Genomic DNA, 56,643 nt, shown 5'->3' on the forward strand with positions numbered 1-56,643 from the left:
GCCCAGGGCAATATAGAGCGGCAGCAGATGCTCGTCGGTCGGATGAGCGCGCTCGGCGTACGGTGCGCGGGCGCGATAGTCGAACAGGGCATCGAGGTCCATCGCCGCGAGATGCTCGGTGAACCAGGCGACGAATTCTGCCAGGTAGGGCGCGTCGGCACGGTCCTCCGACGGGGCGCGGAACACCTCGTGCAGGTTGTGGGTGAAGCTGCCCGACGCGAGGATGAGCGTGCCGTCCTGCGCGAGCGGCGCCAAGTGCTGTCCGAGCCGATATTGCTGCTCGGGACGTTCGTGCCGTTGCAGCGACAACTGGGTGACCGGGACGTCCGCATCCGGGTAGAGGTAGCGCAGCGGCACCCAGGCGCCGTGATCGAGACCCCACTGGTCGTCGGTCGTCGCGGGCAGACCCGCGTCGCGCAGCATTTGCACCGTGCGCTCGGCGAGCGCGGGCGCTCCCGCGGCCCGGTACTCCAGTGCGTAAAGCTCGCGCGGGAAGCCGCCGAAATCGTGGATCGTGCGTTGTTGCGCCAGACTGCCCACGCGCAGGGCCGGCGTCGACCAATGCGGCGAAATCACGAGGATCTCGCGCGGACGCGGCACCGCACGCCCCAACGCCGTCAACAGTGGGCCGGTGCGGCCCGGATCGACCGCGAGCAACGGCGAGCCGTGGGAGACGAAGAGGGTAGGAAGGGCAGACATGGCAATGACTCCGGCAAAAGAACGCTAACGAGAACCTGACGAGGCCATCAGGCGGTGCGCGCGCGGCGTACCGCGCAAGCGCCGTCCCCGAGCAGGGCCAGAACCAACAGCGCCACCAGCCAGAACGCGGGGAATTCCCAACCGCCGCCCTTGTTGGTGAACATCCAGCCATTGTGGCCGTGCACCGATACGATGGTGCCGAGCATCAACGCCGCCAGCGGCAACGCCGCCCAGCGCGCATAAAAGCCCGCGATCAGCATCAGGCCGCCGATCAGTTCCAGCGCCATCGTGACATAAGCGACGAACGGCGGCAGGCCCAGCGAGCCCATGAAGCCGACGAATCCGGGCACGGTAAATACGAACACCTTGAGCGACAGATGGGCGAGGAAGAGGATACCCAGCGATACGCGCAGCAACAGTGCGGCGTAGGGGGCGGTTTTGTTGTCGATCATGACAGGCTCCGGCAAAGGAATCGAAGTAAGGGTCGGCTCAGCCATCAATGCGATGACTGACTTGGCTTCGATTTTAGGGAGTGCCATCGTTTAGATAAACGGGCATATTGGGGATTGATTGTCCCTTGTATGGGGACAATCAATCGTTGCCGCGGAGGTGAATCGGGATGATCGCGCTGGCGCTCAGGCCGACGCGATCATCCGGTCGAGCAGTTCGATCCAGTGTTGAACCGGCGCGTGATCGCGCGCGTGCTCGCCCTTGGCGGTCGCCTGCAAATGACAGATGCAGCCGACGTTGGCGGAGACGACCAGTTCGGGCTCGAGGGCGTCGAGCGCCTTCCACTTCGCGTCGCGCAGTTGATGCGACAACGTTGGCTGCGTGACCGAATAGGTGCCCGCGGAGCCACAGCAGATATGGCTGTCCTGCGGCAGCATGACGCTCACGCCAACCCCGGCGAGCACCTTCTCCACCACGCCCTTGAGTTGCTGGCCGTGTTGCAGCGTGCAGGGGGGATGGTAGGCAATCTTGCCGGTTTTGCGGCTCGGCACGCGCTGTTGCAGGGCTTCCAGGTTATCGAGCAGCACTTCCGACAAATCTCGTGCGAGTTCCGAGACGCGTTGCGCCTTGCCTGCGTATTGCGGATCGTGACGCAGCAGATGGCCGTACTCCTTGACCGTCGCGCCGCAGCCCGACGCGTTGATCACGATGGCTTGCACACCCGCTTCGATCTCGGGCCACCAGGCATCGATGTTGCGGCGCGCATCGTCGAGACCGTCGTCCTGATAGTTCAGATGCAGGCGGATCGCGCCGCAGCAACCGGCAGTCGCCGGACGCACCATTTCGATCTCGAGTGCGTCGAGCACGCGGGCGGTGGCCTTGTTGACGTTCGGCAGCATGGCGGGCTGCACGCAGCCTTCGAGCATCAGCATGCGACGGGTGTGCGTGCCCTGCGGCCAACTGCCCGAGCGCTGGCGATGCGGCACCTTCTCGCGCAGCGAGCGCGGCAGCAGTGACCGGAACTGCTGGCCCAGGCGAAGGGCCGGCGAGAACAGCGTACGATTGGGCAGCACGCGGGCGAGCGTCCAGCGCAGCGCGCGCTCACCGGCGGGGCGACAGACCTTGGCGTCGACATGACGGCGGCCGATGTCCACGAGCCGGCCGTATTGCACCCCCGACGGGCAGGTTGACTCACAACTGCGGCAAGTCAGGCACCGATCCAGGTGGCGCTGCGTTTCACGCGTCACGGGCTGGCCCTCGACCATCTGCTTGATGAGATAGATGCGCCCGCGCGGGCCGTCGAGTTCGTCGCCCAGTAATTGGTAGGTCGGGCACGTGGCGGTGCAAAAGCCACAATGCACGCAGTTGCGGAGAATGGCTTCGGCTTCGTCGCCGTCTGGCGTTTGGCGGAGAAAGTCTGCGAGGTTCGTTTGCATCGTCGTCTTTAGCGGTACAGCCGATGGCGGTTGAAGATGCGGCTCGGGTCGAACGTGTGCTGCAAACGCTTGCCGATAGCGTGCAGCGCGGCCGATGGCGGGGTAAATACGCCAGCCGACTTGTCGCCGTGGCGAAACAGCGTAGCATGCCCGCCCACCGCTGCGGCAATCGCGCGCACATCGGCGGCGGCGCGCGGTGTGATCCACCAGCGTTGCGCACCCCCCCATTCGATCAGGTGTTCGTCACCGTGAGCGAGTGGCGGCGTGGTCGAGGGCACCGACAGACGCCAAAGCGGTTGGCCGTCTCCCTTGATCGGCGCGCTCGCGAAGAACGGGTGCGTCTGCTCGCGCAGGGTCTGCCAGAACGCATGCGCTTCGAGGGCATCGACAGGTTCGCCACCCATCGTGGCGCGCGCTGCGGCGATGGCCGCCGCGGCACCGCCAAGGCGCACGCGCAGCACGCCGTCGTGCCACGCCGAACCCATCAGGGGCAGCGGCTGAGCGGCCCAGCGGTTGAGTTGCTCGATGGCTTGTGCCTGCGGCAGTTCGAACTGCAGCGTGGACTCGGCCACCGGGCAGGGCAATACTTTGATCGAGAGTTCGAGCAAGACGCCGAGCGTGCCGAGCGCGCCGGCGAGCACCCGGGAGATGTCGTAACCCGCGACGTTCTTCATGACCTGCCCACCGAAATGCAGCACTTGGCCCTGACCGTTCATGACGACGGCGCCGAGCACAAAGTCGCGCGGTGCGCCGACGTGCGGCCGGCGAGGGCCGGCAAGGCCGGCCGCAATGCAGCCGCCGAGCGTTGCCCCTGACCCGAAATGGGGCGGCTCGAACGGCAGAATCTGCCCGCGCGCGCCCAGCGCCGATTCGATCTCGGTCAGTGGCGTGCCCGCGCGGGCGGTGATCACCAGTTCGGCCGGATCGTACGAAACGATGCCGCGATACGCACGCATGTCGAGCGGCTCGCCCGTGGGCGTCTGGCCGTACCAGTGCTTGGTGCTGCCACCCTGGATGTCAAGCGGTGTGCCGCTGGCGGTGGCGGCGAGCACGCGCTCGCGTATCGCGGCGAGCACTTGCGCCGCCGCTTGCGTATCCACGTCGGGCAACGCGAGGGAAGGGGCTTGCGACATCAGAACCTCGGCAATTCGGGATGGGGCAACAGGCCGCCGCGCACGTGCATCTTGCCGTACTCGGCGCAGCGCGCACGTGTGGGAATGCCCTTGTCGGCGTTGAGCAGGCCGGCGGGGTCGAAGGCACGCTTCACGCCAAAGAAGGCATCGCGCTCTTCCGGCGAAAATTGCACGCACATCGCGTTGATCTTCTCGATCCCCACGCCATGCTCACCGGTCACCGTGCCCCCCAGCGCCACACAGGCTTCGAGAATGTCGCTGCCGAACGCTTCGGCGCGGTGCCACTCGTCGAGATCGTTGCCGTTGAACAGAATCAGCGGGTGCATGTTGCCGTCGCCGGCGTGAAAGACGTTGATACAGCGCAGGCCGTATTGCACTTCCATCGCTTCGATGCGCTTGAGCAGCGTGCCGATGGTCCGGCGCGGGATCGTGCCGTCCATGCAGTAATAGTCCGGCGAGAGTCGTCCGGCGGCGGGGAAGGCGTTCTTGCGTCCGGACCAGAAGCGCAGACGTTCGGCTTCCGATGTGGACACCTGGATGCGCGTGGCGCCCGACGCCCGCAGCACCGCCGAAACCCTTGCGATTTCCTCCGCGACTTCTTCGGGCGTGCCGTCCGACTCGCACAGCAGAATGGCGGCCGCGTCCAGATCGTAGCCTGCGTGAACGAACGCCTCCACTGCCTGGGTGGCCGGCTTGTCCATCATCTCCAGGCCGGCCGGGATGATGCCCGCCGCGATGATGGCGGCGACGGCGTTGCCGCCCGCCTCGACATCATCGAAGCTGGCCATGATGACTTGCTGCACCTGCGGCTTCGGCACGAGCTTCACGGTAATTTCCGTGACCACGCAGAACATCCCTTCGCTTCCGATGAACACGGACAGCAGGTCGAGTCCCGGGGCGTCGAGGGCGTGCGAGCCGAATTCCACGATTTCGCCGTCCATCGTTACGGCGCGCACACGCAGGACGTTATGCACCGTCAGGCCGTATTTCAGGCAATGCACGCCCCCGGAGTTCTCTGAGACGTTGCCGCCGATCGTGCAGGCAATCTGCGACGATGGATCCGGTGCGTAGTAAAGCCCATAAGGCGCGGCCGCTTCGGAGACGGCGAGGTTGCGCACACCGGGCTGAACGGTGGCGGTGCGTGCGTAGGGATCGACTTCGATAATGCGTTTGAATCGGGCAAGCGAGAGCACGATGCCGTCGGTGATCGGCATGGCGCCGCCCGACAGCCCCGTGCCGGCGCCGCGCGGCACGACGGGCACATTGTGCGCGTGGCAGGCCCGCAGGATGCGGCAAACCTGATCCTCGTCGGCAGGTAGTACCACGGCAAGCGGGAGCTTGCGGTAGGCCGCCAAGCCATCGCATTCGTACGGCGTGATCTGTTCGCGGTCGGTCAGCCACTGAGCGTCGGGCACGGCGGCACGCAGTGCCGCGAGCCGGGCGGCGCGCGTGGTGTCGTCAATCGTCTCGAAGACCGGCTCGTCGTCGACGCGCATGGGCACCGGCGGCGAAGCTGACGACGACGAGACCGGGCGCGGCGGACTCAGCGGCGCGGAGGGAGGCGGGGGCAACGCATTCGATGTCATCAGGCGGGCTCTCGGACCATCGTTAACGTGGGGCGACGTTTCGCGGATTGTTGGTCTACTGGTAGACTGGTAGACTGGTCGACCAGTTGTCGAATGATGCTATCGTAAAGGGAATGATCCGATTTCGACTACAGGGTAAACCCTTGATATGAGGGGCATCCCTGAGCGAAGCCGGGCATCTGGCTGCGCGCCTGCCCTGAGCGAAGCGTCATCCTGTATCGTCGTGTCTGTGATTTTTCCGTCGAGAACCGAAGCCGACATGTCGTCCAACGAGTCGTCCTTGCCTATGTCTTCCTTCCCTGCCAGCGAATCTTCGGGCACCGCCGCGAGTTTTGCGCCGGTCACGCCGCCGCCGCGTCTGCGTCTGTCCGACATGGTGTACGAACAACTGGAGACGATGGTCGTCGAAGGCCGGCTCGCCCCCGGCTCGGCGCTGCCGTCCGAGCGCGATCTGGCGCAGCAGATGGGCGTGTCGCGCCCGTCCCTTCGCGAAGCGCTACTGCGACTGGAGTCGCGTGGCCTGATCGTGGGGCGCGCCGGTGGCGGGTATCTGGTCGCCAATGCCAGCCAGCCGCTGCTCGCGGAACCGTTGTCTCAATTGATGTCGCGACACAGCAAGACCGTCGACGACGTGCTGGAAATGCGCGAAGTGCTCGAAGCCAAGGCGGTCGAGCTGGCGGCCGCACGGGCAACGCCCGAGGACATCGCGCGGCTCGCACAAGCGCTGGAAGCGCTCGAAGCGGCCTATGCCGCAGGGCGCGATGGTCTGGACGGCGAGGGCGAGGCCAAGGGACAGTCGTTGCTCACCCGCGTACCCGAACTCGACGCGCATTTCCATCTGGCGCTGGCGGAAGCCACGCACAACCTTGTGCTGGTGCACCTGATGCACGCGATCTTCGAGCTGTTGCGCGGCTCGGTGGTCGACAACTACCGCGCCATCGTCGGCCATGGCGCGGATCTGGCCGAGCTGATCGAACAGCACCGTCGCATCTTCACCGCCGTGGCGTCGCACGACGCCACCGTTGCGCAACGTTCGCTGCGCGAACATCTCACCTTCATTCGCAACCACTCAGGCGACGTCGAGCCGGTCTAACGCAATTTTTCTTGCCGGCGAGTCACCTCGCCGACGGTTGGCGGACCCCCCTAAAACATCATCGTTTTCCCTGAGCCTGCACCCGGCGGTGCGATACCACCTGAGGGGGTGTCACGCCTCGTTCCGGCGCGCAATGTCCTGCAAGGCCCCGATTTCCGTGCGTTTGCCGGTTATCGGGCGCTTACCCCGACGCCGTCCAGGCGTCCGAATCGGGGCCGACGGCAACCGGAATGCGGGCGCTCTCGGGTTGACAGTGCCCCGGTCATGGACTACTTTTGGAACCATAAAAATACTTAATTCGATATATTGAATCTTGTATATCAGATGAAAGGCGCCAAAATGGTCCCGATAAGACTCGTGAATTCCTTCGGGCAAGGGCTGAATCGACGCCGTATTTTCTGGAGACATTCGTTGGGTAAGCACGCATTTCCTTTCGGGCAGCTTTCATGCGACGGTTTATCCGCACCGGCTGCCCTGTCGTATCCGCCGTTGGCGTCTGAGTTGGTGGTTCAGCGCTGCGGTCTTCCTCATCTCCCTGCCGCCCGTTGTGGGCAGGCGATCCGGCGATCACGCGTCTGCGAGGCGCGCTCGCCTGAGTGATGGGACGTGGCCTGCGATGTGACTCATGGGAATCCATCGCGACCCGCTGACAGCGCAGGCCGTTTCCCACTCGAATTGATTCACCCGTCACCCTTCGGCAGCCGGCAACTTGCCGGCGCGGGCCTAAAGCCCGCGTCGCCGCGCCGAAGTGGCGGCCGGAAGCGTCCTTTGGCGCTTCCGAAAGTCAGTCAGCCGGGGCTCAAGCCCTGCGAGCGCGCCGCCAGGCAGCGTTCCGTGATCAAGCGGCCATGCATGAGCCGCATGTAGCGCCAGGAGGCGTGTCGTATGCGCGATTCCCCCACGTTGGGGCGCGAGACGGCACGCGATGACGGCGGGTACCGCACAACGAAGCGCGGGCCGGCGTCAATCGTCTGACAGGAACAGGAGGCAAGTCATGCAAGCAAATGGACAACCGGAGGAGAAGACCTCTTTTCTGGGAGGGCGCTGGTCACAACTGGTGATCGGCATCATCTGTATGGGCCTGGTGGCCAATCTGCAATATTCGTGGACGTTGTTCGTCGAGCCGATGCAGGCGAAGCATCACTGGGGCGTCGCGGCCATTCAGGTGGCGTTCTCGATCTTCATCGTGGTGGAAACCTGGCTCGTGCCGATCGAAGGCTGGCTGGTTGACCGCTTCGGGCCTCGGCCGGTGGTGGCGGGTGGCGCGATTTGCGTTGGCCTGTCGTGGATCATGTACTCGTACGCCGAAACGCTCGCCGTGCTGTACACGGCGGCCGTGATCGCGGGTATTGGCGCTGGGTGCGTGTATGGCACCTGCGTGGGTAACGCACTGAAGTGGTTCCCGGACAAGCGCGGTCTGGCCGCCGGTCTGACCGCCGCCGGGTTCGGCGCCGGTGCCGCGATCACGGTGATTCCGATTGCCAATATGATCCGTGGATCGGGTTACGAGGCAGCGTTCTTCAACTTCGGCATCGTGCAGGGCGTGGCGATCTTCATCCTCGCGTTGTTGCTCGTGAAGCCGCGTGCGCCGAAGGGCCTGACCGTGTCGCGCCGCACTCTGTCGACGAAGGTGGACTACAGCTCGGGGCAGATGATTCGTACGCCGGTGTTCTGGGTGATCTATGTTTGCTTCGTCGCCGTGGCCGCTGGCGGTCTGATGGCGACGGCGCAGATCGGCCCGATCGCGAAGGATTTCGGTATCGCATCGATGCCGATGACCCTCTTCGGTGCGACGCTGCCGCTGCTCACGATGACGCTGTCGATCGACAATCTGTGCAATGGCTTTACACGCCCGCTGTGCGGCTTCGTCTCGGACAAGATCGGACGTGAGAACGCCATGTTCATCATCTTCCTGGGTGAAGGGCTGGCGATGCTGGGCTTGATGCACTTCGGTCAGAACCCGTACATGTTCGTGTTCTTCGCCGCGATGACGTTCCTGTGCTGGGGCGAGATCTTCTCGATCTTCCCGGCGCTGTGTGCGGACACGTTCGGTAGCAAGAACGCGGCGTCGAACGCGGGTACGCTGTACACGGCCAAGGGTACGGCATCGTTGCTGGTGCCGCTGGCCTCGGTGCTCGCCGTCGGCGGTCACTGGGATCGTGTGTTTATCGCGGCGGCGATCATCAGCATCGCCGCGGCCGTGGGCGCGAAGTTCGTGCTCGCGCCGATGCGCCGACGCTGGATTGAAAGCGTGAACAGCAACGAGGTGCAGGCCTCGGCGAATCGCCCGGTCGCGATGGGGGCGCCCGCAAGCGAGTAAGCACGTTGTTCAGGAAGTCAGAGAGCGGGGCGCCGGAGACGGTGCCCCGTTTTTGTTTGCGCGCTCGGCGGGAGGGGGTGTTCGACCGATGCTGCGGGCGCCACCGAAAACAAAAAAGCCTCGCCGATCGGCGAGGCTTTCTGCGTTTTGGCTCCTCGACCTGGGCTCGAACCAGGGACCTACGGATTAACAGTCCGGCGCTCTACCAACTGAGCTATCGAGGATCAAACTTGGGTGCCGCACGCCGCTGTCACGGCGCATCGACTAAAACAAAAGCCTCGCGTGCGCGAGGCCATCGCTTTGAAATGCTTGGCTCCCCGACCTGGGCTCGAACCAGGGACCTACGGATTAACAGTCCGGCGCTCTACCAACTGAGCTATCGGGGATCAAAAGAGAAAGAGATTATAGGGGCGGCGTTCGCACACTGTCAACACCGGGTGCGCATTTTTCTGCGCGTGGCGCGCGACGTCCGCCCAAGTCGCCCGAGGCTTAGCGCTCGAGCAAATGAAGCTTTTCGGTGACGTCCTTCCACTGATCCGCGTCGGGCAGGGACGGCTTGGTCTTGGTGATGCTCGGCCAGTTCGGGGACAGTTCCACGTTCAAGGCGATGAAGGCTTGCTGGTCGCCCGGCACGTCTTCTTCGGCATAAATGGCGTTCACCGGGCACTCGGCCACGCAGACGGCGCAGTCGATGCACTCGTCCGGATCGATGGACAGGAAGTTCGGGCCTTCGCGGAAGCAGTCCACGGGGCAGACGTCCACGCAATCGGTGTATTTACATTTGATGCAGCTTTCGGTGACAACGTGCGTCATGCCAACAACTCCAGAGTAGGGCGCGAAACGGCTTCGAACGGCCGTTAAAGGCATTATTGTAACGCAGCCAGGGGCGGCAGGTGCGAGAGCCGAAGCGCTTCGCGCGCACGCCGCGGCGTCACCCGGTGCCCGGCGCGGACGTCATGCGTGACACCGCTTTGCGGTACGATGTCTGCTCTTCCCGCGCGCCGCGTCGTGGCTGTCTTGCCGATCGGCAGCGTGCGCTGCTTTCTGTTGCGTGTTCCTCGCGAAGTCTGTCGTCATGATCATCACGTCGCTGCTCGATACCGATCTCTACAAGTTCACGATGATGCAAGTGGTGCTGCATCATTTTCCCGCAGCGCAAGTCGAATACCGCTTCAAGTGTCGCACCGAAGGTGTGGACCTCACGCCGTATGTCGACGAGATTCGCGATGAGATCCGCCTGCTGTGCGGATTGCGCTTTACCGAGTCCGAACTTCGTTACCTCGGTGCGATGCGCTTCATCAAGAGCGATTTCATCGACTTTCTCGACCTGTTCCATCTGAACGAGAAGTACATCACGGTGCAGCCCTCGCCAAAGGGCAACGGCGAGATCGACATCACGATTCGCGGGCCGTGGCTGCATACGATCCTCTTCGAGATCCCGGTGCTCGCCATCGTCAACGAAGTGTATTTCCGCAACACACAGCGCAAGCCGGCCTACGACGAAGGCCGTCAGCGGCTCAAGGACAAGATCGGCATGCTGGCGGGCCGCGTCGATTATCGTGACTGCAAGATCGCCGATTACGGTACGCGACGCCGCTTCTCGAAGGAGTGGCACGAGGAAGTGATTCTCACGCTGCGCGACGAACTGGGCGAACAGTTCGCGGGCACGAGCAACGTGTACTACGCGCTCAAGCTCGGGCTCACGCCGCTCGGCACGATGGCCCATGAGTACCTTCAGGCCTGTCAGGCGCTCGGGCCGCGTCTGCGCGACTCACAGATCTTCGGCTTCGAGACGTGGGCGAAGGAGTATCGCGGCGACCTCGGCATCGCGCTGTCCGACGTCTACGGCATGTCCGCCTTTCTGCGTGACTTCGATATGTATTTCTGCAAGCTGTTCGACGGTGCGCGTCATGATTCCGGCGATCCGTTCATCTGGGGTGAGCGCCTGCTGGCGCACTACGCAGAGAATCGCGTCGACGCGCATACGAAAACCATGATCTTCTCGGACGGCCTCGATATTCCGAAGGTCCTTCAGCTTTTCGAGCGGTTCCGCGACCGTTGCAAGCTCGCCTTCGGCGTGGGAACGAACCTCACCAACGATCTGGGCTATCAGCCGTTGCAGATCGTCATCAAGATGGTGCGCTGCAACGGTCAGCCGGTGGCGAAGCTCTCGGACTCGCCGGGCAAGAATATGTGCGACGACGATGCTTATCTGGCGTATCTGCGTCAGGTATTCGAGATCGCGCCGGCGTCAGCGGCCGGCGTGTGACGTTCGATGCCTGCCGCCTGGTCCGAGCGTCGCGCCAGAGCATTCCGATAGTGCGCGAACGTGCGTCGCGCCCGCAAGGGCAGCCGTTATAATTGCGCATCGCCCGCCGAACTTGCAACGGTGGCCTTTCGAGAGACGATAAGCGACGACGTTGGCCGCACACCGGCACGTCGGCTTCACAGGACAGCCCATGGATACCTCCGACGCCCGCAATCGCATCTTTGCCCGCATCCGCAATGCTCAGCATCGTCCCGATGCCGCGCGCGCGAACGAGCAGGCGGCGGCAGAGGACTACCTGGCACGGCATCCGCAGGGACCGCGTCCGGCCATGTCGGACGATCTCGTCGCCACGTTCATCGACAAGGCGCAGGCGCTCTCGACGACGATCACGCGCGTGCCGGGCATGAGCGGCGTGCCGGTCGCGGCCGCGACGTATCTCCAGGCCAACGGCCTCACGGACCAGGCGGTGGCGTGGCCGACCTTGCGCGAACTCGATTGGGCGAATGCGGGGTGTCGCGTGGAATTCCGCAAGCCGCAGGGCGACGATCTGGTCGGCATCACCGGTTGCTTCTGCGCCATCGCTGAAACCGGCGCGTTGATGATGATGTCGGGCCCCGAGACATTTGCGTCGGCCACCCTGTTGCCCGAAACGCATATCGCGGTTGTGCCCGCGTCGCGCATCGTCGCCGGCCACGAGGACGGCTTCGCGCTCATGCGTAGCGAGCGCGGTCAACTCTCTCGGGCCACGAACTTCATTGCGGGCCCGTCGCGGACGGCCGACATCGAACAGACGCTGGTGCTGGGCGCCCACGGTCCCTACCGAGTGCATCTCATCATCGTCGACGGTGCCTGAGGCACGACGCCGTTGCATCGGCCCGCGACCGCGGGCCAACACCCAATGACTCCTTGCACCAGCGCGAATGCCGATACGCGATGGGGGGAAGGCTTTCGAGAATCGCCCGCCCGCTTCGGTATTTGATCCGCCGGGCCGTGCGGGACCTTGGTTTGAGATATTTCCCAAGGTTGCGCCATTTCGGGCACTCCTGCTTTGCGGGCGACTCGTACATCGTCGACGATCAATCAATAGGAACCAAGAACAATGCACAAGGGGATAGGGCGCATATTGGGAGCGGCGGGGCTGGCATTGGCAAGCCCCGCGGCGTTTGCTGCCGGGCCGGACGGCGCACAACTCGTCGCCTGGTGGGGCGTGCCGTTTGCCGGACTGCTGCTCTCGATCGCGATTGGGCCGCTGCTGGCGCCGGCGTTCTGGCATCACCATTTCGGCAAGATCGCGGCGTTCTGGGGCGCGGCATTCCTGGTGCCATTCGCATTGGTGTTCGGCGTGGGCGCGGCCTGGTATGGCGCTGTGCATGCCGTTGTCGCGGAGTACATACCGTTTGTCGTTCTGCTTACGGCGCTGTTCACCGCGGCTGGCGGCATCTGCGTGCATGGCAACCTGCGCGGCGGGCCGTGGCTCAACACCGGGCTGCTGACGCTGGGCACCGTGCTGGCCAGCATCATGGGCACGACGGGCGCGGCGATGCTGCTGATCCGTCCGCTTATCCGCGCAAACGACAACCGCAAACACAACGTGCACGTCGTCGTGTTCTTTATCTTCCTTGTGGCGAACGCCGGAGGCTCGCTGACGCCGCTGGGCGATCCGCCGCTGTTCCTTGGCTTCCTGCAAGGGGTCGACTTCTTTTGGACGACCGCGCACATCTGGCCTGAGACGCTGTTCATCTGCGCGGTGCTGCTGGTGCTGTTCTTCCTGATCGATAGCTACTACTTCCGGCAGAAGAGCGAGCCTCTGATCGAGGCAATGGATCCGACACCGCATTCCGCGCCGCTGCGACTCGAAGGCAAGCGCAACTTCGTGCTGCTTGCCGCTGCCGTGGGGCTCGTGCTGATGAGCGGGGTCTGGAAGCCGGGCGTCGACTTCGATATCTTCGGTACACCGGTCGCGTTGCAGAACCTCGCGCGCGACGTCGGGCTGATCGTGGTGACGTTGATGTCGCTGGCGATCACGCCGCGCACGGCGCGCGAGGGTAACGACTTCAATTGGGCGCCGATGAAGGAAGTCGCCAAGCTGTTCGCCGGTATCTTCCTGACCATCATCCCGGTGGTTGCCATTCTGCGAGCGGGGGAAGCCGGCGCGCTTGGCTGGGTCATTCGTCTTGTCACGGGGCCGGGCGGTGCGCCGGACAACGTCATGTATTTTTGGGCGACGGGCCTGCTCTCGTCGTTCCTCGACAATGCGCCGACGTATCTCGTGTTCTTCAATACCGCTGGCGGCGATGCCGCAACGCTGATGACCACCGGTGCGGCAACGCTCGCGGCGATTTCGGCCGGTGCGGTGTTCATGGGCGCGAACACCTACATCGGTAACGCGCCGAACTTCATGGTGAAAGCCATCGCGGAGCAACGTGGCATTCGCATGCCGAGCTTCTTTGGCTATATGCTGTGGTCGGGCGCGATTCTTCTGCCGCTGTTCGTATTGACGACCCTGATATTCTTCTGAGCCGCGATGGTGTGACGCGGTCAACCTTTGCGAGACAACTGGTGAAACCGAAGATCCTGGTAGCCCGAGCCATTTTTCCCGACGTGATCGAGCGTCTGGCGCAGTATTTCGAGGTCGAGCGCAACGACGCCGATACCGTGTATTCGAGCGACGAATTGCGCGCACGTCTGGCCGACAAGGCCGGCGCGATCACCACGGCGAGCGAGCGCATCGACGCATCGGTGCTCGCCGGTGCGCCGCAGCTGCGTGTGGTGGCCAATATGGCCGTGGGTTACAACAACTTCGATATCGAGGCGATGACCGCCGCCGGCGTCATGGCGACGAACACGCCCGACGTGCTCAACGAGACGACGGCCGACTTCGGCTGGGCGCTGTTGATGGCGACGGCCCGTCGCGTGACCGAGTCCGAGCGGTGGTTGCGCGAAGGACATTGGGATAAGTGGGCCTACGATATGTTTCTCGGCGCCGACGTGCACGGCAGTACGCTGGGCATCATAGGCATGGGCCGTATCGGGCAGGCGATTGCGCGCCGCGCCATGGGCTTCAACATGCGTGTTGTGTACCACAATCGGTCGCGTCTCGATGCGGCAACGGAAGCGGCATGCCAGGCAAGCTTCGTCGACAAGGACACGCTGCTGCGCACGGCGGATCACGTCATCCTCGTGCTGCCTTACTCGGCCGCAACGCATCACACGGTGGGTGCCGCAGAGTTGGCCCTCATGAAGCCGACGGCAACGCTGGTCAATCTGGCGCGCGGTGGCATTGTCGATGACGCGGCGCTCGCGGCCGCCCTTGCGGGCCGGCAGATTGCCGCCGCGGGCCTCGACGTCTTCGAGGGCGAGCCGAAGGTGCATCCCGATTTGCTCAAGGTGCCGAATGTCGTGCTGACGCCGCATATCGCGAGTGCCTCGGTGGCGACGCGTCGTGGCATGGCAAGTCTGGCGGCCGACAATCTGATTGCGGCGTTGGGATTCGGGGCGGCGGCGGGCAAGCCGCCGTGCCTGCTGAACCCGGCGGCGCGCCGGTCGTAGCGGCACCCTGCAGGCATCGGCAGGTATGGGCCGGCATCGGCAGCAGGATCGAAGGGCATCAACGGGAGTCGCAACGCGATGGTAGAGATGGGGTGGGTGGCGCTGGCAGCGCTGAACTTGTTGGTGATGATCGCGATTGCGGTGAAGGTCTGGCAGCGCGGCGGCGATTCGACGTTGCGCGAGACGCTCGTCGACGCGCTGGCCCATGTCCGCGATGATTTGCTTCAGGCGGCCGATCGCAGCGAACGTGGCCTGCGCCAGGAGTTCGCGGAAACGGCGCGTGCCGCACGCGGCGAGCAAAGCGCGCAGATGGCGCAGTTCCAGCAGACGCTGGCCGCGCAGATGACGAGCGTGGCGACGGTGCAGAACAACCAGATCGACGCGTTTGCACAACAGTTGGCGAAGCTTACCGAAACGAATGCTGCCCAGCTCGATGCGGTGCGTCAGAGCCTGGTGCTCAACGGACAGCAGATGCGCGAAGAGCAGGCGTCGACGTTGCGCCGCTTCGGTGAGGCGCAGCATGAACAACTCACACAATTGGCCGAGGGCAACGAGCGGCGCCTGGCCGAAGTGCGTGCCACACTCGAACAGAAGCTCAAGGACATCGAGGTCAACAACGCGGCGAAGCTCGAAGAAATGCGCCGCACCGTCGACGAAAAGCTCCATGCCACGCTCGAGCAGCGACTCGGCGAGTCGTTCAAGCTGGTCTCGGACCGGCTGGAGCAGGTGCATCGCGGCCTGGGCGAGATGCAGACGCTCGCCGCCGGCGTGGGCGATCTCAAGCGCGTGCTGACCAATGTGAAGACGCGAGGCATCTGGGGGGAAGTGCAATTACAGGCGTTGCTTGAGCAACTGCTGACGCCCGACCAGTTCGCCAAGAACGTTGCGACCAAGCCGGGCAGTGCCGAGCGGGTGGAGTTCGCGATTGCGCTGCCAGGACAGAACGGCGACAGCAACACGCCGGTCTGGCTGCCGATCGACGCCAAATTCCCGCGTGAGGATTACGAGCGCCTGCTCGACGCGCAGGAGCGTGCCGATTTGGCGGCAGTGGAAGAGGCATCGAAGGCGTTGGAGACACGCATCCGCCTGGAAGCGAAGTCCATCGCGGACAAGTATCTCGCACCGCCGCACACGACCGACTTCGCGCTGTTGTTCCTGCCGACGGAAGGGCTTTACGCCGAAGTGCTGCGGCGTCCGGGACTCTCGGATCTGTTGCAACGCGACTATCGCGTGACCGTGGCGGGCCCGACAACGTTGACCGCGCTGCTCAACAGCCTGCAGATGGGCTTCCGCACGCTCGCGATCGAACGCCGTTCCAGTGAGGTCTGGCAGGTGCTCGGCGCGGTGAAAACGGAGTTCACCAAGTTCGGTGATGTGCTCGCGAAGACCAAGGCGCAACTGGAGACGGTGACCCGTTCGATCGACAGGGCCGAGGTGCGCACGCGCGCGATGGCGCGTCAGCTCAAGTCCGTGGAAGCCTTGCCCGGTGAGCAGGCGGTCGAACTGCTCGGTGTGGAGATGGAGGCCGACGACGAGGCGTGAGCGCCCGGTAGGGCGAGTCGCGCGGAGGCGCCTGCGGACGCGGGACGTTCAAGACGCGCCTGACAGTCCCGGCATGGATGACGTTCGCAGCGTTCCCGAATTTCCCGATCCGTGGCGTGCTCAGAACGCTCGGGGCGCAGGGGATTCGCCGCGATGGGCGAACCGCTCGAGTGCCTCGCCCGTCATGCGCACCACGCGCCAGTCGGGCAGTACCGTCGCGCCTTGCGAGGTGTAGAAGTCGATCGCCGGCTGATTCCAGTCGAGTACGGTCCACTCGAAGCGTCCGCAACCTCGTTCGACGGCGATGCCGGCCAATTGACGCATGAGCGCCTGTCCTACGCCCTTGCCGCGCATCGACGGCTGTACGTAGACGTCTTCAAGGTACAGGCCGCGCCGTCCGAGGAACGTCGAGAAGTTGTGGAAGTACAGCGCGTAGCCGACCGCCTCGCCATCCCACTTCGCCATCAGGCACTCGGCTGCCGGCGCGGGCCCGAACAGCGCCTCGTGCACGCTCTGCGGCGTTGCTTCGAAAATATCCAACAACTTTTCATAGACGGCCAGTTCTCGCATCAGGCCGTAAATCGCGCCGACGTCGTCGGCCTTGGCGGTACACAGGGTCAGGGACATGGGACAGGGCAATCCGTGTGAAGGTCAGCACTCTTCGTCGGGGATGTCGCTCAGGGCAACTTCGATGCCGCCGAAGCGCTCCGCCACCCAGTTGTAGGCATGGCAGGCGACCCAGAGCAGCACGAAACCGACGATGGCGTTCAGGACCAGCGCGGAAATGAAGGCGAGACCCGGGAGTTCGCCGTAGCGGTAGAACGCTGCGAGGAAGGCCAGAAGCACCATCGGAATACTGAAAGTGAGATAGACCAGCACCAGCGCTTTGGCCGTCTGGCCAGGACTGATATACGTGATTTGCTTTTTTGTTGTCATTGACGTGTGCTTTCGGTTGGGTGCTGACATCGTCGAAGCGCCGACGCCGGCAATATATCGCAATTTCGCTGCTTCGCTTTAGGGGGGATTCGAGAGACTCGCGCTAAACCAATCCGTCGAACGCGATGACGTCGACCAATTCGCCCGCCGCGACATCGCCGCGAGCGGTGTCCAGCGTGACGAAGCAGTTCGCTTCGCTCATCGTGCGCAGAATGCCGGCGCTTTGTGCATCGGCCACCGTCACCTGCCAGCGGCCTTGCGCGTCGGCGGCGAGAATGCCGCGCAGGAATTCGGTCCGGCCGGGACGCTTGGCAATGGCCGTGGTCGTCGGCACCGGCAGGTTAGGCGTAACTTGCGGTTCGGCGCCCATCAGCGCGAACAGCCCGTCTCGAACCAGGTGGTAGAACGACGCCATCACGGCGGCCGGGTTGCCCGGCAAGCCGAAGAGCAGCGCGCGATGGCCGTCGGTCTCGAGTTCGCCGAAGGCGAACGGTCGGCCCGGGCGCATCGCCATCTTCCAGAAGACGACATTGCCCAGGCGCGTCATCATCTCACGGGTGAAATCGGCCTCGCCAACGGAGACACCCCCCGACGTGATGACGGCGTCGGCGTCGCGGCAAGCGGTGCGCAGGGTGTCCTCGATCGCTTGCGGGTCGTCGCGCACGACGCCCAGGTCGAGCACCTCGGCACCCAGACGTTGTAGCATGCCGAACAGCGTGTAGCGGTTGCTGTCGTAGAGATTGCCCGGCGCGAGTGGTTCGCCCACCGAGCGGAGTTCGTCGCCCGTCGAGAAGAACGCGACGCGAATGCGGCGGCGCACCGGCACTTCGCCAATCCCCAGTGAGGCGAGCAGGCCGAGCGCGGCCGGGCGAATCCGCTTGCCCGCATGCAGCGCCGTGTGGCCGGCGGCCAGATCCTCGCCAACGTGACGCACGTGGCGTCCGGGCGTGACGGCGTTGGCCGCAAAAGTGACGATGTCGGTATCGCCTTCGCGCTGCACCTGTTCCTGGGGGACGACGGTGTCGCAGCCGGCGGGCAGCAAGGCGCCGGTCATGATGCGCACGCATTCGCCGGGCGCGGCCACGCCGTCGAACGGATGGCCAGCGAACGAACGGCCGGCCACGCGCAGGCGCACGTCGCCCCCGGCGGCCAGTACGCTGCCGGCGAAGGCATAGCCGTCCATGGCGGCATTCTCGAATGCGGGAACGTCGAGCGGCGACGTGACGTCGCGACCCAGCACACGGCCCAGCGCGCTGCGCACGGCGACCTGCTCGATGGCAGACACCGGACGCGCGGTGCGCGCAATGATGGCGCGCGCCGATTCGACCGTCATATGGTTGGGGTCGTAGTCCGGCAAGCCGGCCAGGGCTTCGTCAAGTGTAGTCATGGTGTGGCGTCGTCATCCGGCAAGTCCCCGGCATGAATCCCGTCAATGCGGTGGCGACAGATCGGGCCGCGTCGGTGTCCGCAATGTCAGGGCGCGCGCGGCGTGTCGGACGTATCGGGCCTATCGGAGGTATCGGGTTGGAGGTCGTCCAGCGTGTTGACATTGTAAAACGGACGCTCGTCGCCGAAGTGAACTTGTACGGCCTTGTGGCGTGCCAGCCACGCCCTGACGCGATGTTCGCCGGCCGCGAGCGTGGCGGCAAGATCGTCGGCGAGCGTGCGATGCAAGAGGGCGAAGACCGGATGCGGCCCCTGTGGCGTGACGGCATAGGCCGCCAGAGGCGGTGCGGCGGCGTCGGCGCCAGCGGCGCTCAACGCGGCCGCCAGTCGTTCGCCAAGATCCTCGGGGAGGTAGGGTGAGTCGCACGGTGCGGTGAGGAGGTAGTCCGAGCGCGTGGCGCGCAGGCCGGCCAACATGCCGGCGAGCGGGCCAGCGAAGTCCGGCGTCGCGTCGCACACGACTGGCTCGCCGAACGCGGCATAGGCATCGTGATGTCGATTGGCGCTAATCAGCAACGTCGCGACCTGTGGCCGCATTCGTTCGAGGACGTGCTCGACCAGCGTTCGGCCGGCGAATCGTTGCAAGCCTTTGTCGCGTCCGCCCATGCGTTGGCCTCGCCCCCCTGCGAGGACCAGGCCGGTCATGGCGCTACGAAGGATCGGCGCGGTAGTCATGGCGGCAGAATTCCAGGGCGATGGGCGGGCGGCGAACCGGTCAGGACCGATTGAGCGCGATGACGCGCCCGGACGCATCGAACCAGACGGCGCCGTTGCCCAGCATCACGCCCTGATCGCGCGCGAACATCAGGCGCGGCACGGCCGCGCCGATGGTGCGCACATAACCGTCGGTGAATATCTCGTTGTAGCGCGCGAGCAGCGATTTCGGGTTCCGAAGCATCATCGTCTTGCCGCGCAACGACACGCGCAACGGATAGCGAATCGATTGCGCAACGACGTCGCGCCGGTCGTCGAGAACCCCCTTGCGGAACTGCATGGCCGCACGATTGACCGTTTCGTCGTCGTCCACGCCGGCAACGCCGTAGAGGTGATCGAGCTTACCGTTCTGAACGCCGGCGAGCGCCAGCTCGAACGGCACCGAGCGCCCATTGCGAAGATCCTTCCATTGACCGGAAATGACCTCGCAACTGGACGACACACCGCGTTGGCGGTCAACCTCGTCGTTGGCGGCGAAATCGCCGTCGAAGGTCGCTCGCGGCATGCCGCCCGCGTCGAACTCGGTCAGATGCAGGCGCGACTTGTTCTCCAGCTTGCCCGTGAGGTACGTGTCGCCCAGCGACGAGGCATTGGCATAACGGCCTTCGAGCTTGCCGCCGAACGACGGACGCAGCACGAGCCGCAACGGATTGCGCTCGCCGAGCTGGCCGGTGTAGGTCATCACACGGTTTGCGACGTCGCGGCCGGCGGGGTCGCAATCGGCACGCGCCATCGCGGGCGCGAAGGCGGCCGACAACAGGGTCAGAGCGCTCAGGCTGACGGCGACGAAACGTCGGGCCGCAAGGCGAGCGCGCGGGGGCGAGACACGCCGGGAAATCTTCAGGGAGTCTCGGACACAATGGGCGTCCGGGGCGTCAAAAATCATGAGTCGAGTGAGAGTTCGATATTACGAAAGTGTGCGGACGAGCGGACGGGCACCGTGCCCGGTCCGTTCAACCGCCGATGTAGGACATCTCCACTTTCGGGGGGGCGTTTTCGGGCAGACCTGTCGCCGCCGTGCGCAAGGCGGAGTAACGGTCGGTGCGACCCTGCCAGATGTCGCCGATGACGGTCGAGATCTGCGCGTCGCTCGCGCCGTTGCGTAGCAGCGTGCGCAGGTCGTAACCGGCGCTCGCGAACAGGCATAGATACAACTTGCCTTCCGTAGACAGGCGTGCGCGCGAACAAGTGCCGCAAAAAGCGCGCGTGACCGATGAAATGACACCGACTTCGCCGCCACCGTCGCGATACTGCCAACGCTGGGCCGTCTCGCCGGGATAGTTCGGCTCGAGCGCCTCGAGCGGCAAGGCCTCGTTCAGCCGGGCGATGACGTCGGCCGACGGCAGCACTTCGTCCATCCGCCAGCCGTTCGACGTGCCGACGTCCATGTACTCGATGAACCGCAACATCACGCCGCTGCCGTGAAAATGCCGCGCCATGGGCACGATGTCGCCATCGTTGGTGCCGCGTTTGACGACCATGTTGACCTTGACCGGGCCCAGACCGACGCGTTGGGCTTGCGCAATGCCTTCCAGCACTGTGTCGACCGGAAAGTCGACATCGTTCATCTGCCGGAAAATCGTATCGTCGAGGCTATCCAGGCTGACCGTCACGCGCGTGAGCCCGGCATCCTTGAGCGATTGCGCCCGGCGCGCCAGCAGCGACCCGTTGGTGGTGAGCGTGATGTCGAGCGGTTTGCCCGACGGTGTGCGCAGGCGGGCGAGCATCTCGATCAGACGCTCGATGTGCTTGCGCAACAGCGGCTCGCCTCCCGTGAGGCGCAGCTTCTCCACGCCATGGTCGACGAACAGGCGCGCGGCCCGCTCGATTTCTTCGAACGACAGCAGGGAGGATTGCGGGAGGAATGCATAGTCCTTGCCGAACACGTCCTTCGGCATGCAGTAGACACAACGGAAGTTGCAACGATCCGTCACCGAGATTCGCAGGTCGTGCAGTGGCCGCGCCAGCGCATCTTCGAGATGGCCGGTGGCAGCGCGCACTTGCGCGGGCGCTTGCGGGGAATACGTCGCATAACGCGCGTCGCTACGCAGATCGGTAAGTCGGATGATCGTTTCGGTCATGGTGGGGCCTTGGCTTGCGTCTCCATTCTAACGAATTGGCCTGTTGGCCGCCGACGCCAACGAAATAAGCATCGGATATCGGGACCCAGGCATTCGCTGCGGGACGTCAAACCCGTTCTGAGCGTCACGATACGGGGCGGGCCGGGCGAGCACAAGTCGGGACAACGTGGGGTCGCAAGGCGAAAAGCGATCCCCAATGGCAAAAAAGGAGGCCGAAGCCTCCTTTTCCAACATCACGTCAGGCGGATGGTCGCCAGCGGAACGGGTGCCGCCGCCTGAGCGTCACGCTATGGCACGTTAGGCCACGTGATCCGACGAGCCGCGCGTTTCCACTTGCTCCATCGGGTCACTGCTGGCCGGCGTGGACGGACGGCGCTCGCGCGGCACATGCGGTGCCGGTGCAGCTTGCGCTGCGGCCTCCTTGGCGGCGCGGTGCTTGTCGGCGTCCGTGTGGACCCAGACCAGACCCACACTTGCGAGCGACGACTCCAGCTCGGTGCTTTCCAGCGCGGGCGCTACGGCGGCCGGGGCCGGCCGAGTCGTCGCGACTTCCGTCGCGGCAACGGTGGCTACCGCTGCGGTCGGTGCGGTCGGTGCCGGCGTTTGCACCGGCTTCGCCGTTTCGACCATCTCCACCGGCGTCGACGGTGCGGCGGGTGCCGTCGGCGCGGGGCTGACGTCCGCCGGGGTGCTGGCAATGGCTGCCGTGGCGGCGATCTCGGTCAGGGCCTCGGCCGGGACGGCAGGCTGCGCCGGGATCGGCGTGGCGGCAGGCAACGGCGCGCTGACCGGCGGGACCACCGGTGCGGCGACTTCCACTGCAGGCAGCGGTGCCACGTTGACCGGGGCGATCGGTTCGGCGATGACCGGCGACGAGACTTCCGGCAGCGCGAACGGCGCGGCTTCGGTCACGCGTGCCACGGGGACTTCCGCCGGCTCGACGTGAACCGGGGCGGGCGTCGATTCGACCTGCACCGTCGGCACATCGGCCGCCGTGACAGTCTCTGCCGCAATGACGGGCGCTGCCGCACGAGCCGGGACATCGATCGCCGTGGTGTCGACGGCTTCGTGCGTCAATACCGGGGCGTGGACACCTTCCTCGCCGGTCGATGTTGCGTCTTCGGCCTGATCGCCTTCGCCATGGAGTTGCTGCTCATTGGCCTCACGCTCGCGACGGCCACCGCGGCGACCGCGACGACGGCTGCGGCGGCGCTCTTCACCCCCTTGCTCGCCTTCCTCGCCCGCGAGAAGCGGTGCGCCTTCGACCTGCGCCGTCAGACGATCCTGTTCGAGATCTTCCTGCTCTGCGACGAGCGGGGCGGCTTGGGCGACGCGTTGCGGCGTGGCTTGCTGGCCGTCTTCCCCTTCGGGCTGACGACGATCACGACGCTCGTTGCGGTCGCGACGATTGCCGCGTTCGCGACCTTCGCGCGGCTCGCGACCTTCCTCGGCACGCACGTCCTGAGCCGGCTGACGCGGCTGCGCTTCGTCGCGCTCACGCTTGTCACGGCCTTCCTGACGCTCGTTGCGATCACCGCGTTCGCTGCGCTCGGCACGTTCCGGACGGGCGGCGCGGCCTTCACGGCCCTCGCGACCCTCACGGCCCTCACGCGCCGGTTGGCCGGCGTTGTCCTTGCCGGACTTGCTGTCGTCGCGAGCATTGCCACGACGATTGCGGTTTTGCTGATGCGGACGTTCGTGGCGCTCGCGCGGCGGACGAACGTTAGGCTTGGCCGGTTCTTCGACCTGAACCGGTGCCGGGGCCGCAGGCTCGAGACCCAGCAGGCGCTTCACGAAGCCGATGAAGCCACCGCTGCGTGCGGGGGCTGCGGGCGCGGGTACGGTCGCGGCGACGGGGGCAGGACGCGGTTGCGCGGCCGGTGCCGGCTGTTCAGGCGTAATGCCCTTGACGGCGGCTTCCTGGCGCGGGCGCACGTCTTCCTTCTTCTTGCTGTAAGCCGCCGGATCCTCTTCCAGGGCACGCGCTGCCTCTTCGGCGAGGACGTAGCTGGCCCTCGGGGTATCCAGACGCGGATCGTCGAAACGCAGGCGCTCGAGCTTGTAGTGCGGCGTTTCGAGATGCTTGTTCGGGATCAGCAGCACGCCGACCTTGAAGCGTGCCTCGATCTTGTTGATTTCCTGGCGCTTTTCGTTGAGCAGGAACGCGGAGACTTCGACCGGGACCTGGCAGTGGATGGCTGCCGTGTGCTCCTTCATCGCCTCTTCCTGGATGATGCGCAGGACTTGCAGGGCCGACGATTCAGCGTCGCGGATGTGGCCGGTGCCATTGCAGCGCGGGCAGGTCACGTGCGTGCCTTCCGACAGCGACGGACGCAGGCGCTGGCGCGACAGTTCCATCAAGCCGAAACGCGAGATCTTGCCCATCTGGACGCGTGCGCGATCGTGCTTGAGCGAGTCCTTCACACGTTGTTCGACTTCACGCTGGCTCTTGGCCGACTCCATGTCGATGAAGTCGATCACGATCAGGCCGCCCAGGTCGCGCAGACGCAGCTGGCGCGCCACTTCATCGGCCGCTTCCAGGTTGGTGCGAAGCGCCGTTTCCTCGATGTCGGCGCCCTTGGTGGCGCGCGCCGAGTTCACGTCGATCGACACGAGCGCTTCGGTGTGATCGATCACGATCGCGCCGCCCGAAGGCAGCGGCACTTGGCGTGCGTACGCCGTTTCGATCTGATACTCGATCTGGAAACGCGAGAATAGCGGCACGTCGTCGCGATATTGCTTCACGCGATTGAGGTGATCGGGCATGACCACCTGCATGAAGTTACGCGCTTGCTCGGAGATTTCTTCCGTATCGATGAGGATTTCACCGATATCGGGTTGGAAATAATCGCGGATGGCGCGAATGACGAGGCTCGACTCGAGATAGATCAGCGCCGAGTCGCGCGGCAGTTCGATGTTGGTGGCGGCGCCTTCGACGGCGCGCCAGAGTTGCAGCAGGTAGTTCAAGTCCCACTGCAGCTCTTCGGCCGAGCGGCCGATGCCTGCGGTGCGGGCGATGATGCTCATGCCTTCCGGCAGTTCGAGCTGACCCATCGTCTCGCGCAGTTCCTGACGGTCTTCGCCCTCGATGCGGCGCGACACGCCACCGCCACGCGGGTTGTTCGGCATCAGCACGAGGTAGCGGCCGGCCAGCGAGATGAAGGTCGTGAGGGCGGCGCCCTTGTTGCCGCGCTCTTCCTTTTCGACCTGAACGATGAGTTCCTGGCCTTCGGAGAGGGCGTCCTGGATGCGCGCATTGCGCACATCGGCACCCTCGCGGAAGTACGCGCGGGCGACTTCCTTGAACGGCAGGAAGCCGTGACGGCCTTCGCCGTAGTTGACGAAGCAGGCTTCGAGGGAGGGTTCGATACGGGTAATAATACCCTTGTAGATATTGCCTTTGCGCTGTTCGCGGCCGGCCGTCTCGATATCGATATCGATGAGTTTCTGCCCATCGACAATTGCCACGCGCAGTTCTTCCTGCTGCGTGGCGTTGAACAACATGCGTTTCATGAAAACGACTCCCACCCGCCGCAGTTGCCAATGTGCAGTGCGTCGGGCACGTATCACTCGAGTTATCCAACACGCGAGGTTCGAGCCGGGAGTGGAAGAATTGCCGGGGGGTCCGGGCGATGAGGCCAACGGACGCAATGGCGCCAGCGAATACGTTATCGCGCTCACCCGGATCCGCCGAGGCACCGGAAAATTCCGGCCCGGCGCGGATCACTTCGGGCTTGCAGTCCCTACCAAGAGATACTGGACGAGAAACTTCATCAGCGTTTTCTCGGGGCGCCTGCCGACACTTTTTCTTCTTGTGACGGCGCCTCACCAAGACTCTTGCGCGAACGATACTCAGCAAAGCGATCAGCCCAGACAATCGAACCCGGGCTGACCACCAAAAAATTCTATAACCACCAACTCTATCCGCATCCCGCGCGCTGCGACCGAAGCGGCCTATGGGCCCACTTCCTGCCGACGCTGCGTGATGTGCGTGCGCTCGCTGCTCCAGGGTCACCGGACGAGCAGCCTGCCCGGGGTGCAAGTAAAATACCGTTTTGAGGTCAGCACCGACAGAGGTGGGGATTTGGCATGATTCCCGCTACCGCCACCTCTGTTGGGCAAATTATATTCATAATGAATGAGTTAGGCAAAAATCGGCAGAAAATGGTTTCGCCGGCGTCTCCGCCGCAGGTTCGACTGGTCGAAGTCGACGACGGCTCGGCCGGCCAGCGGATCGATAATTTCCTCTTGCGCGAGTGCAAAGGCGTGCCGAAAAGTCACATTTACCGCATTTTGCGTAGCGGTGAAGTGCGCGTAAACAAAGGAAGAATAGACGCTACCTATCGCCTTGTGCTTGGCGATATCATCCGAATTCCACCGGTTCGCGTTGCCGCGCCGGCTGCCGAAGCGCCGGCCTACGTTCCCGCCGCCACCTTCCCCGTGTTGTTCGAAGACGATTACCTCATGGCGATCGACAAGCCGGCCGGGGTGGCGGTGCATGGCGGCAGCGGCGTGTCGTTCGGGGTGATCGAGCAGCTGCGCCGCGCCCTGCCGCACCTGAAGTTTCTCGAGCTGGTGCACCGTCTCGACCGAGAAACATCGGGGATCCTGCTGCTCGCGAAAAAGCGCTCGGCGCTGGTCGGCATGCACGAGCAGATCCGGCACAACCGGATGGACAAGCGTTACCTGGCTTGCGTCACGGGCGAATGGCGGGACCGTCAGCGTGCGGTCAAGGCCCCACTGTATAAGTATGTGACGGCAGAGGGCGAGCGTCGCGTGCGTGTACAGGAAGACGGTCAGGCATCGCACACCGTATTTCGCATGATGGAGTCGCATCCGCCCTATACGTTGCTCGAAGCGGAACTGAAAACGGGGCGGACCCATCAGATTCGCGTTCACCTGGCGCATTGCGGTACGCCGATCGTCGGTGACGACAAGTACGGCGACTTCACGCTGAACAAGACATTGGCCCGTCCCGGCGCCCGTCCCGGCATCAAGCGGATGTTTCTGCACGCGTGGCGGCTGAAGTTCAACCATCCGGTTTTAGATACGCCGATTGCGTTGGAAGCTGCGTTACCGCCAGAATGTCAGCAATTTCTGAACCAACTTCGAGGCGCTTCTGCCGATGCCAAGCCCTGAGTTCGACCTGGTCGTGTTCGACTGGGACGGGACGTTGATGGACTCGACGCCCACCATTACCCGCTGCATCCAGGCCGCCTGCCGCGATCTGGGGCTGCCCGTGCCGTCCGACGAGATCGCGAGCCACGTGATCGGCCTCGGCCTGCGCGATGCCCTGCAAATGGCCGTGCCGTCCCTCGACCCTGCGCACTATCCGCGCCTGTCTGAGCGCTATCGTTTTCATTATTTGATAGGCGACAAGGAGACCGTGTTGTTCACCGGAATCCGTGAGCTGCTCGAAGCCTTGCGCGCGCGGGGGCGTTTTCTTGCCGTGGCGACGGGCAAGTCGCGTGTCGGTCTGAACCGGGCGCTCGAAGCCGCCGGGCTGATGCGGATGTTCGACGCAACGCGTTGCGCCGATGAGACATTTTCGAAACCGCATCCGGCCATGCTGCAAGAGCTGACGCGCGAACTCGGTCAGGACCTGCGTCGCACGGTCATGATCGGCGATACCACGCACGATTTGCAGATGGCGCACAGTGCCGGAACGTCCGCCGTGGCCGTGGCTTACGGCGGTGCGCATCCGCGCGAGCAACTGGTGGCGCTGGAGCCTGCGTATTGCGCCGGGAGCGTGGCCGAGCTGCGCGACTGGCTGCTGGAGCGCGTGTGAGCGAGTCTGTCGTGCCGCTGCCGATCTGCGCGGGCGCTGCGCTCGAGGATGGGGGGCGCGGCGTGCGTTTTGAGGTATGCGTGAGCGGTCGTCGTACCCCGGCGTTCGTGATTCGCTATGGCGGGCACGTCTATGCCTATCTCAATCAGTGCGCCCACGTGCCGATGGAACTCGACTGGTCTGAGGGGCAGTTCTTCGAAACGTCCGGCTTATACTTGATGTGCGCGACGCACGGCGCAACCTATGAGCCCGATACGGGGCATTGCGTTGGTGGCCCGTGTCGCGGCGGTGCGCTGCAGCCCGTGCACGTGGAGGAGCGCTCGGCTGACCCGAACGGGGGTGATGCCGCTCACACGACCGTCGTCTGGTGGCCCGATGCGTACATCGAAGCGCCCGGACCGTCGGCAGTCTGACGATACGACATCCCGGTTTCAATCGCAGTTTTCGCTTTTTACCCAAAGTTCTCTGGATACTTTATGGCTGACGCCCTGCCGCCTGATTCGCCCCGCACCGAACCTGGTTTTCCTCCGCCCGGTGGGCGGTCGTCGTCGGCAGCGGGGGCCGGCGCGGGCCGCGATCCGGGCGAGGTGAAGCTCTGGGAGCGCGAAATGCTGGAAAAGGTGTTGATGGCCGGCATTCGCGAGCAACGCGCGTCGCGCCGCTGGAAAATCTTCTTCCGGCTGCTGGCGCTGGCGATCGTCGCGCTTGTCATCTGGTCGATTTCCGATTTCGATGGCGGTACGGCAACGGTCGGCGCGGGCTCCGGCAAACATACCGCACTGGTCACGCTGAGCGGCGAGATCGCGCCCGACGGTCAGGCGAGCGCCCGGAAGATCAACGCGGCGCTCGAATCGGCGTTCGAAGACTCGTCGGCGGCGGGCGTGATTCTACGCATCAACAGCCCTGGCGGCAGCCCGGTTCAGGCCGGGATGATCTACGACGACATCATGCGTTTGCGGGCGAAGTACCCGAAGAAGCCGCTGTATGTCGTGGTCGAAGAGATTTGTGCCTCGGGCGGCTACTACGTTGCGGCGGCCGCCGACAAGATCTACGTCGACAAGGCGAGCATCGTCGGTTCCATCGGCGTGTTGATGGATGGCTTCGGTTTCACCGGGTTGATGGACAAGCTCGGCATCGAGCGGCGATTGCTGACGGCTGGGCGTAACAAGGGGTTCCTTGACCCGTTCTCGCCGCAGACGGATCAACAGAAGACGTATGCCCTCGACATGCTCGAGCAGGTCCATCAGCAGTTCATCGGCGCGGTGAAGAAGGGGCGTGGCAATCGACTGAAGGACGACCCGGATCTGTTCAGCGGCCTGTTCTGGACGGGCCAGCGTTCAATCGAGCTGGGTTTGTCGGACGGCCTCGGGACGGTCGATTCGGTGGCCCGCGACGTACTCAAGGCGCCGAATCTCGTCGACTACACCGTCAAGGAAAACTTGCCTGAGCGCGTGGCGCGACGTTTCGGTGCGGCCGTGGGTGCCGCGGCGATGAAGACGATGATGATGGGCGCGACCCTCTCGCTCAAGTAACGCCGACGCACCGCGGAACGCAAGCACGCAAGCGACAACGCCACGGAAGTTCTCCGTGGCGTTGTCTTTTGCGGATGCCGATAGCGGGCGTTACTGGCCCAGAAATAGGAAAATGGCGGGGCGCTTGTGCAGATCGATACGCGCCTGAGGCCATCCCTGGATCCGATGCGTGACAATCTGCTCGCCGTCCTGCGTGACGTCGACCGCGACGCACAGCAGCGTGGACGCGTCGCAGGTCTGCAGTAGCGCATCTAGCATGGCCTTGTTGCGATAGGGCGTCTCGATGAAGATTTGCGTCTGCTTTTCCTTGCGCGAGCGTTGTTCGAGTTCGCGCAAGCGCTTCGCACGATCGGCCGCGTCCGTCGGCAGGTAGCCGTGGAAGGCGAAACTCTGCCCGTTCAGTCCGCTGGCCATCAAGGCGAGCAGGATCGAACTCGGGCCGACGAACGGCACCACGCGCACCCCTTTCTCGTGCGCACGTCGCACCAGCAGCGCACCTGGGTCCGCCACGGCCGGGCAGCCGGCCTCCGAGACGAGGCCGCCATCGGCACCGGCAAGCATCGGCGCGAGGAGCGCATCGATGGCCGCTGCCGGCGTGTTGACGTTCAACTCGCGAATATCGATTTCCTGAATCGGCGTGGACACCCCGACCAATTTGAGGAATGCTCGCGTGCTCTTGGCCTGCTCGCCGACAAAATACGTCAGGCCGGCCGTCACGTTGCGGACGTCTTCAGGCAATACCGCCGGCAGGCCGCCGCGGGTGTTCGTGCCAAGCGTATTCGGGATCAGATACAGCGTGCCGCTCATGCTGGCGCTCCTGTTGCGCCGGGGCCGGGGCCGGGGCCGGGGCCTGGCAGGCGAATGCCGGTGTTCATCAACATGGTCGTGAGCGCAATCAGTGGCAAGCCGATGAGCGCGGTCGGGTCGTCATTCTCGATGGTTTCGAGCAGCATGATGCCCAGTCCTTCGGATTTGGCGGCGCCGGCGCAGTCGTAGGGGGTCTCCGCATGAAGATAGGCGGCGAGCGCCTCGTCGGGCAGATTGCGGAACTTCACCCGTGTCACGACATCTTTGGCCTGACTTTCGCCGTTGCGGGCATCGTGCACGCACAGGGCAGAGTGAAACTCGACGACCTTGCCGCGCATGTCGCGCAACTGTGTCATGGCGTTCTCGAAATTGCCGGGTTTGCCGATCTGGCGGCCTTCGAACGTGGCGACCTGGTCGGCACCGATGACGATGGCGCCCGGTCGGCGCCCGGCCACCGCCTGGGCCTTCTGACGGGCCAGGCGCAGCGAGGTATCGCGCGGCATCTCGCCGGGGGCGGGCGTTTCGTCGATGTCCGGGACGTCGACCGTGAAGGGCACGCGCAGGCGCTCGAGCAACTCACGTCGATAGCGCGATCCGGAGGCCAGGATCACGGGTGGCGGGGGATGTGCGGTCATCAGGTTTAAGTGTTTGACGAGAAACGAAAAACTATTTAGAATTCACGGCTTTTGCAATCTGGCGCTCGGTCCCGCCAGTCTGCGCGGTACGGGTCCAAACGTCCGGAAACGGTATTGGATCAAGGTGCTGCGAGTGGCAGGGGACGTTGAAAACGCGCTCAGATGCGCCAAAGGCAAGGATGAGCGTGATGAACGAATATATCGTCGATCTGTTCGAATTCGCGCGTACCGGCCGGGTGGCGGAAGGTGACGTGCAACTTGCGGCATTGCCGCGCATGGTAACCGAAGTGCCTGCCGAAGTCTCGGCGTCGGGGCGCGCCGAGGGCGTGTTCCACTGGCGCGCCGAAGGCGTCGAGAAGCAGGTGCTGCGTGCCGACGGGAAGCCCACGGTGGCGCAGTTCCTGACGCTGTCGGTCGAAGGCCCGATGTGGCTCGAATGCCAGCGATGCCTCACGCCGTACCAGGAGCCGCTCGATTCGGAGACGACCTTCGAGGTTGTGCGTGACGAAGCGGCCGCGGAAGCCCGGCCCCTCGATGAAGATGAGTTCGAGGCGTTGGTCGGCTCCAAACATTTCGATTTGCGCGAGCTGATCGAGGAAGAATTGCTGTTGGCTTTGCCGATCGTGCCCAAGCACGAGGTGTGTCCGACTGTGCACGAAAGCCTGGCCACGGGCGACGACGGGTTGACCGAACCTGCCCCGCCGCCCGAAGAAGAGGATAAGCCGTCTCCGTTCGCGGCGCTGGCAGCGCTCAAGCGCTCGCCGGACAAGGACGGAAAGTAACGTGCGGCCGGGTCTCCGGCGCACCAAAGTACAAGTTTGCGTTAGTCGCACAGGTCGGGCCGACAGGCCGACACCGTAGGGCGGCGCTCGAACTGTGTTAAAATTTCGCGATATTTTGAGGAGTTATCATGGCCGTTCAACAGAACAAGAAGTCGCCGTCGAAGCGCGGCATGCACCGTTCGCACGATTTCCTGACCGCGCCGGCGACTGCCGTCGAGCCGACGTCGGGTGAGACGCATATGCGTCACCACATCTCGCCGAACGGTTTCTACCGTGGTCGCAAGGTCATCAAGACCAAGAACGACTAACTCGGCCCTCCAGGCGATACGCGCCCATCATGGCGCTGTTTGATCGTCCGATGTGGCAAAAGCGGCACTCATCCTGCCGCTTTTTTTGTTACCTGTACCGCAAGCCAATCACGTCGACATGACAGTCACCCTGACGATCGATTGCATGGGCGGAGATCACGGCCCATCGGTGACGGTGCCGGCCGCGGTTCGCTTCGTGCAGTCCACCGACGATGTCGAACTTGTGCTGGTCGGACAGCAGGAGGTCATTAACGCGCAACTCGCAAAGTTGCGCGCGACGGATCACCCGCGCCTGTCCGTGGTCAACGCGACCGAAGTTGTCGCGATGGACGACTCCGTCGAGACCGCCCTGCGCAGGAAGAAAGACTCCTCGATGCGTGTGGCGCTCAACCTGGTCAAGGACGCGCGCGCGCAAGCCTGCGTATCCGCCGGCAATACCGGCGCGTTGATGGCCGTCTCGCGCTATGTGCTCAAGACGCTGCCGGGCATCGAGCGGCCCGCCATCGCCACCGTGCTGCCGAACCAGAAGGGCGGTTACACCACGATGCTCGATCTCGGCGCGAACGTCGATTGCGAGCCGACCCACTTGCTGCAATTCGCCGAGATGGGCCATGCGCTCGTCGCGGCGGTCGATGGCAAGGAGCGTCCGTCGATCGGCCTGCTTAATATTGGCGAAGAAGTCATCAAGGGCAACGACGTCATCCGGCAGGCCGGCGAGCTGTTGCGCGGCTCCACGCTGAACTTCTACGGCAACGTGGAGGGCAACGATATCTATCGCGGCACGACCGACATCGTCGTGTGCGACGGATTCGTGGGCAATGTTGCCCTCAAGACTTCCGAAGGCCTGGCACAAATGCTCGGCGACATGATCCGCGAAGAATTCACCCGTACGTGGTGGACGAAGGTGATCGCTGTCGTTGCGCTGCCGATTCTCTCCCGCTTCAAAAGCCGCGTCGATCATCGCCGTTACAACGGGGCAGCATTGCTCGGGTTGCGTGCGCTCGTGATCAAGAGCCATGGCTCCGCCGATGCCTACTCGTTTGAATGGGCCATCAAACGCGGCTATGATGCAGTTCGCAACGGCGTGCTCGACCGTTTGTCGCGCGCCATGCATGAGAATCAGACCCAGCTCCAGGACAACAAGCCGGTGGGCGCCATTCCGGCGCTCTGACGCCGGCGGCCTCGCTCCGGCGCTCTAACCGATCATAAGATGACTCAGTCCACGATTCATTCCCGCGTCGTTGGTACCGGCAGCTACCTGCCGGCGCGCCGCGTGACCAATCAGCAGTTGGCCGACGAGCTGGCCACCCGTGGCATCGAGACGAGCGACGAGTGGATCGTTGCTCGCACCGGTATCCAGGCTCGCCATTTCGCCGCGCCCGATCAAACGAGCAGCGACATGGCGGTGGAAGCCGCCAGGCGCGCGCTCGACATGGCCGGCTTGAGCGCCAACCAGCTCGACCTCATCATCGTCGCCACGTCGACGCCGGATTTCGTGTTCCCGAGCACCGCCTGCCTCGTGCAGAACAAGCTCGGTATCGACAACGGCTGCGCGGCGTTCGACATTCAGGCGGTTTGCTCCGGCTTTGCCTACGCCATGGCGACGGCCGACAACTTCATTCGCACCGGTGCGTACCGCAACGTCCTCGTGATCGGTGCCGAGACCTTCTCGCGCATTCTCGATTTCACGGACCGCACGACCTGCGTGCTGTTCGGCGACGGTGCGGGCGCGGTCGTGTTGCAGGCGTCCAGCGAGCCGGGCATTCTGGCGAGCGCGCTGCATGCGGACGGCAGCCACGCGAACATTCTGTGCGTGCCGGGCAATGTGAGCGGCGGCGCGGTGCAGGGCGAAGCGTTCCTCTATATGGACGGCCAGGCCGTGTTCAAGCTGGCGGTGCGCGTGCTGGAAAAAGTGGCCAACGAGGCCCTTGAGAAGGCCGGTTTGGCGGCGTCGGCGATCGACTGGCTGATTCCTCATCAGGCCAACCTGCGCATCATGACGAGCACGGCCCGCAAGCTCGGACTGCCGGAAGAGAAGATGGTCGTGACCGTCGACCAGCATGGCAATACGTCGGCCGCGTCGATTCCGCTGGCGCTCGACGTCGCGGTTCGTGACGGGCGCATCAAGCCGGGCCAGAACGTCATGATCGAAGGCGTGGGCGGCGGCTTTACGTGGGGCGCCGTGCTGTTCCGCATGTAAGTGGACCCGGCGCCAAGGCGCCACGCGGACCTGACGGTGGGCCTTCGGGGCGCCGCGTGGGGCGGCGCGCCCCACGCCGCCAGGTCGGTGCGCGACAGGGTGCCGCAATGTTTCTGAATCTGACTGCAAAACCAGGCGCTATGACATTCGCTTTCGTTTTCCCGGGACAAGGTTCCCAATCGGTGGGCATGCTCGATGCCTTCGCGGACAACGCGGTAGTGCGCGAGACCCTTGCCGAAGCTTCGGATGCCCTTGGGCAGGATATGGGCAAGCTGATCGCCGCCGGCCCGGCCGAAGACCTCAATCTGACGACCAACACTCAGCCGGTGATGCTCACCGCCGCCTACGCGATGTACCGCGCATGGTTGGCCGAGGGCGGTGCCAAGCCCGCGTTCGTTGCGGGCCACAGCCTCGGTGAATACACGGCGCTGGTCGCCGCGGGCGTCATCGCGTTCAAGGACGCCGTGCCGCTCGTGCGTTTTCGCGCGCAAGCGATGCAGGAGGCCGTGCCCGTCGGGCAAGGGGGCATGGCGGCCATTCTGGGGCTGGATGACGACACCGTTCGCAATGTCTGCGCCGAAGCATCGGCCGCGGGCGTCGTCGAGGCCGTCAATTTCAATGCTCCGGCACAGGTCGTGATTGCCGGCGCGAAGGCGGGCGTGGAAAAAGCCTGCGAACTGGCGAAGGCCGCCGGGGCAAAGCGCGCGCTCGTGCTGCCGGTGTCGGCGCCGTTCCACTCGTCGCTGCTCAAGCCGGCGTCGGATCGTCTGCGCGAATATCTGGCCGACGTGACGTTCAGCGCGCCGCAGATTCCGCTCGTCAACAATGTCGATGTCGCCGTCGAAACCGACGTGGCGCGCATCAAGGAGGCGTTGGTGCGTCAGGCCGCGGCGCCGGTGCGCTGGGTCGAATCGGTCAAATGGCTCGCGGCGCAGGGGGTGACCCAAGTCGTTGAATGTGGTCCGGGCAAGGTGCTGAGCGGCCTGACCAAGCGCATCGACGGCACGCTCACCGGGCTCGCGATCACCGATCCGGCGTCGCTCGGCGACGTGCGCGCGCAACTCTCGTAAGACACAGTCAAGGGTATTTCTCTCATGAGCAAGCAACTCGATAACCACGTGGCGCTGGTGACCGGCGCTTCGCGCGGCATCGGTCGTGCCATTGCCCTCGAACTCGCTCGCCAGGGGGCGACGGTTGTGGGCACCGCCACCAGCGAAGCCGGCGCGCAGGGCATTACCGCGTATTTCAGCGAGGCCGGTGTGACGGGCAAGGGCATCGTCCTGAATGTGACCGATGCCGAAGGCGTGGCTGCGGCACTCGACGACATCCTCAAGCAGTACGGCAAGCTCGACGTCCTCGTCAATAACGCCGGCATCACGCGCGATAATCTCGCCATGCGGATGAAGGACGACGAGTGGGACGACGTGATCGACACGAACCTCAAGGCGATCTTCCGTCTGTCGCGAGCGGTCATCAAGCCGATGATGAAGGCGCGCAGCGGCCGCATCATCAACGTGACGTCGGTCGTCGGCTCGGCGGGCAACCCGGGCCAGGCCAATTACGCGGCCGCCAAGGCGGGCGTTGCCGGGATGGCCCGTTCGCTGGCCGCCGAGATTGGCAGCCGAAACATCACCGTCAACTGTGTCGCCCCGGGCTTCATCGACACCGATATGACCAAGGCGCTGGGCGAAGCGCAGCACGAGGCGCTCAAGGCACGGATTCCGCTGGGCCGCCTCGGTGCGCCGGAAGACATCGCCAACGCCGTGGCGTTTCTCGCGTCGCCGCAGGCGGGTTACATCACCGGGACGACGCTGCACGTGAACGGTGGCATGTTCATGAATTAAGGGAATTTCGTCGGAATTGTGCTGATAATGCGCAATTTTGAGCGATATTGAACATTATTTGGCGCAGGCTAACTTTGCTTGGCAAACCTGTTAAAATGCGCGCACTTGTCTGAACTAACTACCCCGGAGGGTTTGAATGGATAACATTGAGCAACGCGTCAAGAAGATCGTCGCCGAACAACTTGGTGTGAACGAAGCTGACGTCAAGAACGAATCCAGCTTTGTGAACGATCTCGGCGCCGACTCGCTCGACACGGTTGAGCTGGTGATGGCACTGGAAGAAGAGTTCGAGACGGAAATCCCGGACGAGCAAGCTGAAAAGATCACCACGGTGCAGCAAGCCATCGATTACGTTCAAGGCAATTCCAAGGCCTAAGAGGCCCGCGGAGGATCGCCTGGACGGCCGGGGTGCCGACCGGTTCCCGGCGCCAGGCATGCCTGTCAGCCGCAGGGAGCACAGGGTCGAACCCTGTCGCCTCTGTGGCTTTTGTTTTGTAAGACCCAGCAGAAGAAGGGGAGTATCGTGAGTCGTCGTCGCGTCGTCATTACCGGTCTGGGCCTGATCTCGCCGGTCGGCAACACTGTTGCCGAGGGTTGGGAGAATCTGGTCGCAGGCCGTTCGGGCATCGCCAACATCACGAAGTTCGATGCGAGCGAATTCAAGGTGCAATTCGCCGGCGAAGTCAAAAACTTCGAGACCGAGAAGTATCTGTCGGCCAAAGAAGCGCGCCGCATGGATACCTTTATCCATTACGGCCTCGCCGCAGGCATTCAGGCGTTCGAAGACAGTGGCCTCGCCGTCACCGAAGCGAACGCGGAACGTATTGGCGTGCTGGTCGGTTCGGGCATTGGCGGTCTGCCGATGATCGAAGACACGCATGACGATTTGCTCAAAGGCGGCCCGCGCAAGATTTCCCCGTTCTTCGTGCCGGGCTCGATCATCAACATGATCTCGGGCCACCTGTCGATCAAGTACGGCCTGAAGGGGCCGAACCTGGCGATCGTTACCGCCTGCACGACCGGTCTTCACTGTATCGGTCAGGCCGCGCGCATGATCCAGTACGGCGACGCCGACGCGGTGCTTGCCGGCGGTGCTGAATCTACGGTGTCGCCGCTGGGGATTGGCGGTTTTGCCGCGATGACCGCGCTGTCCACGCGCAACGACGATCCGGCGACGGCCAGCCGTCCGTGGGACAAGGATCGCGACGGCTTCGTGCTGGGCGAAGGCGCCGGCGTGATGATGGTCGAAGAGTACGAGCACGCCAAGGCGCGCGGCGCGAAGATCTACGCCGAGCTGACGGGCTTCGGCATGAGCGCCGACGCGTACCACATGACGGCCCCGTGCGAAGACGGCGACGGCGCGCTGCGCGCCATGACCAACGCGCTGCGCGATGCCGGCATCAATGCCGATACCGTGAACTATGTGAATGCGCACGGCACGTCGACCCCGCTGGGCGATATCGCCGAGACGGTTGCCGTCAAGCGCCTGATGGGCGATGCCGCCAGGAACGTCGTGGTGAACTCGACCAAGTCGATGACCGGTCACCTGTTGGGTGGCGCGGGCGGACTGGAGTCGGTGTTTACCGTGCTGGCCGTTCATCATCAGAAGTCGCCGCCGACGATCAACATCTTCAATCAGGACCCCGCTTGCGACCTGGATTACTGCGCAAACGTGGCGCGCGATCTGAAAATTGACGTCGCATTGAAGAACTCTTTCGGATTCGGCGGGACTAACGGCACGCTGGTCTTCCAGCGAGTCTAAGTTCGCGGGACGCCGCGCAGGCGTCCCGTTCCGCTGACCCACGCTCCGGTGAGTGTGCCCGGGCGTGCGGCGTAACAGACACTTCCCGCCGCGGTGGCCCGTGCTGCCGTGGAGCCATCAGGCCCGACCGGGGCCTGGCCGCCAGAGAAAATACGGATCCCAATCAGGTGAGTGAACGAGAAATCGACCAGGCGCTCGTCGAGCGCGTGCAAAAAGGCGACAAAGCCGCCTTCGAGCTGCTGGTCGCGAAATATCACCGCAAGATCATCCGCCTCGTATCGCGGCTCGTGCGCGACGCCGCCGAGGTCGAGGATGTGACGCAGGAGGCCTTTATCAAGGCCTACCGTGCCTTGCCGCAGTTTCGCGGCGAGTCGGCGTTCTATACCTGGCTGTATCGTATTGCTGTCAACACGGCAAAGAACCACCTGGCAACGCAGGGACGCCGTGCACCGACTTCGACTGAAGCGAACGCTGAAGAAGCGGAAACTTTTGCCGAGGCTGATCAACTAAGGGATATCAACACGCCTGAGTCGTTGCTGATGAGCAAGCAGATTGCTCAAACGGTCAACGCGGCGATGGAGGCTTTGCCCGATGAGCTTCGAACGGCCATTACCCTGCGGGAAATCGAGGGGTTGAGCTACGAAGAGATCGCCGAAGCCATGGGGTGCCCGATCGGAACGGTCCGTTCGCGAATTTTCCGGGCGCGTGAAGCGATTGCCAGCCGGCTCAGGCCGCTGCTGGACACGCCTGACGGCAAGCGCTGGTGAGCGCGCCGCCGGGGAAGTTATTTTCGTTAGGGGATATCATGGGATCAGCGACGGTGCAAACGCAGCGGGGGCTGCAAGCCGAGCGAATTTCCGCGTTGGTGGACGGGGAATTCGATTCGGACGAGCTGGCTGCCCTGCTGGATGAGGCTGACGCTTCCGGCCGGCCTTTGTGGGACGACTACCACCTGATTGGAGACGCCCTGCGTTCCGATGAGTTGACGTTGCCGCGATCGGAGTCGGCCTTCATGGCGGCCTTCTCGGCGCGCCTCGAAACCGAGCCTCACCTCCTCGCGCCGGCCGCACTGGCCGATGCCCAGGCAAGCGCCGCGCAGGGCGCCAAGACCGCGGGCTCGCGCGTCACCCGTATCAATCCATTCCTGCGCGTACGCCGCGTGCTGCCAACGGCGGCTGCCGCGGCGGCTGTGGCGGCGCTGTCATGGGTCGTGGTGCCGCGTCTGCAGGATCACCCAGCCGGCGGCACGCAGCCGCAGGTGTTGGCACAGGCCGCAACGCCGGTCGCCGGGGGCAGTAACCTCACGCGCGTTACGCTGTCGCAACCGTCGCAAGCCGCCGTGGCGGCCAACGGCGCGAGTGCGGGGGCACCGAACGATCTGATCGTGCTGCGCGATGCGCGGCTTGACCAGTATCTGGCGGCACATCAGCAATATGCCCCGACGCCGATCGGCCAGGGCGTTTCCCCTTATATGCGAGCCTCGGCGCAAGCGGACGAATAAATGCAGCGCCTGAGTATCGAATCCTTGCCGCGTGCGCCCATCGGGCGCACCTTCTTCCTGTTCGCCTTGCTGCTGGCGACCACGCTGCAATCGCAGGCGTGGGCCCAGGCTTCGGCGCCGACGAACGACCCGCTGATCGAGCGGCGCGAAGTCGGCGCGTGGCTCAACAAGATCCATCGCGCGGCGCAGACGCAAAACTACATCGGTACATTCGTTTATCAGCGTGGTTCGACCATGCGCTCTTCGAAGATCAGTCACTTCGCCGAGAAGGGTAACGAGTACGAAGCGCTTGAGACGCTGGACGGACGTCAGCGCCGCATTCTTCGGCAGAACGACGATGTCTACACGCTCATTCCCGAGCAGAAGACCGTGTTTCTGGAAAAGCGCGAGAGCAAGGACTCGTTCCCTGCCTTGCTCGCCACGCCCAATCGCGATGTGCTCGACTATTACGCACCGAAGCTGCTGCCGAATGAGCGCATGGCGGGCTTTGACTGCATGGTGATCGAACTCACGCCAAAGGACGAGTACCGCTTCGGCTACCGGTTGTGGGCCGATCGCAACACCGGCCTGTTGCTGCGCGCACAGACCCTCGATGCCGAAGGCCATTTGCTCGAGCAGGCGGCGTTCTCGCAGATCTCGATCGGTGTGCCGAGTGAGAAGGCGCGCATCGTGCACGCCATTCAGGCAACGCATGGCTGGCATGTCATCAAGCCGCAAATCGTACCGATGCATCTGTCCGATGCCGGCTGGAGCATCGACGTCGACAAGAAGGTGCCGGGGTTCAAGGCGGTGCGCGAAGTGCGTCGCACCATGCGATCGACGGCCGACGGCAAACCGCTGGAAGTCCAGCAGGTGGTATATTCAGACGGCATGGCCGGACTTTCGGTATTTATCGAACCGGCCACGCGAGAGCGCAAGGAAGGCCACGGCAGCGCCGGCGCGACGAATATTCTCATCAAGCGCTTTGGTGACTACTGGCTGACCTTGCTTGGCGAAGTGCCGCAGGCAACCTTGCAGCAGTTTGCTTCCAGTATCGAGTACAAACAGCCGGCGAAGTGACCGGCTGTCGGGTGGGCCGCGACCGGTGACGGTGCGGTCCGGGCAGCGAGGCACCGACAGACGCAATGCCCTGTCGGAGGGCTGGACTGCCTTCAAGCATTCCGAGACTATCGCGCACCACGATCTTCCAATGAAGAAGACCTTCCTGCTTCGTGTCATCCTTGGCGGTGCCATTGCCGCGCAATTGGCGGGGGCACCTGCTGCTTTTGCCGCCCCGGCCTCGGGGTCGGCGGCGCCACTCGTCAGCAATCTTCCCGATTTCACCCAGTTGGTCGACCGAGTCGGCCCGGCCGTCGTGAACATTCGGACGACCGAGCGCGTCAGCCGCAGTCAGAGTGGCTTGCCGCCCGGCATGGACGGCGACATGGCCGAGCTGTTCCGCCGCTTCTTCGGTGTGCCCCTGCCGCAGCAGCCGGGCCCGAAGGGCGGTACGCCCCGACGCGGCCAGCCGCAGCCGGATGAAGAGCAGAACAGCGGCGTCGGATCGGGCTTCATCGTCTCGGCCGACGGCTACATCCTGACCAACGCGCACGTGGTCGATGGCGCCGAAAGTATCTACGTCACCCTCACCGACAAACGCGAGTTCAAGGCGAAGCTGATGGGGGCGGACAAGCGCACCGACGTCGCCGTGGTCAAGGTCGACGCCAAGGACCTGCCGACCGTGCCGGTGGGCGACTCGAACAAACTGCGCGTTGGCGAATGGGTGGTGGCGATCGGTTCGCCGTTCGGTCTCGACAATACGGTAACGGCGGGCATCGTATCGGCCAAGGGCCGCGATACCGGCGATTACCTGCCGTTCATTCAGACGGACGTGGCCGTGAACCCGGGCAACTCGGGGGGGCCGCTCATCAACATGCGCGGCGAGGTGGTCGGCATCAACTCGATGATCTATAGCCAGACCGGTGGCTTCATGGGCATTTCGTTCGCGATCCCGATCGACGAAGTCATGCGCGTAGCCGACCAGCTCAAGAAGAGCGGCAAGGTCGTGCGCGGCCGGATCGGCGTGGCGATCAGCGAGGTCAGCAAGGAGGTCGCCGATTCGCTGGGGCTGCCGCGGGCGCAAGGCGCGCTGGTTCGCAGCATCGAGCCGGGGAGTCCGGCCGAGAAGGCGGGGGTGCAGCCGGGTGACATCATCATGAAGTTCGAGGGCCGGGCCGTCGATCATGCGACCGACCTGCCGCGCATGGTCGGCGAGACCAAGCCCGGTTCGAGCGCGATGCTGCAGGTGCTGCGCAAGGGCAAGAACCAGGACTTGCGCATCACCGTCGCGGAAGCCGATACCGATACGCCGAAGGCGTCCAAGGCGCAGAGCGGGAGTGCGGACACGCCCCACCCGAATGCGCTGGGCCTGGTGGTCTCCGACCTGACCGAGTCGCAGAAGAAGGACATGAAGCTGCGCGGTGGCGTGCAGGTCGAACTAGCCGAAGGTTCGGCGGGACGGGCCGGTTTGCAGCAGGGTGACATCATCCTGCGCGTGGGCGATGCAGACATCGTCAGCGCGAAGCAATTCGAGGACGTGGTCAAGGCGCTCGATCCGAAGCGCCTCGTGCCGATCCTCGTGCGGCGCGGCGATGCCACGCAATTCGTGCCGCTGCGTCCGCGCACGCCCGGTAAGTAATACCGCTGTCTCATGCATACGCCGGCGCTGACGCTCTATGGCCGCAAGTGGTGTCATCTTTGCGATGACATGCTTGCGGCGCTCGAAGCGATGCGTCCGGCGTGGAATTTCTCCGTCACCGTCATCGACGTCGACAGTGACCCGGCGCTGGAAGCGCAATACGACGAGATCGTGCCGGTGCTTGCGCTCGGCGAGCGCGAGTTGTGCCGGTATCGTTTCGACGCAGCGGCGGTCGCTGCCGCATTGCGCTCAGGTTGACGTTTCGCGCTATCCCCTCCCTGCCTCGAACGACGCCCGATCGTCCCAAGCTTCCCGCCATTTCCGATGGACTGCCGCGATACATGCGATTCCAGACGGCATCGCCACGCTTTCGGCTAAAATATCGTGTTTGCCGATTCTCTCGAAAGTCGCTGCCGAGCCGAATCCGATGGCACCGACTCTTCTCTAGCCTCGCCTCATGGACCATATCCGCAATTTTTCGATCATCGCCCACATCGACCACGGGAAATCGACCCTGGCCGATCGCATCATCCAGTTGAGCGGCGGTCTGTCCGATCGTGAAATGGAATCCCGGGTCCTCGACTCGATGGATCTCGAGCGAGAGCGTGGCATCACCATCAAGGCACAAACGGCCGCCCTGGAATACAAGGCGCGTGACGGCAAGGTGTACAACCTGAACCTCATCGATACGCCGGGCCACGTCGACTTCTCGTACGAGGTGAGCCGCTCGCTCTCCGCATGCGAGGGCGCACTGCTCGTGGTGGATGCCTCGCAGGGCGTGGAAGCGCAGACCGTGGCGAACTGCTACACGGCGATCGAGCTGGGCGTGGAAGTCGTGCCGGTGCTCAACAAGATTGATCTGCCGTCGGCCGAACCGGAGAACGCGATCCAGGAGATCGAGGACGTGATCGGTATCGAGGCAACCGACGCCGTGCGCTGCTCCGCGAAGACCGGCTTCGGCGTGGAAGAGGTGCTCGAAGCGCTCATCGCCAAGGTTCCGCCGCCCAAGGGCGATGCCGCCGCCCCGCTGCAAGCGTTGATCATCGACTCGTGGTTCGATAACTACGTGGGCGTGGTCATGCTGGTGCGCATCGTCAACGGCACGCTCAAGCCGAAGGAAAAAATTCAGTTGATGGCCACGGGCGCGACCTACCCGGTCGAGCAAGTGGGGGTCTTCACGCCGAAGTCGCAGCCGCGCCCGTCGCTGTCGGCCGGCCAGGTGGGTTTCATCATCTCGGGCATCAAGGAACTGGGCGCCGCGAAGGTCGGCGATACCGTCACGCATGCGCTGACGACCACGACCAAGCCGGCGCCCGAGGCGCTTCCGGGCTTCAAGGAAGTCAAGCCGCAGGTGTTCGCCGGCCTCTACCCGGTCGAGGCGAACCAGTACGACGCGCTGCGCGAATCGCTCGAAAAGCTCAAGCTCAACGACGCCTCGCTGCAATACGAACCGGAAGTTTCGCAGGCACTGGGATTCGGTTTCCGTTGCGGCTTCCTGGGCCTGCTGCACATGGAAATCGTGCAGGAGCGTCTGGAGCGCGAGTTCGACATGGACCTCATCACCACGGCGCCGACCGTGATCTATGAGGTGGTCGAGCGCGATGGCACGGTGACCACGGTGGAAAACCCGTCGAAGATGCCGGATCCGGGCCGTATTGAAGAAGTGCGCGAGCCGATCGTCACGGTCAACCTGTACATGCCGCAGGAGTATGTCGGCTCGGTGGTGACGCTGTGTCAGCAAAAGCGCGGCGTGCAGATCGATATGCAATACCACGGCCGTCAGGTGCGCCTCATTTACGAAATTCCGATGGCCGAGATCGTGCTCGACTTCTTCGATCGTCTGAAGTCGGTGTCGCGCGGTTACGCGTCGATGGACTACGAGTTCAAGGAGTACCGCACGTCGGACGTCGTCAAGGTCGACATGCTGATCAACGGCGACAAGATCGACGCGCTGTCGATCATCGTGCACCGTTCGGAGAGCCGCCGTCGCGGCGCGCAGGTCGCGTCGAAGATGCGCGAAATCATTCCGCGCCAGATGTACGATGTGGCGATTCAGGCGGCTATCGGCGCAAACATCATTGCCCGTGAGAACATCAAGGCTTTGCGCAAGAACGTGCTGGCCAAGTGCTATGGTGGCGACATCTCGCGCAAAAAGAAGCTGCTTGAGAAACAGAAGGAAGGTAAGAAGCGCATGAAGCAGGTGGGGAGTGTCGAGATTCCTCAGGAAGCGTTCCTTGCCATTTTGCAAGTCGAAGACAAATAACGTAGCGACAGGTCCCGCATGAATTTCGCCCTGATTCTTTTTGTCCTGGTGCTGGTGACCGGGGTGGCCTGGTTGGCCGACAAGTTGGTGTTTCAACCGGCGCGCCGCCGGGCAGCACAGGACGCCCTGGCGCAATTCGATCAACAACAGCTTGCCACGCAGGGGGCTGGCATCCAGGGCTCCGGCTCACAGGATAGCGGCGTGATCGCAAGTGCGCGTGCGAAAGTGCGCGACGACAAGCTGCGTCAGCCATGGTGGCTCGAGTATTCGGCGAGCTTCTTCCCCGTGATTCTCGCAGTGTTCGTGCTGCGCTCGTTCGTGGTCGAGCCGTTCAAGATTCCGTCGGGCTCCATGATTCCGACGCTGCTCGTGGGCGACTTCATCCTCGTGAACAAGTTCGACTACGGCATTCGCCTGCCGGTGGTCAACAAGAAGATCATCTCGATCGGTGAACCGAAGCGGGGCGATGTGATGGTGTTTCGCTACCCGAAAGATGAGTCGATGGACTACATCAAGCGCGTGATCGGCCTGCCGGGCGACGTGGTGGCCTACGAGAACAAGAAGCTCACGGTGAACGGCCAGCCGGTGCCGGAGACCGCCATGCCGGACTACTTCGACGAGGAGCATATCGCCTACTTCAAGCAGTTCGAAGAGACGGTGGGCGGCGTGAAGCACCGCATTCTGAACGACCCGAACGTGCCGCCATACATCCTGGGCGCCGACGACTTTCCGAACAAGCAGAACTGCCAGTACAACAGCCAGGGCGTGATCTGCAAGGTGCCGGAGGGCAACTACTTCATGATGGGCGATAACCGCGACAATAGCGCGGACAGCCGTTACTGGGGCTTCGTGCCCGAGCAAAACATCGTGGGCCGGGCCTTCTTCATCTGGATGAATTTCTCGAACCTCAAGCGCTTGGGCGGCTTCCAGTAAGCTTGCCGGTCGACAGGGAGGCCATCCCCCCCGGGCGACGGTTTGATTAATGCGGAAATTGGCGATAAAAGGCCGATTTCCGCATTATTATTTTCAACTTTGAATTAAATGATGCGACGGGAAAGGGGCACGGGGGAGATCGACGTATCGTCACCCCGGAAATGTCCGATCCCGCCCCCTCTCGCGAGTCCGAAAAGCCCGCCGCAAGGCGGTCCGGCCCGTCGTTTCTTGGCGACGACGCGCGCCGGGGCGGGAGCGTCGCGCTATACTTGCGCCATGCCTCAATCTCTGAACCCACTGGAAGAACGTCTCCAGTACCGCTTCCACGATGCGGAATTGCTTTGCCAAGCACTGACGCACCGTAGCCATAGTGCCGCCAATAATGAGCGGTTGGAGTTTCTTGGCGATTCCATCCTCAACTGTTCGGTCGCAGCGATCCTGTTCCGTCGCTACGGCAAGCTCGACGAAGGCGACCTCTCGCGTGTGCGCGCCAATCTCGTCAAGCAGCAATCCTTGTACGAAATCGCGCAGACATTGGGCGTCTCCGAATTCCTGCGCCTGGGCGAAGGCGAACTCAAGAGCGGTGGTTTCCGTCGCCCGTCGATTCTGGCCGATACCCTTGAAGCGCTGTTCGGGGCAATGTATCTCGATGGCGGGTTCGAGGCGGCGTATGCCGTGATCGAGCGGTTGTACACGCCCGTGCTTGAACATGTCGATCCGAAAACGCTCGGCAAGGACGCCAAGACGCTGCTCCAGGAATACCTGCAAGGCCACAAGATTGCGCTGCCGCAGTACACGGTGACCGCGACGCACGGCGCTGCGCACAACCAGCAGTTTGAGGTGGAGTGCACGGTGCCGAAGCTCGACATCAAGGCCGGCGGATCGGGCGCGAGCCGACGAGCGGCCGAGCAGGCGGCTGCCAAGAAGGCGCTGGAGGAAGTGCAGAAGATGCCGGCACTTGCCAAGCCGAAGGCCGAAAAGAGCGCCAAGGCCGCAAAGAAGCGGGCGGCGAAGGCTGCGGCATCCGAGGCGAAAATGGCGGAGAGCGTCGGGCAGATGCGCGCTGCGCCGGCCATGACGGCGCCCGTTGGCAACGGTGCCGCTCGCACGGCGACAGCACCCGCGGAAAAAACGGCCGACAAGGCAGCCGATAAGGCCACCGACAAGTCCGCCGAAAAACCTGCGGCCGAGAAGTCGGACGCCGCCAAGCAACCCCCGGCCGCCGCCTGAGCCCCATTCAGGGGGAGGGCGCGACGCGCCGCCCCCTTTCAAGAGAGTTTCCAAACATGAACGATAAGACGGATTTTCGCTGCGGGACCGTGGCGATCGTCGGGCGTCCGAACGTCGGCAAATCGACACTGCTCAACGCCCTCGTCGGTCAGAAGATCAGCATCACCTCGCGCAAGGCGCAGACGACGCGGCATCGCATTACCGGCATTTGCACCACGGACGATGCGCAGTACATCTTCGTCGACACGCCGGGGTTTCAGACGCGTCACGCCACTGCGCTGAACCGCTCGCTCAATCGCGCCGTGACCTCCACGCTGTCCAGCGTCGATGTCGTCATGTTCGTCATCGAAGCGGGCAACTTCGGGCCGGACGACGAGAAGGTGCTCAAGCTGCTGCCCGACAACACCCCGGTGCTGCTCATCGTCAACAAGTTCGATCGCATTGCCGACAGAGCGGAAATTCTGCCGTTCCTGAAAAGGGTGGGCGACCTGCGCGACTTCCGCGAGATCGTGCCGCTGTCCGCGAAGCGTCCAGACGATACCCAGCGGTTGCTTGGGGTGTTGCGTCCGTACCTGCTCGAAGGCGAGCCGATCTATGGCGAAGACGATCTCACCGACCGAAGCGAGCGGTTCATGGCGGCCGAGATCCTGCGTGAGAAGGTGTTCCGCTGGACGGGCGACGAGCTGCCGTACACAAGCACGGTGATCATCGACAAATTCGAGCAGGAAGGGGATCTGCGCCGGGTGTTCGCAACGATTCTGGTCGATCGCGACAGCCACAAGGCGATGATCATCGGCAACAAGGGGGCGAAGCTCAAACAGATTTCCACCGATGCCCGTCTCGATATGGCGAAGCTCTTCGACGGGCCCGTGTACCTGGAAGTCTGGATCAAGGTGAAGGGTGGCTGGGCCGACAACGAGGCCGGCCTGCGGGCGTATGGCTACGAGTGAACCTGACACCTTACGTGACGAGATTGCACCGCCGGACGATGTGACGTTGGCGGCAAGCAGCGCCTCGGCTGCCGGTGCGCCGCTGATGTCGGTCCCTCGTACCTCGCACGCCGGGGCAATCGGAGCGCGGCCGGCTCGCCAGGCGCGCAGTGCGCGCGCGCGGAGTGTCGACGACGATGCGTCGGACGCATTCCAGCACGCCGAAGCCACCGCCGATACCGTCAAGCGCGAAGCGAAACGCGTGCGCCGTGCGCCATCGCCCGCCCGGGCGGCCGAGCGCGAGCAAAGCCGCGTGACCGAGCAGCCCGGCTTTGTGCTGCACAGCTATCCCTACCGCGAAACCAGCCTGATCATCGACGTGCTCACGCGCGACCACGGCCGCGTCGCGCTCGTGGCGAAGGGGGCCAAACGTCCGCACTCGGCGCTGCGTGGCGTACTCCAGACGTTTCAGCCGCTCTCACTCGCCTGGCTTGGCAAGGCAGAGCTGCGTACGCTGACCAAGGCTGAGTGGGTTGGCGGATTGCGTCCGCTTGAAGGCGATGCGCTGCTCAGCGGCTTCTACCTGAACGAATTGCTGGTGAAGTTCTGCGCGCGCGACGATCCGCACGACAAGCTCTTCCAGCACTATCTGACCACGCTGCATCATCTCGCGCATGGTGAGCCGGCGGGCATCATCCTGCGGGCATTCGAGCGCGTGCTGCTGCGGGAGACCGGTTACGCCGTGGCGTTCGACCGCTGCACGCAGACGCGCGGCAAGGTCGCGCCCGAGCGCCGCTACGTGTTTCATCCCGACCGGGGGGTACGCCCGGCGGGCGGCGATGAACCGTCGGACTGGCCGGTCGTCATCGGGCAGACGTTGCTCGACATGGAGCAAGACGATTATTCCCGGGCGCAGACCGTGCAGCAAAGCAAGCTGCTCATGCGCTTTCTTCTCAACCACCACTTGGGCGGCGTTCCGCTCAACACGCGGCAGATCCTGCTCGACCTGCAAAAACTATGAGCCTCTTCTTCCACGGCAACCCCATCGACCTCGGGGTGAACATCGATCACGTCGCCACGGTGCGCAACGCGCGCGGCACGGCCTATCCCGACCCGGTCCGGGCGGCATTGCTGGCGGAAGCGGCGGGCGCCGATGTCATCACGCTGCACCTGCGTGAAGACCGTCGTCATATTCGCGACGACGATGTGGCGAATCTGCGCGACAAGTTGCTCACGCGGATGAACCTCGAGTGTGCCGTGACGGACGAGATGCTGGCGATCGCATGCCGCACCAAGCCGCACGACGTTTGTCTGGTGCCGGAGCGTCGTCAGGAACTGACGACCGAAGGCGGGCTGGACGTCGTCGGTCAGTACGACCGTGTGGCTGCCGCGACGCAGCAACTCGGCGAAGCGGGCAGCCGTGTGTCGCTGTTCATCGATCCGGACGAAGCGCCGATTCGCGCGGCGGCGCGCATGGGCGCGCCGGTGGTCGAGCTGCACACCGGCCGCTACGCGGAGGCGCACGACGAGGCCACGCGCGAGGCCGAGTTCGCCCGCATCGAACGCGCCGTCGCACTCGGTCTGTCGTTGGGCCTGCGCGTCAACGCCGGACATGGCTTGCATTATGAAAATGTGCAGCCGATCGCCGCGATCGAAGGCATTTCCGAACTGAATATCGGACACGCGATCGTCGCCCACGCCCTTTTCGCGGGCTGGGAGAACGCCGTGCGCGAGATGAAGGCCATCATGGTCGCCAGCCGCATTGCGGCGCGCGGCTGAGTCACGACGCCTTTCCTCCCACCATCAGGCGCTGCCCATGAGCGATCCGACGATGCCGTCGCCTTCGTCCCCCGACGTGCCGCCACCAGGCGAGCATGCCGCTGGCCCTGAGTCCGGGGGCACGGCGATTTACGGCGTAGGCACGGACATCCTCCAGATCAGCCGTGTTGTCGGCGTCATGACGCGCACCCATGGGCGGTTTGCCGAGCGTGTGCTGGGGCCCGAGGAACTCAAGGTTTATCACGCGCGTCAGAGCCGGTCCGCCGTGCGCGGACTCGCGTATCTGTGCACGCGCTTCGCGGCGAAAGAGGCCGTGTCGAAGGCCATCGGGCTGGGTATGCGGTGGCCGATGACGTGGCGTGCCGTGCAAACGCTCAATGCGCCGTCGGGCAAGCCGGTCGTGGTGGTGTCGGGCGAGTTGGTGCAGTGGCTGGCCGAGCGGCAACTGTCGATCGAGATTTCGATCACGGACGAGAAAGAGTATGCGGTCGCCTTTGCGATCGCATCACGTAATGTAGGCAACATTCGCAATATTGCATCGGAGAAAACGCAATGACGAAGCGCAGGCCGGGCCCGGTGATGCTGGACGTCGTCGGGCTGACCCTCAGCGAAGACGACGTCCGTCGCATCGACCATCCGTTGACCGGGGGGGTGATCCTGTTCGCCCGCAACTTTGACGATCGCGCGCAACTGTGCGCGCTCACGAAGCAGATTCGCGACCTGCGCGACGACATCGTGATCGCTGTCGATCATGAGGGCGGGCGCGTGCAGCGCTTTCGTACCGACGGCTTCACGCACCTGCCGGCCATGGGCAAGCTGGGCAAGCTCTGGCACGACGACGTGTTCAAGGCGACGCGCGTGGCGACGGCGGTCGGCTATGTGCTGGCGTCCGAATTGCGCGCGTGCGATATCGACCTGAGCTTCACCCCCGTGCTGGACCTGGACTACGGAACGTCGGCGGTTATCGGCGATCGTGCGTTTGACGCCGACCCGCGGGTGGTGGCCATGCTGGCCAAGAGCCTCAATCACGGCCTGCTTCTCGCCGGGATGGCGAACTGCGGCAAGCACTTCCCGGGGCATGGTTTCGTGGCGGCCGACTCGCACCACGAAATTCCGGTCGACGAGCGCTCGCTCGACGAGATCCTCAGCGTCGATGCGCAACCGTATGACTGGCTCGGCATGTCGCTGGCGGCGGTCATGCCGGCGCACGTGATTTACCCGCAGGTCGATCCGAACCCCGCCGGATTCTCGGCCAAGTGGCTCAAGGAAATCCTGCGCGGCAAGTATGCGTTCGACGGTGTGATTTTCAGCGACGACCTGTCGATGCAAGGGGCGAGCGCCGCCGGCGATGTCGTGACGGCGGCGCACGCCGCCATGGCGGCCGGCTGCGACATGGTCCTCATCTGCAACAGTCCGGAAAAGGCGGACCGATTGCTGCATGAGATGAAGTCGGTGCCCGATACCGCGTCTCAGCGCCGCATCAAGCATCTGCAGGGCCGCGGCAAGGTGCACGGCTGGGAAAAGATGCTCGCGCAGCCGGAATATCAGGCGGCGAAGCGTCTGATCGTGGAGACGTTCGGCGCGTAAGCGAGACACGCCTGCCAAACAAAAAAGCGCTCAACCCTGACGGGAAGAGCGCTTTTTTTGTTGCCTGACGGTCGCGGATCGCGCCGCGTCGTCCGTAGACGGCGCGGGCGGCGTCGCAATCGCTTAGACGCGGCTGCGGTACTCGTCGGTACGCGTATCGATTTCGATCTTGTCGCCGGTGTTGACGAACAGCGGCACCTGGATTTCCAGCAGATCGTTGATCTTGGCGTTCTTCAGCACGCGGCCCGACGACGTATCGCCCTTGACGGCCGGTTCGGTGTATTCCACAACGCGCACGAGCGAGGTCGGCAGGTCGACCGAGATGGCCTTTTCATTGTAGAAAACGACTTCGCACTTCATGCCGTCTTCGAGGTACTTGATCGCGTCGCCCATGTTTTCGGCTTCGACTTCGTACTGGTTGTAGTCGGCGTCCATGAACACGTACATCGGGTCGGCGAAGTACGAGTAGGTCACTTCCTTCTTGTCGAGCACAACGACGTCGAACTTGTCGTCGGCCTTGTAGGCGAATTCGCCACGGCCTTCGCCCATCAGCTTCTTGTACTTCATCTTGACGACGCTGGAGTTGCGGCCCGACTTGACGTATTCGGTCTTCAGCACGACATTGGGCTCACCGTCGATCATGACGACGTTACCGACGCGGAGTTCTTGAGCGGTTTTCATAAAAAACGAGATCCTGTGACGAAATAAGCGATTTGCCGCTTGTTGAGCGCTTCCATACGCCCACTCGCCGCTTGATTCCCGCGCCCGCCTGGAAACGGTCCGGTGCAGCAGGTTCAGCAGCAAAGCGTTGAAAAACCAGCTATTTTACCTGATTTTCGGCGAAGCTTGCCAACTGTCGCGCGAGGTCGGGGAGGGCCGCCTGCCTGCTTGCCCACGCGCGCGCATGGCGATTGAGCTCGGGCAGGACGGCGGCCAGTGCCGGCCAGTCGGGCGGGGTGCTCGCGTAGCCGTTCCAGAGATGCCAGAAAGTGCGCAGCGCCTCGCGTGCGTCGTGTCCCAAGGCGCCGGTTGCCGGCGATTCGGCGCTCGGATCGCTCAGATAGCGGTCGAGAAACGCGTCGAGTTTCACGTGGTGCGCGTTGTCGTCCTGCGGGTAGATATGCCAGACGAGCGGCTTCGCCGCCCATTGCGCGCGCACGAACGAATCTTCTCCACGCACGAAATTGAGATCGCACGCCCACAGCAGCGCGTCGAACTCGGATTGCGCAACGAATGGCAGCCCATACGCCGTCAGTGCTCCTTGCGTTGCACAGTCGCGTGGCGCCAGTACCTCGCGGCCAAACCACGCGCCGACCGACGGTGCGATCCGACCTGGCGGGACCAGGCAGACGATGGGCGTCTCGCTGGCGGCCCATTGCGCAAGCAACCCCGGAAGCGCGGCGTTTTCATACGTGAAAAGCGATACCACCAGCGTGTCCCTCGGTGCGCCCGGGAGTCCGAGCGTGCGCTGCCACCAGGCGTCGCGAAGCGCCGGCGATGCAAGGAAGGCGTCTCTGCGCGAGAACAGCTCCCGTTCGCGCGCGAGCCCACCCGTGCGCTCCGTGAAGCCCGGGAAGAAGAACGTTTTGACGAGCCCCAGTTGCGGGTGTATCGACTTTTGCAGATGACATCCCTCGACCCAGTCTTCTGCGCTCAGGTACTCGAGGTTGATCCACACCGGCGCGTGTCCCGCCTGTTTGCGCACATGCATCGCCTGAACGCAGGCGTCGGGAATCTGGCAGGCAAACGCTTCGATGACGACATCGCCCGGCGCATTGTCGTCGGTGACCGGGCCGAAGTCGGCATCCCATCGGCGTACGTCCACGCCGTCGCAGCGTTGCCGGGCCAGGGAGGGATCGATGTCGGGGCGCAGGTGACGGAAGCTCGCGAGGTCGTCGACCCATAGCCGCACCGACCAGCCATGTTCGCGCACGAGTTGTCGCGCGAGCCGCCAGCACACGCCGATGTCGCCGAAATTGTCGACGACGGTGCAGAACAGATCGCAGCGCGGCACCAGAGGCAGGGTGGTTGCGGCGGGCGAGAACGTAGTGGGCAGGGACATTGAGAGGCGGCAACCCGGATTGGTCTAAACTTCGGATTCTAGTCCCTGCGCCTGCTGGCGACGCGTGACGATGCCATCGCACACCATTTGCGTGCCGCCGCGATCGCACGGTTTCGCCCCCGGGGACGCTCCGATGCCTGAGTTCATGACTGAAGACGCCCACGACGTCACGCCGCCGCGCAAGTCCCGCAAAGCCAAATCCGCCACGGCCCCCGCGGTCGCCACGACGGCGGATGCCGCTCAGCCCCCCGCCGAGGCGTCGCCCGACAGCGCGGCGTTCGACGCCCGCACGGTGCTTGCCCAGTTGCCGAACCTGCCTGGCGTCTATCGCTACTACGACGCAGCGGGCAGCGTGCTGTACGTCGGCAAGGCTCGCAATCTGAAGAAGCGCGTGTCGAGCTACTTCAACAAGACGCAGCTTTCCCCACGCATTGCGCTCATGGTTGCGCGCATCGCGAAGCTCGAGACGACTGTCACGCGCTCGGAGACCGAAGCGCTGCTGCTTGAGAACAATCTGATCAAGGCGCTGCATCCGCGTTACAACATCCTGTTTCGCGACGACAAGTCGTATCCGTTTCTCAAGCTCACGCAGCACAAGTATCCGCGCATGGCCTACTATCGCGGCTCGGTGGATCGCCGTGGACAGTATTTCGGACCATTTCCCAGCGCCTGGGCCGTGCGCGAGAGCATTCAGATCCTGCAGAAAGTATTCCAACTGCGTACCTGCGAGGACTCCGTCTTCACGAATCGCACGCGGCCGTGCCTGCTGCATCAGATCGCGCGGTGCAGCGCGCCTTGCGTGGGCGCCATTCAGGATGAAGATTACGCACGCGATGTGAATAACGCGGCGGCGTTTCTCTCGGGGCGTCAGAGCGAAGTGCTCAGTGCGCTCGAAGCGAAGATGATGACGTACGCTCAGGCGCTCCAGTTCGAGCAGGCCGCCGTGGTGCGCAATCAGATGCAGGCGCTCTCGGGCGTGCTGCAACAGCAGTCCGTCGAGACGGCGGGGGATGTCGATGCCGATATCCTCGCCGTCGCCTATGCGGGCGGGCGCGCGTGTGTGAACCTCGCGATGGTGCGGGGTGGGCGCCATCTTGGCGACAAGGCGTATTTTCCGGCGCACGTGGAGCGCGGTGTCGAAGGCGGGATTGCCGACGAGTTCGAGCCGGACGAGGCACTCGCGCCGGACACGTCCGAGGCCAACGCGGACGATGCCGCCACACCGGCGCGCGAGATCGCCAACGACATGCCGTCGGATACCCCGTTGGCATCGCTCGAATCGCGTTTGCTCGAGGCCTTCGTCGCGCAGCACTACCTGGGACAGTCGGTGCCGCCGGTACTGGTCGTGAGCCATGCGTTGCCGAGCGACGAGTTGCTCGCCGCGTTGTCCGAACAAGCGGGCAGGCGCATTGCGATGGTGCGTCAGCCGCAGGGGCAACGGCGTGCCTGGCTCGACATGGCGCTGCAGGGCGCGCAGCTCGCGCTCACGCGATTGTTGACGGAGCAGGGGAGTCAGCAGGCGCGCACGCACGCGTTGGTGCAAACGATCGGACTCGACATCGACGATCCGGCGCGGCTGCGGGTGGAGTGCTTCGACATCAGCCACACGCAAGGCGAGGCGACGCAGGCGTCGTGCGTGGTGTTCCATCATCACAAGATGCAGACGAGCGAATACCGGCGCTACAACATCGCGGGCATTACGCCGGGCGACGACTATGCGGCAATGCGTCAGGTGCTCACGCGCCGCTATGGTCGTTTGATGGAGGCGGCCGCTCACGTGAGCGATGCGGCCGATCCGTCCTCCGTGGCCGCCGACGTGGCGCGCGCCGAAGCCGAGACGCGCGTGCTGCCGGACGACGGCGCGGCGCTGCCGGCCGGCGAGTCTGCCGATGCAGGCGCCGCGACGGCCGCGCCCGACGCGTCTGACGGCGAAGCGAATTTACCGCAGCTCGTGCTGATCGACGGCGGCAAGGGGCAGGTCGAGGTGGCGCGCCAGGTGTTCGTCGAACTGGGGATCGACATCGGTCGATTGGTCGGCGTGGCGAAGGGCGAGGGCCGCAAAGTGGGGCTTGAGACGCTCATCTTTGCCGATGGACGCGCGCCGCTGGAATTGGGGCGCGAGAGTGCCGTGCTGATGCTGATCGCGCAGATTCGTGACGAGGCGCACCGGTTTGCGATCACGGGCATGCGGGCCAAGCGCGCGAAGGCGCGTCAGACGTCACGGCTCGAGGAGATCGAGGGCATCGGAGCGAAGCGCCGTCAGCGCCTGCTGATGCGGTTCGGCGGGTTGCAAGGGGTGGCGTCGGCCAGCGTGGACGAACTGGCCAGTGTCGACGGCATTTCGACAACGCTCGCCGAGCAGATCTATCGCCAACTGCACTGACGCGCGCAGCGCGTCACGTATCGCCGTGGAACAGCAGGCGCATGACGGTCTCGTTGTCGACGGTCTCGCCGGACAGCGTGCGGGCGAGCAGCTCGCCGCCGACAACGGGTGGCGCAAAAATCATGTCGGGTTGAACACGTTTGAGTTTGCTCAGGTGCTTGCTGTCGTTGACGGACGCGATCGTGCGCACCGTTGGCGCGATCTCTTTCGCGGCGAGCACGATGAAGGCGTTCTCCGAGTCGTCGGCACGCAGGGCGAGCACGGCCTTGGCGCGTTCGATGCCGGCGTGGGTGAGCACGGTGTTGTCGCTGGCATCGCCGTGCATGACATCCGCCTCCTCGGGATACGGGTTATCGCTCCCGCTCGCGATGATGACCGTGACCGGCCAGCCGCGCTTGGTGAGTTCGTGGTGCACGTTGATCGCGAGCGGCGATGCGCCGGCCACGATGAAGTGGTTCTTTCGTATCACGTGAGTGAACCTCCCCGAGAGAATTTTCTTAAGGTTGCCGCCGACGAGCGGGCCGATGACGACGGTCAGCGACGTTGCGAAGACACTGATCCCGAAGACGATGACCGAGGCGGTGAACAGGCGTGCGTCGACGCTGTGCGGGACGATGTCGCCGTAGCCGACGGTCGTCATCGTGACGATGGCGAAGTAGAACGCCGTGGCCAGGTCGGTGACGGGCGGCGCGAACTCGTGGCCGAGATACATGGTGCCGAACGTGGCGTAGACGAGCAGCGCGAACACGGCGACGAGCGTGTAGAGCGTGGCTGCCGCGAAGCTGGCGCGGTCGAATTCCCGCCAGTACCAGAGCAATAGCGCAATGCAGGCGAGCGAGAGCGCGAACGTCAGGTCGAAGCGAAGGTTCAGGTGGAAATTGATGGTGGCGGCCAGCACGAGCATGACGAGCGTGAAGGCCCAGGCGGTGCGCGCGCGGATGACGAGTCCGCAGGCGAGCGCGATGAGCGACAGGCCGGAGAGCGCACGGGGCAGATGCGAGAAGTCGATGCGCTCGATGGCGTTCAAGCCGAAGAGCAACCGCGGCAGGTGGCTGGCTTCGATGCGCGCGAGCGCCGAGAGGTCGCCGCGCACGAAGAGATCGATGAGCAGTGAACCGGGCACGCGCAGCAGCACGGAAGCGACGAGCAGCAGGCCGTCGATCCCGACCAGTGCCGCGATGAGGATGTGGGGTGACAGCAGCGGTCGTCGTAGTGTGGGCAAGGGCCAGGGCGGTTTCACGAGATCGGCGCTATTGGCGGAGGGTTGCAAGCAAGATAGGGGCACACCGACGCACATGTCAACCGCTGCGCGGCGCCTCGGCCTTGTCGCTACGGGGCAGACACGGCACAATGCGGGTCTGGTACGGCTGCCGAGGGCGCCGTGTGTCGACCGCCGTTTGCCGAACTCATGCTGCCATGCCCTTTAACGTCCCGATATTACTGACCTGGCTCCGGATCGTGCTGATTCCGCTGGTGGTCGGCGTCTATTACGTGCCGCCGACCTGGTTGTCGCCGGTCGAGATGAATTGGGTGGCCTGCGGCGTGTTTGTGCTGGCGGCGCTGACCGACTGGTTCGATGGCTTTCTCGCACGGCGCTGGAACCAGACGTCGGCGTTCGGCGCGTTCCTGGACCCGGTGGCGGACAAGCTGATGGTCGCGGCGGCGCTGCTGATGCTGTTGCAGATGGGGCGGATCAATGCGTTGGTGGCGTTGATCATCATTGGCCGCGAAATCACGATTTCGGCGTTGCGTGAGTGGATGGCGCAGATTGGCGCGTCGCGCAGCGTGGCGGTGCATCAGTTGGGCAAGGTCAAGACGGCGGCGCAGATGGTGGCGATTCCGCTGTTGCTGTTCAACGGCACGGTCGTCTGGGGGGCGTGGCACTTCGACTCACGGTTCTGGGGGACATGGCTGATCTACGTGGCGGCGATTCTCACGTTGTGGTCGATGATGTATTATCTGCGCCGCGCGTGGCCGCAGATTCGAGAGCGGGGCGCGGGCAAGATGTGAGTGCAAGTCCCTGAAGACGCGGGATTTGCGCGGTCGGAGAGAATAATCTTCACAAATTTTCGGTGCGGATGCTTGACACTGAATCACGGTTTAGACATAATCTCCTTCTCGCTGCTACGGCGCTAGCCCAGCAGCGAAGTTTTAAGAAACGGTTGGATTGGTAGTACGCATGACAATGCGGGAGTAGCTCAGTTGGTAGAGCGCAACCTTGCCAAGGTTGAGGTCGCGAGTTCGAGACTCGTCTCCCGCTCCAGTTTTCACACTGGACATTGAGTGAAGCAATCCTTGGTGTTCGGTGTCATGCGGGAGTAGCTCAGTTGGTAGAGCGCAACCTTGCCAAGGTTGAGGTCGCGAGTTCGAGACTCGTCTCCCGCTCC

General features: G+C 64.0%; 51 protein-coding genes, 4 tRNA genes and 1 pseudogene (1 of these 56 running past the window's edge). 36 read left to right on the forward strand and 20 right to left on the reverse strand.

Annotated features, from left to right (window positions below):
- The 5 genes from PCE31106_RS14160 to PCE31106_RS14180 all read right to left on the reverse strand — a co-directional run.
- Nucleotides 1-699 carry the 5' portion of a dioxygenase family protein gene (locus PCE31106_RS14160; RefSeq protein WP_150563678.1) on the reverse strand. 129 nt of this gene lie to the left of the window's left edge, so the window shows 699 of its 828 coding nt (coding positions 1-699); the start codon lies at nt 697-699; its stop codon lies beyond the left edge, outside the window.
- Between the two features lie 47 nt (nt 700-746).
- The gene (locus PCE31106_RS14165; RefSeq protein ID WP_150563679.1) at nt 747-1,151 is read right to left on the reverse strand and encodes a DoxX family protein; all 405 of its coding nucleotides are present in this window, start codon (nt 1,149-1,151) and stop codon (nt 747-749) included.
- A 183-nt stretch (nt 1,152-1,334) separates the two neighbouring features.
- Entirely contained in the window at nt 1,335-2,585 is a 1,251-nt protein-coding gene (glcF, locus tag PCE31106_RS14170) for a glycolate oxidase subunit GlcF (protein ID WP_150563680.1), read from the reverse strand.
- A gap of 8 nt (nt 2,586-2,593) precedes the next feature.
- Nucleotides 2,594-3,718, reverse strand: a complete 1,125-nt coding sequence (gene glcE / locus PCE31106_RS14175) for a glycolate oxidase subunit GlcE (protein WP_150563681.1) — start codon at nt 3,716-3,718, stop codon at nt 2,594-2,596.
- Nucleotides 3,718-5,214: an FAD-linked oxidase C-terminal domain-containing protein gene (locus PCE31106_RS14180; protein ID WP_150563709.1), complete on the reverse strand. Its 1,497-nt coding sequence runs from the start codon at nt 5,212-5,214 to the stop codon at nt 3,718-3,720. The genes glcE and PCE31106_RS14180 overlap by 1 nt, the downstream gene beginning before the upstream one ends.
- Nucleotides 5,215-5,590: 376 nt before the next feature.
- Here PCE31106_RS14180 and PCE31106_RS14185 point away from each other — a divergent pair, with 376 nt between their 5' ends.
- Nucleotides 5,591-6,397 (forward strand): FadR/GntR family transcriptional regulator, encoded by an 807-nt coding sequence (locus PCE31106_RS14185; protein WP_017232478.1) that lies wholly within the window; start codon nt 5,591-5,593, stop codon nt 6,395-6,397.
- Nucleotides 6,398-7,391: 994 nt separating this feature from the next.
- Nucleotides 7,392-8,717, forward strand: coding sequence for an oxalate/formate MFS antiporter (gene oxlT, locus PCE31106_RS14190; protein ID WP_150563682.1), 1,326 nt, complete (start codon nt 7,392-7,394; stop codon nt 8,715-8,717).
- 148 nt (nt 8,718-8,865) lie between these two features.
- On the opposite strand, the gene PCE31106_RS14195 is transcribed toward oxlT, so the two are convergent.
- From PCE31106_RS14195 to fdxA, 3 genes are all read right to left on the reverse strand, one after another.
- Nucleotides 8,866-8,941 (reverse strand) — tRNA-Asn (locus tag PCE31106_RS14195).
- An 86-nt stretch (nt 8,942-9,027) separates the two neighbouring features.
- Nucleotides 9,028-9,103 (reverse strand) — tRNA-Asn (locus PCE31106_RS14200).
- Between the two features lie 103 nt (nt 9,104-9,206).
- Entirely contained in the window at nt 9,207-9,530 is a 324-nt protein-coding gene (fdxA, locus tag PCE31106_RS14205; RefSeq protein ID WP_017232480.1) for a ferredoxin FdxA, read from the reverse strand.
- A 262-nt stretch (nt 9,531-9,792) separates the two neighbouring features.
- On the opposite strand from fdxA, the gene pncB reads away from it, so the two are divergent.
- From pncB to PCE31106_RS14230, 5 genes are all read left to right on the forward strand, one after another.
- Nucleotides 9,793-10,986, forward strand: coding sequence for a nicotinate phosphoribosyltransferase (gene pncB / locus PCE31106_RS14210; protein ID WP_150563683.1), 1,194 nt, complete (start codon nt 9,793-9,795; stop codon nt 10,984-10,986).
- A 190-nt stretch (nt 10,987-11,176) separates the two neighbouring features.
- On the forward strand, nt 11,177-11,839 hold the full coding sequence (locus PCE31106_RS14215; protein ID WP_150563684.1) for a LutC/YkgG family protein: 663 nt from the start codon (nt 11,177-11,179) through the stop codon (nt 11,837-11,839).
- Between the two features lie 246 nt (nt 11,840-12,085).
- Nucleotides 12,086-13,504: a sodium:proton antiporter gene (locus PCE31106_RS14220; protein ID WP_150563685.1), complete on the forward strand. Its 1,419-nt coding sequence runs from the start codon at nt 12,086-12,088 to the stop codon at nt 13,502-13,504.
- Between the two features lie 38 nt (nt 13,505-13,542).
- The gene (locus PCE31106_RS14225) at nt 13,543-14,535 is read left to right on the forward strand and encodes a 2-hydroxyacid dehydrogenase (protein WP_150563710.1); all 993 of its coding nucleotides are present in this window, start codon (nt 13,543-13,545) and stop codon (nt 14,533-14,535) included.
- Nucleotides 14,536-14,622: 87 nt separating this feature from the next.
- The gene (locus PCE31106_RS14230) at nt 14,623-16,077 is read left to right on the forward strand and encodes a DNA recombination protein RmuC (RefSeq protein ID WP_150563711.1); all 1,455 of its coding nucleotides are present in this window, start codon (nt 14,623-14,625) and stop codon (nt 16,075-16,077) included.
- Between the two features lie 120 nt (nt 16,078-16,197).
- Here the strand turns inward: PCE31106_RS14230 and PCE31106_RS14235 are convergent, their stop codons facing one another.
- The 7 genes from PCE31106_RS14235 to PCE31106_RS14265 form a co-directional block, all read right to left on the reverse strand.
- Nucleotides 16,198-16,704, reverse strand: a complete 507-nt coding sequence (locus PCE31106_RS14235) for a GNAT family N-acetyltransferase (RefSeq protein WP_150563686.1) — start codon at nt 16,702-16,704, stop codon at nt 16,198-16,200.
- Nucleotides 16,705-16,728: 24 nt separating this feature from the next.
- Nucleotides 16,729-17,013, reverse strand: a complete 285-nt coding sequence (locus tag PCE31106_RS14240; protein WP_017232487.1) for a hypothetical protein — start codon at nt 17,011-17,013, stop codon at nt 16,729-16,731.
- 103 nt (nt 17,014-17,116) lie between these two features.
- Nucleotides 17,117-18,400, reverse strand: coding sequence for a molybdopterin molybdotransferase MoeA (moeA, locus tag PCE31106_RS14245; protein WP_150563687.1), 1,284 nt, complete (start codon nt 18,398-18,400; stop codon nt 17,117-17,119).
- Between the two features lie 86 nt (nt 18,401-18,486).
- Nucleotides 18,487-19,134, reverse strand: a complete 648-nt coding sequence (mobA, locus tag PCE31106_RS14250) for a molybdenum cofactor guanylyltransferase MobA (protein WP_150563688.1) — start codon at nt 19,132-19,134, stop codon at nt 18,487-18,489.
- Nucleotides 19,135-19,174: 40 nt separating this feature from the next.
- Nucleotides 19,175-19,858, reverse strand: a complete 684-nt coding sequence (locus PCE31106_RS14255; protein WP_150563689.1) for a hypothetical protein — start codon at nt 19,856-19,858, stop codon at nt 19,175-19,177.
- A gap of 268 nt (nt 19,859-20,126) precedes the next feature.
- Nucleotides 20,127-21,254, reverse strand: coding sequence for a GTP 3',8-cyclase MoaA (moaA, locus tag PCE31106_RS14260; RefSeq protein ID WP_017232491.1), 1,128 nt, complete (start codon nt 21,252-21,254; stop codon nt 20,127-20,129).
- A 297-nt stretch (nt 21,255-21,551) separates the two neighbouring features.
- The gene (locus tag PCE31106_RS14265) at nt 21,552-24,767 is read right to left on the reverse strand and encodes an Rne/Rng family ribonuclease (RefSeq protein ID WP_150563690.1); all 3,216 of its coding nucleotides are present in this window, start codon (nt 24,765-24,767) and stop codon (nt 21,552-21,554) included.
- 621 nt (nt 24,768-25,388) lie between these two features.
- On the opposite strand from PCE31106_RS14265, the gene PCE31106_RS14270 reads away from it, so the two are divergent.
- From PCE31106_RS14270 to PCE31106_RS14285, 4 genes are all read left to right on the forward strand, one after another.
- Nucleotides 25,389-26,393, forward strand: a complete 1,005-nt coding sequence (locus PCE31106_RS14270) for an RluA family pseudouridine synthase (RefSeq protein ID WP_150563712.1) — start codon at nt 25,389-25,391, stop codon at nt 26,391-26,393.
- The gene (locus PCE31106_RS14275) at nt 26,380-27,042 is read left to right on the forward strand and encodes an HAD family hydrolase (protein ID WP_017232494.1); all 663 of its coding nucleotides are present in this window, start codon (nt 26,380-26,382) and stop codon (nt 27,040-27,042) included. Before PCE31106_RS14270 ends, PCE31106_RS14275 begins: the two co-directional genes overlap by 14 nt.
- Nucleotides 27,039-27,455: a Rieske (2Fe-2S) protein gene (locus PCE31106_RS14280; protein WP_150563691.1), complete on the forward strand. Its 417-nt coding sequence runs from the start codon at nt 27,039-27,041 to the stop codon at nt 27,453-27,455. The genes PCE31106_RS14275 and PCE31106_RS14280 overlap by 4 nt, the downstream gene beginning before the upstream one ends.
- 63 nt (nt 27,456-27,518) lie before the next feature.
- A complete protein-coding gene (locus PCE31106_RS14285; RefSeq protein WP_017232496.1) occupies nt 27,519-28,574 on the forward strand; it encodes a S49 family peptidase in 1,056 nt (351 codons plus the stop codon).
- Nucleotides 28,575-28,664: 90 nt separating this feature from the next.
- Here the strand turns inward: PCE31106_RS14285 and PCE31106_RS14290 are convergent, their stop codons facing one another.
- Nucleotides 28,665-29,381 carry an SAM-dependent methyltransferase gene (locus tag PCE31106_RS14290; RefSeq protein WP_150563692.1) on the reverse strand — a complete coding sequence of 239 codons (717 nt, stop codon included), beginning with the start codon at nt 29,379-29,381 and terminating at the stop codon, nt 28,665-28,667.
- Nucleotides 29,378-30,016 carry a Maf-like protein gene (locus PCE31106_RS14295; protein ID WP_150563693.1) on the reverse strand — a complete coding sequence of 213 codons (639 nt, stop codon included), beginning with the start codon at nt 30,014-30,016 and terminating at the stop codon, nt 29,378-29,380. Before PCE31106_RS14295 ends, PCE31106_RS14290 begins: the two co-directional genes overlap by 4 nt.
- A 179-nt stretch (nt 30,017-30,195) precedes the next feature.
- Here PCE31106_RS14295 and PCE31106_RS14300 point away from each other — a divergent pair, with 179 nt between their 5' ends.
- From PCE31106_RS14300 to nagZ, 21 genes and pseudogenes are all read left to right on the forward strand, one after another.
- Nucleotides 30,196-30,798: a YceD family protein gene (locus tag PCE31106_RS14300; RefSeq protein ID WP_150563694.1), complete on the forward strand. Its 603-nt coding sequence runs from the start codon at nt 30,196-30,198 to the stop codon at nt 30,796-30,798.
- A gap of 128 nt (nt 30,799-30,926) precedes the next feature.
- Nucleotides 30,927-31,106: a 50S ribosomal protein L32 gene (gene rpmF / locus PCE31106_RS14305; protein WP_017232500.1), complete on the forward strand. Its 180-nt coding sequence runs from the start codon at nt 30,927-30,929 to the stop codon at nt 31,104-31,106.
- Nucleotides 31,107-31,224: 118 nt separating this feature from the next.
- Nucleotides 31,225-32,277 carry a phosphate acyltransferase PlsX gene (gene plsX / locus PCE31106_RS14310; protein ID WP_051060079.1) on the forward strand — a complete coding sequence of 351 codons (1,053 nt, stop codon included), beginning with the start codon at nt 31,225-31,227 and terminating at the stop codon, nt 32,275-32,277.
- Nucleotides 32,278-32,316: 39 nt separating this feature from the next.
- A complete protein-coding gene (locus tag PCE31106_RS14315; protein WP_150563695.1) occupies nt 32,317-33,306 on the forward strand; it encodes a beta-ketoacyl-ACP synthase III in 990 nt (329 codons plus the stop codon).
- A 140-nt stretch (nt 33,307-33,446) separates the two neighbouring features.
- Nucleotides 33,447-34,376: an ACP S-malonyltransferase gene (gene fabD / locus PCE31106_RS14320; protein WP_150563696.1), complete on the forward strand. Its 930-nt coding sequence runs from the start codon at nt 33,447-33,449 to the stop codon at nt 34,374-34,376.
- A 24-nt stretch (nt 34,377-34,400) separates the two neighbouring features.
- Nucleotides 34,401-35,150, forward strand: coding sequence for a 3-oxoacyl-ACP reductase FabG (fabG, locus tag PCE31106_RS14325; RefSeq protein ID WP_017232504.1), 750 nt, complete (start codon nt 34,401-34,403; stop codon nt 35,148-35,150).
- A gap of 136 nt (nt 35,151-35,286) precedes the next feature.
- The gene (gene acpP / locus PCE31106_RS14330) at nt 35,287-35,526 is read left to right on the forward strand and encodes an acyl carrier protein (RefSeq protein WP_017232505.1); all 240 of its coding nucleotides are present in this window, start codon (nt 35,287-35,289) and stop codon (nt 35,524-35,526) included.
- 147 nt (nt 35,527-35,673) lie between these two features.
- On the forward strand, nt 35,674-36,912 hold the full coding sequence (gene fabF / locus PCE31106_RS14335) for a beta-ketoacyl-ACP synthase II (RefSeq protein ID WP_017232506.1): 1,239 nt from the start codon (nt 35,674-35,676) through the stop codon (nt 36,910-36,912).
- Between the two features lie 167 nt (nt 36,913-37,079).
- Nucleotides 37,080-37,679 (forward strand): RNA polymerase sigma factor RpoE, encoded by a 600-nt coding sequence (rpoE, locus tag PCE31106_RS14340; protein WP_017232507.1) that lies wholly within the window; start codon nt 37,080-37,082, stop codon nt 37,677-37,679.
- Between the two features lie 38 nt (nt 37,680-37,717).
- Entirely contained in the window at nt 37,718-38,413 is a 696-nt protein-coding gene (locus PCE31106_RS14345) for a sigma-E factor negative regulatory protein (RefSeq protein ID WP_150563697.1), read from the forward strand.
- The gene (locus tag PCE31106_RS14350) at nt 38,414-39,472 is read left to right on the forward strand and encodes a MucB/RseB C-terminal domain-containing protein (RefSeq protein ID WP_017232509.1); all 1,059 of its coding nucleotides are present in this window, start codon (nt 38,414-38,416) and stop codon (nt 39,470-39,472) included.
- Between the two features lie 130 nt (nt 39,473-39,602).
- Nucleotides 39,603-41,090: a DegQ family serine endoprotease gene (locus tag PCE31106_RS14355; protein ID WP_017232510.1), complete on the forward strand. Its 1,488-nt coding sequence runs from the start codon at nt 39,603-39,605 to the stop codon at nt 41,088-41,090.
- Between the two features lie 12 nt (nt 41,091-41,102).
- Entirely contained in the window at nt 41,103-41,348 is a 246-nt protein-coding gene (locus PCE31106_RS14360) for a glutaredoxin family protein (protein ID WP_017232511.1), read from the forward strand.
- A 199-nt stretch (nt 41,349-41,547) separates the two neighbouring features.
- A complete protein-coding gene (lepA, locus tag PCE31106_RS14365; RefSeq protein ID WP_130026949.1) occupies nt 41,548-43,353 on the forward strand; it encodes a translation elongation factor 4 in 1,806 nt (601 codons plus the stop codon).
- 18 nt (nt 43,354-43,371) lie between these two features.
- On the forward strand, nt 43,372-44,286 hold the full coding sequence (gene lepB / locus PCE31106_RS14370) for a signal peptidase I (RefSeq protein ID WP_150563698.1): 915 nt from the start codon (nt 43,372-43,374) through the stop codon (nt 44,284-44,286).
- A 276-nt stretch (nt 44,287-44,562) separates the two neighbouring features.
- Nucleotides 44,563-45,513, forward strand: a pseudogene (gene rnc / locus PCE31106_RS14375) (ribonuclease III); the annotation flags it as partial.
- A gap of 59 nt (nt 45,514-45,572) precedes the next feature.
- Nucleotides 45,573-46,466 carry a GTPase Era gene (gene era / locus PCE31106_RS14380; RefSeq protein WP_017232515.1) on the forward strand — a complete coding sequence of 298 codons (894 nt, stop codon included), beginning with the start codon at nt 45,573-45,575 and terminating at the stop codon, nt 46,464-46,466.
- On the forward strand, nt 46,453-47,466 hold the full coding sequence (gene recO / locus PCE31106_RS14385) for a DNA repair protein RecO (RefSeq protein ID WP_150563699.1): 1,014 nt from the start codon (nt 46,453-46,455) through the stop codon (nt 47,464-47,466). Before era ends, recO begins: the two co-directional genes overlap by 14 nt.
- A complete protein-coding gene (gene pdxJ / locus PCE31106_RS14390) occupies nt 47,463-48,224 on the forward strand; it encodes a pyridoxine 5'-phosphate synthase (protein ID WP_150563700.1) in 762 nt (253 codons plus the stop codon). Before recO ends, pdxJ begins: the two co-directional genes overlap by 4 nt.
- Before the next feature lie 37 nt (nt 48,225-48,261).
- Nucleotides 48,262-48,780 (forward strand): holo-ACP synthase, encoded by a 519-nt coding sequence (gene acpS, locus PCE31106_RS14395; protein WP_437343817.1) that lies wholly within the window; start codon nt 48,262-48,264, stop codon nt 48,778-48,780.
- Nucleotides 48,777-49,811 carry a beta-N-acetylhexosaminidase gene (gene nagZ, locus PCE31106_RS14400; RefSeq protein ID WP_150563701.1) on the forward strand — a complete coding sequence of 345 codons (1,035 nt, stop codon included), beginning with the start codon at nt 48,777-48,779 and terminating at the stop codon, nt 49,809-49,811. The genes acpS and nagZ overlap by 4 nt, the downstream gene beginning before the upstream one ends.
- Before the next feature lie 123 nt (nt 49,812-49,934).
- Here nagZ and efp read toward each other — a convergent pair whose 3' ends face one another.
- Together efp and earP are read right to left on the reverse strand one after the other, a co-directional pair.
- On the reverse strand, nt 49,935-50,492 hold the full coding sequence (gene efp / locus PCE31106_RS14405; RefSeq protein WP_017232520.1) for an elongation factor P: 558 nt from the start codon (nt 50,490-50,492) through the stop codon (nt 49,935-49,937).
- 139 nt (nt 50,493-50,631) lie between these two features.
- Nucleotides 50,632-51,867 carry an elongation factor P maturation arginine rhamnosyltransferase EarP gene (gene earP, locus PCE31106_RS14410; RefSeq protein WP_437343819.1) on the reverse strand — a complete coding sequence of 412 codons (1,236 nt, stop codon included), beginning with the start codon at nt 51,865-51,867 and terminating at the stop codon, nt 50,632-50,634.
- 151 nt (nt 51,868-52,018) lie between these two features.
- Here earP and uvrC point away from each other — a divergent pair, with 151 nt between their 5' ends.
- Complete coding sequence (gene uvrC, locus PCE31106_RS14415; RefSeq protein ID WP_437343818.1) at nt 52,019-54,256, forward strand: excinuclease ABC subunit UvrC; 2,238 nt, start codon at nt 52,019-52,021, stop codon at nt 54,254-54,256.
- A gap of 13 nt (nt 54,257-54,269) precedes the next feature.
- Here the strand turns inward: uvrC and kch are convergent, their stop codons facing one another.
- Nucleotides 54,270-55,496: a voltage-gated potassium channel protein gene (gene kch, locus PCE31106_RS14420; protein ID WP_254441053.1), complete on the reverse strand. Its 1,227-nt coding sequence runs from the start codon at nt 55,494-55,496 to the stop codon at nt 54,270-54,272.
- 176 nt (nt 55,497-55,672) lie between these two features.
- Here kch and pgsA point away from each other — a divergent pair, with 176 nt between their 5' ends.
- From pgsA to PCE31106_RS14435, 3 genes are all read left to right on the forward strand, one after another.
- The gene (pgsA, locus tag PCE31106_RS14425) at nt 55,673-56,266 is read left to right on the forward strand and encodes a CDP-diacylglycerol--glycerol-3-phosphate 3-phosphatidyltransferase (RefSeq protein ID WP_026131696.1); all 594 of its coding nucleotides are present in this window, start codon (nt 55,673-55,675) and stop codon (nt 56,264-56,266) included.
- A 177-nt stretch (nt 56,267-56,443) separates the two neighbouring features.
- A tRNA-Gly gene (locus PCE31106_RS14430) sits at nt 56,444-56,519 on the forward strand.
- Nucleotides 56,520-56,568: 49 nt separating this feature from the next.
- A tRNA-Gly gene (locus PCE31106_RS14435) sits at nt 56,569-56,641 on the forward strand.
- Nucleotides 56,642-56,643 lie beyond the last annotated feature (2 nt).

It is taken from the genome of Pandoraea cepalis, from assembly GCF_902459665.1.
Classification (GTDB): Bacteria; Pseudomonadota; Gammaproteobacteria; order Burkholderiales; family Burkholderiaceae; genus Pandoraea; species Pandoraea cepalis.

Bases quoted from the DNA above. Each gene is read 5' to 3' on its own strand.
- nagZ (WP_150563701.1), top strand. From the start codon at position 48,777: ATGACGAAGCGCAGGCCGGGCCCGGTGATGCTGGACGTCGTCGGGCTG.
- oxlT (WP_150563682.1), top strand. From the start codon at position 7,392: ATGCAAGCAAATGGACAACCGGAGGAGAAGACCTCTTTTCTGGGAGGG.
- PCE31106_RS14360 (WP_017232511.1), top strand. From the start codon at position 41,103: ATGCATACGCCGGCGCTGACGCTCTATGGCCGCAAGTGGTGTCATCTT.
- acpS (WP_437343817.1), top strand. From the start codon at position 48,262: ATGAGCGATCCGACGATGCCGTCGCCTTCGTCCCCCGACGTGCCGCCA.
- PCE31106_RS14295 (WP_150563693.1), bottom strand. From the start codon at position 30,016: ATGACCGCACATCCCCCGCCACCCGTGATCCTGGCCTCCGGATCGCGC.
- PCE31106_RS14240 (WP_017232487.1), bottom strand. From the start codon at position 17,013: ATGACAACAAAAAAGCAAATCACGTATATCAGTCCTGGCCAGACGGCC.
- PCE31106_RS14270 (WP_150563712.1), top strand. From the start codon at position 25,389: ATGAATGAGTTAGGCAAAAATCGGCAGAAAATGGTTTCGCCGGCGTCT.
- PCE31106_RS14290 (WP_150563692.1), bottom strand. From the start codon at position 29,381: ATGAGCGGCACGCTGTATCTGATCCCGAATACGCTTGGCACGAACACC.
- PCE31106_RS14345 (WP_150563697.1), top strand. From the start codon at position 37,718: ATGGGATCAGCGACGGTGCAAACGCAGCGGGGGCTGCAAGCCGAGCGA.
- PCE31106_RS14350 (WP_017232509.1), top strand. From the start codon at position 38,414: ATGCAGCGCCTGAGTATCGAATCCTTGCCGCGTGCGCCCATCGGGCGC.
- mobA (WP_150563688.1), bottom strand. From the start codon at position 19,134: ATGACTACCGCGCCGATCCTTCGTAGCGCCATGACCGGCCTGGTCCTC.
- fdxA (WP_017232480.1), bottom strand. From the start codon at position 9,530: ATGACGCACGTTGTCACCGAAAGCTGCATCAAATGTAAATACACCGAT.
- PCE31106_RS14215 (WP_150563684.1), top strand. From the start codon at position 11,177: ATGGATACCTCCGACGCCCGCAATCGCATCTTTGCCCGCATCCGCAAT.
- glcF (WP_150563680.1), bottom strand. From the start codon at position 2,585: ATGCAAACGAACCTCGCAGACTTTCTCCGCCAAACGCCAGACGGCGAC.
- PCE31106_RS14265 (WP_150563690.1), bottom strand. From the start codon at position 24,767: ATGAAACGCATGTTGTTCAACGCCACGCAGCAGGAAGAACTGCGCGTG.
- fabD (WP_150563696.1), top strand. From the start codon at position 33,447: ATGACATTCGCTTTCGTTTTCCCGGGACAAGGTTCCCAATCGGTGGGC.
- pncB (WP_150563683.1), top strand. From the start codon at position 9,793: ATGATCATCACGTCGCTGCTCGATACCGATCTCTACAAGTTCACGATG.
- uvrC (WP_437343818.1), top strand. From the start codon at position 52,019: ATGACTGAAGACGCCCACGACGTCACGCCGCCGCGCAAGTCCCGCAAA.
- PCE31106_RS14235 (WP_150563686.1), bottom strand. From the start codon at position 16,704: ATGTCCCTGACCCTGTGTACCGCCAAGGCCGACGACGTCGGCGCGATT.
- lepA (WP_130026949.1), top strand. From the start codon at position 41,548: ATGGACCATATCCGCAATTTTTCGATCATCGCCCACATCGACCACGGG.
- acpP (WP_017232505.1), top strand. From the start codon at position 35,287: ATGGATAACATTGAGCAACGCGTCAAGAAGATCGTCGCCGAACAACTT.
- PCE31106_RS14180 (WP_150563709.1), bottom strand. From the start codon at position 5,214: ATGCGCGTCGACGACGAGCCGGTCTTCGAGACGATTGACGACACCACG.
- efp (WP_017232520.1), bottom strand. From the start codon at position 50,492: ATGAAAACCGCTCAAGAACTCCGCGTCGGTAACGTCGTCATGATCGAC.
- PCE31106_RS14285 (WP_017232496.1), top strand. From the start codon at position 27,519: ATGGCTGACGCCCTGCCGCCTGATTCGCCCCGCACCGAACCTGGTTTT.
- pgsA (WP_026131696.1), top strand. From the start codon at position 55,673: ATGCCCTTTAACGTCCCGATATTACTGACCTGGCTCCGGATCGTGCTG.
- PCE31106_RS14315 (WP_150563695.1), top strand. From the start codon at position 32,317: ATGACTCAGTCCACGATTCATTCCCGCGTCGTTGGTACCGGCAGCTAC.
- PCE31106_RS14275 (WP_017232494.1), top strand. From the start codon at position 26,380: ATGCCAAGCCCTGAGTTCGACCTGGTCGTGTTCGACTGGGACGGGACG.
- PCE31106_RS14230 (WP_150563711.1), top strand. From the start codon at position 14,623: ATGGGGTGGGTGGCGCTGGCAGCGCTGAACTTGTTGGTGATGATCGCG.
- plsX (WP_051060079.1), top strand. From the start codon at position 31,225: ATGACAGTCACCCTGACGATCGATTGCATGGGCGGAGATCACGGCCCA.
- era (WP_017232515.1), top strand. From the start codon at position 45,573: ATGAACGATAAGACGGATTTTCGCTGCGGGACCGTGGCGATCGTCGGG.
- PCE31106_RS14220 (WP_150563685.1), top strand. From the start codon at position 12,086: ATGCACAAGGGGATAGGGCGCATATTGGGAGCGGCGGGGCTGGCATTG.
- pdxJ (WP_150563700.1), top strand. From the start codon at position 47,463: ATGAGCCTCTTCTTCCACGGCAACCCCATCGACCTCGGGGTGAACATC.
- PCE31106_RS14355 (WP_017232510.1), top strand. From the start codon at position 39,603: ATGAAGAAGACCTTCCTGCTTCGTGTCATCCTTGGCGGTGCCATTGCC.
- PCE31106_RS14300 (WP_150563694.1), top strand. From the start codon at position 30,196: ATGAGCGTGATGAACGAATATATCGTCGATCTGTTCGAATTCGCGCGT.
- rpmF (WP_017232500.1), top strand. From the start codon at position 30,927: ATGGCCGTTCAACAGAACAAGAAGTCGCCGTCGAAGCGCGGCATGCAC.
- moeA (WP_150563687.1), bottom strand. From the start codon at position 18,400: ATGACTACACTTGACGAAGCCCTGGCCGGCTTGCCGGACTACGACCCC.
- PCE31106_RS14165 (WP_150563679.1), bottom strand. From the start codon at position 1,151: ATGATCGACAACAAAACCGCCCCCTACGCCGCACTGTTGCTGCGCGTA.
- glcE (WP_150563681.1), bottom strand. From the start codon at position 3,718: ATGTCGCAAGCCCCTTCCCTCGCGTTGCCCGACGTGGATACGCAAGCG.
- PCE31106_RS14185 (WP_017232478.1), top strand. From the start codon at position 5,591: ATGTCTTCCTTCCCTGCCAGCGAATCTTCGGGCACCGCCGCGAGTTTT.
- fabG (WP_017232504.1), top strand. From the start codon at position 34,401: ATGAGCAAGCAACTCGATAACCACGTGGCGCTGGTGACCGGCGCTTCG.
- moaA (WP_017232491.1), bottom strand. From the start codon at position 21,254: ATGACCGAAACGATCATCCGACTTACCGATCTGCGTAGCGACGCGCGT.
- recO (WP_150563699.1), top strand. From the start codon at position 46,453: ATGGCTACGAGTGAACCTGACACCTTACGTGACGAGATTGCACCGCCG.
- lepB (WP_150563698.1), top strand. From the start codon at position 43,372: ATGAATTTCGCCCTGATTCTTTTTGTCCTGGTGCTGGTGACCGGGGTG.